Below are 57,671 nucleotides of genomic sequence, written 5' to 3'. Positions count from 1 at the left end.
TCTCCACTGGTTTATTAATTTGGCCGCTGTATTTTGCGTTTTTCTTTTCGTTGTATTTTACTTCAATTTCACCATCCACCGGAAAATAAATTAACTGGCCAATCGGCATTCCCTTATACACTCTTACGGGTTGCTTTACCGAAATTTCTAAAGTCCAGTTGCCGCAAAAACCCACATCACCTTTACCTGCAGTGGCATGTATGTCAATACCCAAACGGCCGGTGCTTGACTTACCTTCTAAAAAAGGAACATGGGCATGTGTTTCGGTATATTCTTCGGTAACACCCAAATAAAATTCGTGTGGTTGCAGCACATAACCTTCATCAGGAATTTCAAAATGTTCGATCCTGTTATGTTTTTTTGCATCTAATTCTTTATCAATATAACGGGCCAGGTCTTTTCCTAAATGCACATCATAACTGTTACTCCCCAAATCTCCCCTGTTATAAGGCACAATTTTAATAGTGCCTTTCTCTATTTCTTCTAAAATCCTGGTATCGCTTAAAATCATAAATGGTTGATTGGTTAATTCGTTTATTGGTTAATTTGTGCCGAAAATTATTTCTTTCGCAAATATTCAATCAAAAATCTGCAATCAAAAATCTAAAATCGTTTTATGCCGTTGGTTTATCAACAAAATATTAACGCAGTAACTAAAATGGGTGTTTGGCATATTGCCGAAACAGAAGATTTTTTTAAAACCGTGCCATTGCAAAAAGAAATTACACATCCGCACAAACGATTACAGCATTTGGCCGGCCGGTTTTTATTAAAAGATTTGTATCCTGATTTTCCTTTATCCTTAATAAAAATTGCCGATACCCGTAAACCATTTTTAGAAGATGAAGCTTATCATTTTTCCATATCGCATTGCAGAGATTATGCAGCAGTTTTAATAAGTAAAGAATTAAGGGCAGGTGTAGATATAGAAATGGTGAATGAAAAAATTGACCGCATCATCCCTAAATTTTTAACTGCAGAAGAATGTTTTTTATTTCCCGAAGGAGAAATAAAAAAAACGGCTACCCTTTTTTGGAGTGTAAAAGAAAGTGTGTACAAGTGGCAGGGCACTGGTGGAACAGATTTTAAAAAACATATCCGTATAGAAAAATTCACCGGTAATTTAGAAGAAGGTGTGGTGCATTGCGTATTTAAAAATCAAACCAAATTGCAGGTGCATTATCTTTTTTTTAGTAATAATTTTTTAACCTGGGTGTTAAGTGATCACTGAGGCAATTTTATTTGCAGGGTCCTGGTTAAGCAAAAATTTTAGTGTTTCGTACAACTGTGGGTAATGCGATTTCATAGCAGCCGGCTTTTCAAAAAATATCTCCACACTCTCTGCCCAAAACTCCTGGAAATTTTTTACGGCATATTCAGAATACAATCCGCCTTCAACAGTTTTTTCTGTGTGATAAGCTTTATTACCATCGCTTATAAAACCATTGTATAAATTCCTGAAATTTTTATCTGCATTTTCTTCCACCACAAATGTTTGATAATATAATGCATGGGCAAGTTCGTGCAGACCAACATTTTGGCCATCATCGGGTATAGCATAACCTTCTAAAAAATGTTTCCACGATAAATTAATGGCGTGGCCAGAAACATTACCCTCTAAAAAACAAATACTGTTTTGCACTCTCATAAACTCCCGTGGATATACATGAATAAATTCAAAATTAGGCAACAGGTATTTTTTTAAACCAAACGTAAGCTGTATTGCAGCAGCACTTATTAATACCGGCATTTCTTTATAGCCTTTATTATCGTGAATTTTAAAAACTTTATGTGCAATAAAATTTTGCACCCGTTCAATAAATCTTGTTTTTTGTATTGCAGAAAGATCATTAAAATAAGCGAAGCGCTTGGTAAGTATTGCGGTTAATTCTTTACCGGTAAAATTTAATTCATCGCCATAATAGGTTAAATGAGCAGCGCCTTTTTTGGAATAACTTTTCGGTAAGTCAGCTGTAGAAAAATCATCAGATTCATTTTCATCTCCATTGCTGATATTTCTTTTGATGCGGATTAAAACAAAAATAAAAATAGCAATAAATGCAATGACCATTGTTACATCCGGTGTATAATGCTCTTCTTTTTCAGGTTGATTATTGATTACCCGGTCTGCGGTTTTTAAAAGTTCTTTTACATCAGGAAAGCTATCTATCCCTGGAGGCAATTCGTTTTTCTTTAAATAAATATCAATATCCTTTCCTCCCGGTACTTTATAAGTAACAATGGTATTTTTTTCATTAGGCGGAATATGGTACGTTGTATCAAAGGGCATAAAAAAAATTAATCTTCCTTATCGTCGTAATCACCATCAAGCAAAGGAATATCGCTGACAGAAGCACCTGCAATTCCTTTTACACTGCCGTACATTCCACTGGTGCTTATTAAAACTTTTTCTAATTGTTTTTCTCTTTCCTTCCAAAGTTTTTCCATCTGTATGCGTTCTTTCATTATGCTTTGTTTCATTGCCATAAACCCTTCTACAATGGCTTCCATTTGCCCCCTGAATTCGTTGCCGGTTAAATAATCGTACAGCATCTTCATTTTATCGCCTTTACCCTCCTGGGCTTTTTGTGTTTCAAACACCTTTATTATTCCAGAGCGTAATAAATATGAAACGCTGCTTACTTCACTAAAATTGCATACCCAAACACCATCTTTTTCGCCAAATTTATCCATATCCTTAGGAAAAACCTGCGACACCAAAATAGCCACATCGCTGCCACTGGTACGTTTATCTGTTTTTAATTTATCTATCCAGCTGTTGCTCCATGCTTTGGTACGTTTACTTTCATAAATAATTCTGCCGCAAACCACGCCGCTGTTATTGCGTACCAATTGTATGCAATCGGCACCTTCTACACCTTTGCCCACTTCTTCAATAATATCAAAAGGGAAATTTTCTTTTAATATTTGTTCCAATAAAGTTTCCTGGCTTTCGCCCTGCAGTTGCATACTCCCCTGTTCTATCTTACGTTTCATTTCTTCTATTAATTTTTGCTGCTGTTCCATTTGCAGCTTATACTCTTTTGTTTTAAGATCAAACAATTCCTGCTCTCTTTTAATGGTGCTTTCTTCAATCTCTTTCCGCTTTTCTAAAAAACGTTTTTCAATTTCCACTTCTAAATTCTTCTGTTTTTCTTCCAGTGCATTTTTATCTCTTAATAAATCCAGTTCTTTCTTTTGCAGATCCTGCAGCTGTTGTGTTTTTATCCGGGCTTCTTCTTCCAGCGATTTTAATTTTGCCGCAATTTCTTCACCTGCCTTTTTAATTGCATCATTTACCAGTACAGTTTTTTGTTTATCAAATTCTTCTTCTTTCTTTTTTTGCCAGTCAATCATTTTACCACGTAGTTCTTTCTCTACCTCGTTCTTAAGGCTTTCATTTAATTCAAACTGGTGGCCGCAATTGGGGCATTTTACTTCGGTTGCCATTAATTATTTTTTTACAAGATAAGAAGTTGTTGCAAAACAGGGCAACACAATTGAGTTTTAGCCGCTGTTTCCCAAAATTTAGAAGACTAATAAAAAATAAAAAGTTTTTTTTAAAAAGTTAAATCCAAGCCAAACCTTTCTGTCGTAATTGTTACGCATGCTAATTCTCCCCCTGTAAAAGCTAATCGCTTTTTTCCCCTTTCAACTTCCAAAGGAAAATTTTACACAATTCAAAATTTTAAAATTTATGAAACGGAAAATTTACGCAGCAGTTATGCTGCTGGCCATGCTTGTAAACACCTTTCCCGTATGGGCATCCAGCCACAGAGAAGCTCCCTTAATTGCCGATGATCCATTGGCAGATAACACAGATGTGTATGCCTTTAAAAGTCCGGATAACCCAAACAAAATTATCCTTATTGCCAATTACATTCCTTTTCAGTTGCCCCAGGGCGGCCCGAACTTCTATCACTTTGGCGAAAATGTGCGCTACGAAATTCATATAGATAATAACATTGCCACAAGCGGCGATGATATTATTTATCGTTTTACATTTAGCCGGAAAAATGAAGATCCCACTACATTTTTTAATATCCGTTTAGGTAAAGAAAATGTTAAAACTACTTATACACTTGAAAGGAGTATGAATGGAGGGGGGAGCTTCAGTAAGATAATAACAAACGGAACTGTGCCTCCGCCCAACATTGGCGAAAGGTCAATCAGTACAAGTGTTGGATTAAATGCTGGGGGTTATGAAACACTGTTGAATAATGCCATTAAAACAGCAAGCACCGGCGAAAAAGTTTATTGTGGTCCCGTTGATGATCCGTTCTTTGTGGATTTAGGTGGCATTTTTGATTTAGGCGATGCCCCACGCCTTGGGCCTACAAAATCGGAAGACGGCTTGAAATGTATTAATGTTTCTTCCATTGTTCTGGAAGTGGATGTAAGTACATTACAAAAGGATCGTAAATCAGTAAGGCAGGCAAAAAATATTCTTGATCCAAATTTTGTTATTGGTGTATGGGCTTCTGCAAGCAGGCAAAAATTTACCACATTAAGGGAAATTTCTCAAAATCCTGATAATACTGGTGAGGGTGATAACCGTTATGTAACATATGACGGACCCTGGATACAGGTTTCAAGATTGGGAATGCCATTAACCAACGAAGCGGTTATCCCTATTGGCGATAAAAATCTTTGGAACAGGTTAACGCCCTACCAGGATCTTTCCCGGTTAAATAAATTCGGCAATTATTTTTATAATCCCGAGCTGGCATTGTATATGGATGAAGCACAATTTGGACCTGCTGTACCTGCCTTTAGTCAATTAAGAGTTCAAAAAAATTCTTTAGGGCAGTTTGGTTTTGGTAACGGACAAAATGGTTTATTTGGATTAAAAGGTAATCCTGCATTAAATGGTACCGCTTTAAGCGAAGCTAATTTTGGCGGCTTATTATTACCAGGTGCCAACAAACCACGTTCGGTTGATTTGTGGCCCATATTTCATACTGGCGTTCCTAATTTAGCGCCTTATCAACTGGCAACAGGTAAAGCGGGAGGCAACCCTCTTGCAGTTGGTAAACCTTTTATCAGTAATTTTCTTCCTAATGGAGGCGATATGCTGCGCCTGAATATGGCGGTACCGGCTACCGAACGTGACTCACCTGATTTTAGTTCGGAAGGTTTAGTTCAGGCGGCAGTGTTAGGATTGCTTGATCCGAGGTATAATACTAATAAAGACATACAGTTTATTCCAAACATGGATGGGTTCCCTAATGGAAGAAGGCTGGAAGATGATGTAACAAGAATAGAACTGCAGGCTGTTAGCGGTGTGGTATTAGCAGCCATTGGTTTGTGGTACGATGATTATCAACCAGGAGGAAGCCCTGTTACCCCGAAGCTTTTAAATGTGTTGGGCTACACAACAAATGTTGAGGCCAATGATACTGTTTTCAGGCGCTCATTTCCATTTGTACAAACACCCTGGGCTGGTACCCGTAATTGTGATTGCAAAACAGCAGCAACAACTACCAGCAGACCTGTACAAAACAGTATTTACAATCAACCTAATTTCAACAAAGGTTTTAGTTCGTTGTTAGCCGCTCCTGATATGGTGGCAAAAACATCGCCTAACCCTTTTGTGGAGAATACTACCATACAATACCAATTAAAAACCACTGCACAGGTAACAGTTGCAGTGTATGATGCACAGGGTAAAGAGGTAAAAGTATTGGTTAATAAAAAACAACCTGCAGGAAGCTATACCGAAACCTTTAATGGTAAGGGGCTTGGCGCAGGAATGTATTTTGTAAAAATTATTAAAGATGGCGAGGTTAAGCAAACGCTTAAAATAATAAAAGAATAACCAGTAAAACATAAAAGGGATTGCATTACAGATTTTATAAATTGTATTTGCAATCCCTTTTTTTATTAATAAAAAAGCGAAGTAAAAAACTTCGCTCTATAAAAGTGACCGAGACTGGATTCGAACCAGCACGCCGTTTCCAGCGCCACCACCTCAAGGTGGTGCGTCTACCAATTTCGCCACCCGGCCAGATTTAGGGATTGCAAATTTAACTGTAAAGTTTATAACTGGCAAAGCTTAATCAAAATCATTTAATTATTCAGACTAAAAAAACTCTTTAGCAAATAAGTGAATTAATTTGTGAAATTAGTATAACCTGTGTCCCAGTTATTTTTTTAGAACAATTCTAAACGTGGTTCCTTTACCAGGCTCACTATTTTTTACAAACAATTCGCCTTTGTGGTATTGCTCAATAATTCTTTTAGATAAACTTAATCCTAAACCCCAGCCACGTTTTTTTGTGGTAAAGCCCGGTTTAAAAACTTTAGCTATATTTTGAGAACTGATGCCTTTGCCACTGTCTTTTACGTCAATTATTATGTTGGCTGCTTCGTTTTTTATATTGATGCCAATACTGCCTTTTCCATCCATGGCATCTAATGCATTTTTTAATAAATTTTCAATTACCCAGTCAAATAACGGGGCGTTTATCATGGCAATAATTTCCGTTTCGTTAAAACTGTTGATGCTGAAATTTACTTTGTCGGTAGCCCTGCGTTTTATATACGCCACCATATCTTCAATTTGAATTACAATATTTTTTTCTTCTAACTGTGGTGTGCTGCCAATTTTGCCAAAGCGGTCGCTTACCAATTTAAGGCGGTCCACATCTTTAGCCATTTCATTGGCAATTTTTTCGCTTTGCGGATTATCTTTCAGCATTTCTACCCAACCCTGCAAAGATGAAAGTGGCGTACCCAATTGATGTGCTGTTTCTTTTGCCATACCGGCCCACACCTGGTTTTGTGTAGATTTATTTCGGGTAGATACAGTTATTAAAGTAATGATGATAAACAATGCAACAATGATAAGTTGTACAATAGGATAGTAACGCACTTCTTTTAATAAAGCAGAATCACCATAATAATATTTGTTGATGTATAAAGGATCTTTACTTATCTCTACAGTTATCGGCTCGTGCTGGTTTTTAAATTCTTCAATTTTATTTTTTAAATAATTGCTATCCGATTTTACTTTGTTGGAATCTAAATTGGAATAATCGTTTGGCCCGAGAGGAATATCTTTTTCGTTGGTGCCAATAATAGGTATTGCTGTATTTTCTGCTGTGATGGTGTTGGTAAGTTCTATTGCTGATGGTTCGGTACTGTTGCCCCTTGTTTTTAAAGCCTGCACCCACACATTTACTTTTTTTCTTTCGTCGGCAGCAATTTTTTTAGACAAATAATTGGAATAGAATACCGTGCCACTAACAATTGCAATGGCAATTATGGCCAATGCAGTACGCCAGTTTATAAATTGTGAAAGCATAAGTAAAAATAAGGAATTAGGAATTAGGAATTTGTCTGCAGGCAAGCAGGGTGCATTTCAAATTGTAGCTAAAGCATCAAGCCTGGCAGCAAATTTTAACGCAGAGAAAATGAGAAAAGGAGTTATCGCAGAGATTCTCAGCGCAAACTCTGGCATCTCATTTTCTCTGCGTTAAAAAAAATATTGCGACAATTTGAAATGCCCCAGACAGGCAGGTTTGGTATTAGGTGTGAAGTATTAGCTATGAAAATGTATTATGTTTGTGCAAAACATAATTAAAGTTCACCAATGGTATGCGGTTGAAAGGATTGCGACGCAACGATGATGCCATGGAAAATCTAAGCTGGTATAAAAAATGCAAACCCCATCTGTAGCAATTGTTATTTTAAACTGGAACGGAAGAAAATTTTTAGAACAATTTCTTCCTTCGGTGATGGCATCGGTGTATGATAATAAAAAAATTATTGTGGCTGATAATGCATCAACAGATGATTCGGTTATTTTTTTACAGCAGCAGTATCCGCAAATAGAAATTTTACAAAACAGCAGCAACGAAGGTTTTGCAAAAGGATATAACACTGCATTAAAAAAAGTGCAAAGCGATTATTATGTTTTATTAAACAGCGATGTAGAAGTTTCTCCCAATTGGATAAACCCTGTTATTGATTTAATGGAAAGCGATGCCGCTATTGCTGCCTGCCAGCCCAAATTATTAGCGTACCACGATAAAAATAAATTTGAATATGCCGGTGCAAGCGGTGGATGGATAGATGAATTTGGTTACCCATTTACGAGGGGCCGTGTGTTTGATGTTTGCGAAACTGATAACGGCCAATATGATGAACCCCAACAATGTTTTTGGGCAAGTGGTGCTGCATTATTTGTTAAATCAAAAATTTATCATGCAATGGGCGGACTGGATGAATATTTTTTTGCACACCAGGAAGAAATTGATTTTTGCTGGCGGCTGCAAAGGGCGGGCTATAAAGTTTATGTGCAGCCGGCATCGGTAGTGTATCATGTGGGTGGTGGTACTTTACCAAAAGGCAACAGTAGAAAAACTTACCTCAACTTTAGAAATAATTTAATTATGCTGGCTAAAAATTTTTCTTTGGCAGCAGCATTATGGAAAATTCCTTTTAGAATGGCATTGGATGCTGTGGCCGCATGGAAAAGTTTATTAGGCGGCGATGGCGGCTATTATATTGCTATTTTAAAAGCACATATTGATTTTTTTAAATGGTTGTTTGTAATAAAAAAACAACGGACTTTACCTGCAAAAAAAGATGTGCAATTGAGTGGATGTTACAATGGATCGGTGGTGTGGCAATATTTTATAAAAAAGAAAAAAACGTTTTTAGAAATTGTTAATAATAAATAAGTTTTTTTAACAGTTACGCCTTATTTTTGCACTGCAAATTTTTAATACATGGCACACGAAATTATTGACAACTCTGATAAGGATTTTACGCATAACTGGGTGTCTTCGTCACGTTTTATCTGGTTTTGCCAGGTTTTTTTAGTGGTGGCTTTGGTTTTGGGAGGTTGTTATAATTTATACACCCACCGTTACAAAGGAAAACCGGAGGTAAAGGTGCCGGAAAATACCCTGTACAATCCTAAATACAAATAAAAATTTTTGTTGTAGCAATACAACCCTTATTTTTGCCGTCCGAAAAAACGGTACTGTACTTTGAAGCTCCAGCTTCAAAACAAAAGTAAAAAAGTTCTTAACATGGAAGCTGGAGCTTTCAGATACAAGCGGAAGTAGCTCATTTGGTAGAGCACGACCTTGCCAAGGTCGGGGTGGCCGGTTCGAGCCCGGTCTTCCGCTCAAAAAATTATCCTGACATTTTTGTTGGGATTTTTTTTCTATACCAGATTCTCTTTTTTTAGAGAATAAATACACTCGGGTGGTGGAACTGGTAGACACGCAGGACTTAAAATCCTGTTTACAGTAATGTAAGTGTGGGTTCAACTCCCATCCCGAGTACTTAACAACCAATAAAAGCCTTGACAGTATTGACTTTCAGGGCTTTTTTGTTTTTTGGTGGGCGGTACAGTGGGCGTTTTAGATTAATTTAAAATGTGTCCTACAGTTCTAATCCTGTTCTGGGCACTTGCCATAACTTAAAAGACTTTATGTTATAGACTTGCAGGGCTGTTTTATTTCATTGGGGGACATTTTAGGTGAGATTTTTTTTAAAAAATCGAAGGTGGGATTTAATACGCTTTCAATCTTTTTCATTAGACTAATTTAAATGTACTATATTCAAATTGTTGTTAATTCATAATGAATATTTGTATATTTACTGATGTGTCTTAAATGCACATTGGTTTAAAAACATAAATATGAATAAGAAAATTACCGAACACGATGCGTTAAGAGGAATAGATGATTTTTTTGGAGGACTATCTACAGAAGAAAGACAGAGGGTTTTTGATTGGATTGTTTTGAAATATAAGATTCAAAGTACAACAAATATACAATCTGCAACTTCCCCAAATTTAGGAAGTGCTAATCCTTTGGGGGCAAACATCACCGGGAGTAATACTTCTGGAATACCGGTTACTACTTCAATAAAAGATTTTTTGGTTCAGAAAAAGCCACACGATAACGCTGAAAAAATTGCATGTATTGTTTATTTTTTAGAAAAGGTTCAAGGTTTAGATGGAGTTAAAAATATGGATATAATACAAGGAAATAAAGATGGAAGGCAACCTTCCTTTTCAAATGCATCTGTCTTTATAAATCATGCTATAAGTAGACAACATTTTTTAACCTCTATTGGTGGCAGTAAAAAAGCACTATCTGCTAAAGGGGAAGCTATTGTTAATGCCCTACCAGAAAGAGAAGCTGTAAGTAAAGCATTAGCAGAGCATGCAAGCAAAAAAAAGACTGCAAAAAAATCAACTAAAAAGAAAAAGGCTAAATAGTGAGTCTAAATATTATTAAAACTGTTTTAATCTCTCGATTCCCATCCCAACTTGTTGATGAATTACTTGATTGCTATCAAGAGCAAAAAAGAAATTATTTCTTAGGCAATCATAGACCTACAGAGGTTGAAGGCGGTAGGTTTTCAGAAGCAGCCTTTCGAATGTGCGAACATCTTGCAGGGTTTAGTATTACCCAAATTGGAAAACAACTTGATACTGATGGCTTGATAAGAAAATTGCAAGGGTTAGCAACCACATTTCCTGACTCTTTACGAATACATATACCTCGTACTTTGAGGGTTGTTTATGATATAAGAAATAAGAGAGATGCGGCACATTTAGCAGATGGTATTGACCCAAATTTGCAAGATTCAAGTTTTGTGTTTGCTTCTCTAGATTGGGTCTTAGCCGAATTTATTCGATTGTCAGGAGGGATTACAGCAGACAAGGCTTATGAACTAATTAAAGCAATTACTATAAACGCAATCCCTGTTGTTGAGGACTTTAATGGTTTTTTAAAGACTTTAAATCCTAAATTAAAAGTTTCAGAAATAATTTTACTATTATTATATCATTGCGGCTCAAATGGTGCTGCAATTGAACAATTATCTTTATGGGTTAAACCGCTGCAAAGAAAAAATCTAAAAGCTACACTTTTGAGAATGGAGCATGAAAAAGATTTAATTGTAAAACAAAAGGATAAGTTTAATATAACAAGATTGGGCATACTTGAAATACAATCAAATAATCTGGTAGAAATATAAACTCAATAACCTTAGTTTATAATGTTGAATTTTTCAATGATAAATCCATCTTCATACTTAATACACTTCTTAGTTGACGAGGATATCCTAAGTCTTTTTTTATTAAAAGTCATTAAACTATAAAATTGCTATGAAGGATAAAAAGTTGCAAGTATTCGTTTCTTCTACTTATACTGATTTAATAAAAGAACGTCAGGCAGCTGTAGAAGCCATTCTGTCGTCAGGGAACATACCTGCAGGTATGGAGTTATTTTCAGCAGGAGATGAATCGCAAATGACAGTTATAGAAAGATGGATTGATGAATCGGATATATATCTATTGATTCTTGGAGGAAGATACGGTAGTATCGATATTAAAACAGGGAAGAGCTATACCCAATTAGAATATGAGTATGCTATGGAAAAAAATAAACCTTTATTTTCCGTGGTAATAAATAACAGTATAATAGAGGAAAGAGTAAAGAAAATGGGATTAGTTGCAATCGAGCAGCATAATCCAAAAGCATTAGAATTATTTAGAAGTAGTGTGTTAAAAAATCTTGTAAAATTTTGGGACGATACAAAAGATATTAAGATAGCAATTCATGAGACATTGTCTGAGTTTGGTTATAGAAAGGAATTGATAGGGTGGATAAGAGGGGATAATTCAGTAGATACAACAATTCTTGCTGAACAAATAGCAAGACTAACAAAAGAAAATTTTGAATTGACAAGTAAATTAAGTAACCCTGAAACGAATTCTAATTCTCTTTATGCAGGATTATCTTTTAGCCAACTTGAAGGCCTGTTAAAAGAAGAAGGTATTGAAATTTCTCAAAAGAAAATTAATTTATTGGATTTCATGATTACAAATGGAGCATCGTTAGCTAGAAATATTTCTTCAGCTATTTTCAATAGAGAAGGGATTAATAAACTAATGAAGTATAGGTTAATTGAGAGTGACGATATGGGGCGGGTTAAATTTACAGAAGCTGGACATAGTTTTTATTTAAAATGTATTGTAGCATCAAAATCTTAGGCTGAAATTGTCATTATAGAGAACAATAAAATTAAATCTCTAGTTGATAATATTTTCATTCTAAGCGATTAAAACTACAAAGTTGTTAATGTAATCTTTATATCTAAAAAAGAGGCTTACGCCTCTCTTCTAATCTCCAAGCAATTTGTAAACCTTGCAAGGTTCACAGTAAATTAAAAAATGTTTATCTTTTTCATACCAGTGAAAGTTAAATTTTTCATTTTCCGGCAATTGTTCAAACTCTATAATCTTTGCGTTCAGCCGGCATGGTTCGCAAACCCTGCATTGTTCGTTTAGTGCTTTTATTGCATTCATAGTAAATCATTGGTTTTGGATTGATTAAAATTGCGTTTCTTCCATTCGATATATTCTAAAGCTTTCGGGGTAAAATTGAAGCCTTCCACACCCCCATCTTTTCTATATAATTCGGTATTTAGAATTAATAGTTTCATGAAGTCGAAAAAGCCAATATGCCTTGATAGCATTACTAACAGGGTACCAAATAAATCTTCTGTCAATCCGCTATGATGAATTTTACTTACTTTTTGTTTATCAGTATAGACAGTAAAAAAAGTAGGCGCATTTTTTAATTCCTGTAAAAGTGTTTCTTTATGTATGTCATCCATTTCAATAATGGACATTCTTACTCTGTTAAATAAACTCATAATGTTTCTTTTATTTTTTCTGATGATTCTGGATTATTCCAAAACTGTTTATTCTTATTATCTACTTTACTGTAAAAATTGATTGTAACCCTGTTTAAGGGTATTACATTTACGTTTGCATAATCTTGTTTGTAAGTTTTAATTGTGCCGCCTAATTGGCCTGCAGCTTCTAATCGTTCAAACTGGTGTATGAATTCCAAGCCCGAATAATGACCAGTGTAGAGCCTGGAGATTTTCTTTGAGCAGTTCCACACCTGGCAGCCAAACTCACTTTCATTTTTTGTAACGTAGCTTGTTAGGTAATTGATAATTCCTTTTACATTGTTGGAACTAACATGCTTTACATTGAAAGCTGATGTAGGTTTAAAACTTGCATCCCTCGGAACTATTCCAAACTTTGCTTGTAATTGAATCCAGTACGGCCACCATTTATCAATCTTCCAAAACTTGTTATTGATAATGTGAAAGTGGATGTTGTCTTTAAATGCTTCATTTTGGGTTTGTTTTTCAGCTACCCATAAGTATTGAAAATCTTTGCTTCGCTTAACACAATTATCAAGGAATTTATGAAGCACTTTTACGGCAAGTGAATCTTCCACCTTATTTACAAATGTTAGTGTTAGAAAGGAAAGATTTTTATGTACTCTTGAAAAAGCAATTATTTTTACCCTTATCTTTGATTTTGTACGCCTTGACATAGAACGAAGTTTTTTTACTTCATCCTTTTTTGTTTCTTCAAAATCTAATGGCTTAGAAATGAGTTGTTCTAATTCATCTTTATACTTCTTTGTGTATTTCTTTCTATCCATTGAAGAACCTGCAAGCTTTCCCATAGAAGAAAGATTTGCCACTTTTGGATGTATCACGGAACTGATTCCGTAAGTGTTTTTTACTAAATACATGACAATCCTCCTTTTGATTTAAGCGTCGTAATCGTTGCGGTATTATTAAAATCATTAGTAAAGGTTGATTGATGCGGATTTTTATTAAAGGTTAAAAAAAAATAAAGGATTATTGCGAAGGGCAATAAGGTTAGAAAGTAAGGGATAATGTTATTGGGATAAAATCTTTTTAGATATTTACCCGTTCTGCGTTCATAAACATTTATGTACAGCCAATTGGGATGCTTTTCGTTTATGAATGAAACAAACTTTGATAGCCCATGTACAAACTGCCATTTTTTTGGCTTAGCATCTTTATAAAACGCTATTACGGTATAATCATTTTTATGCATGATTAAACCCTCCTCTTTGAAACTTTTTAAAGTCTCTTTGTGTAATTGATTCTTCTACTTCTGCCAATTTGTAGAGAATGCGTGACCCTATCCTGTAAGACGTGAGCAAGCCTGACTTAGTCCAATCGTGTAAGGTTGGAAGTGAAATTTTTAGAAGTCGGGAAACTTCTTTTCTTGAAATTAGATTTGATTGATTTTTTTGTGTTGGATGTTGGATATTCCCAATCTTTTCGTCAATTAACTGACCAATCTTTTGTAACAGTTCATTGACTTTAATCCCATTTAGCAGAATTTGCATATTTGTCATGTCGTTTTTTTATCGACAGGGCAAAAGTGCATGTGTTACAGAAACGTAGTTATGAAATATAGTACTACAAACTACTGAAACCCTTTACTTGTCTACCTTTTTTAAATCGGCAGAAACCTTTTTTGAGAGTGCATTTAAACCGACCTCTTCAAATAAATTGGAAATTTTAGCTAGTCTTTGCTTTATTTTCTTCTTCTCAACACCAATTTTTGAATAAGTTAAATCGGTAAAGCGTGGAATTATGCCTCGGATATTGAACTCATCTTTATTGACAATTAAGCCTATTAGCTTTGCCCTTTTACCGACCGAATTGCACCTGCTGGTCTTACCATACAAGCCCAAATAATCCAGTACTAAAATTTGTTCTTCGAGGCTTAAAGTTTCAGTCTTTTTTGTCGGTTTCGATTCAAGATTTTCCAAAGTAGCCTTAACAAATTTGAGATACTGGGATACAACTTCGCCATTGACATAGGCTAATATATTTTCTATGTCATAATAAGGTTGCTTACTTAAATCTAAAGGCTGATTGTTTAGATAATCAGCATTAAATGAATAAGAAAAAAAAGTGTTGGAATTATCAAAATTGTCTGGGTTAGGGCTACTCCTCCTCTCAACAATATCATTTACCCTTTTTATTTCTAACTCAATGAATTCTTTTTTGTTTGAAACTTCTTTAAAATGTTTTTCGAAATCTTCTTTGAAATCATCAAGGTTCAATAATTTGTTATTGTTTGACATGATCTGAATTTGGTTCCTATATCTATCTAAGACAAGATTATTGTAAACGAGATATTCATGTGATTTTGGAACTATCCTAAATTCATACAGAGCATCAAAAAAAGGTTTTGTGGGGTTTCTATGAGATGCATTACTTGTTGCTATAAGAAATGTTATGTATTTGGAATTAAGAGAATTTTCCCAAAACAGGAATTTTTCTTCAATTGTTTGAAGTTTTTTAAATTCTTCCAACAATTTTACTTTCTCTTCTTCTGAAAACGGAGTTTGCATACTATTTGAAAAAAGGGTGATTAATTAATTTATTTGCGTTATCGTGTTGGCTAATTTTGATATATTTTAAAAATGCTTTTTCCGTTTTATGTCCGGTAATTTTCATGATTGAAATGCTTGGTACATCTGCTAAATACGCATTAGTTGCAAAAGAACGCCTTGCAGTGTGAACCGTTATCAATTGGAACTTCTGAAAGCTTTCACTTTTTTTTGTGCCGCCTTTAGTAAATGAATGTAAAACATTTTCATTTAACTCGGCTTTTTCTCCTAACTCTTTAAGATACTCATTCATCTTTTGATTAGTAATTGCGTAGTCAGGCAACCCATTATATTTTACAAGAATTTTTTTAATGTATTTATTTAATGGAATAATAACTAATTCGCCTGTCTTTTCTGTTTTTATTTTCAATTTAGAATTATTATCAATCAAGTTTTCGTCAGTTAGTTTTATCAAATCCGAGTAACGTAATCCAGTATAACAACTAAGTACAAACATATCCCTCACTTTATCTAGTTTTGAATTTTCACTTAAATCAAGTTTGTATAACATTTCAATTTCGCTGTCAGTTAAATATATGTGTTCGGTATCTTCTTCAATAGTCTTAAATTTTCTGTTTTTATATTCCAAGTTGGTTGTAATCTTTCTATCAAAAGCTTCATTCATAAAAACTTTTACGTGTTTAATAAACCCTCCTATCGTATTAACGCCATAATCTTTCTTTAAACAGTACTTCGTAAATTCTTCATAGAAAGTAAGGTCAATGTTAGCAAAGGTCAGTTCTCGCTTAGAAATGGCTTTAAATGCGGTCAATACTCGTAATGTTTGACCATAATGCTTTATTGTATTAGGTCGTTTAGCAGAAGATTTTATAATGGCATCAATAAAGCCTATAAAATCCTTCTTATTCAATATATCGGGTTTTAATAAAGCTTCGCCTAATCCTGCTTTTAATTTTTCATTTGTGGGTACAATCCCATCATTGCCCAGTTTTCTGTAAACATTATGGATGTGTGTGCTTATATTTTTTAGTGTAGAATTGATTTCGGCGGCTTCTGTAAAGTCTTTTGTATCTCTTGCTTGTTGTGCTTTATGATTCCAATGTTTTTTGTTTAGGAAAATTCCAGTAGAATACTTCACCCTTTTACTGTTATAACTAAATACCATAACAAGCAATGTTTCGTCTTTACTCTTTGGTTCTTTTAGTTGAAATTTTACGCTTCCCATACATTTTTAGTTTTGCGCTAAGTTAGTGCAATTGTTTACAGTGGGCGGTACAGTGGGCGAAATAATTTATTCTCACTTTTTTAAAATTATTCTCCCTATGCCTTGAAATGCAATACAGGTAAGGCTTATAAAAGATTAAACAGGGAAAGATAGACTAAATGAAGCAAAGTATAAAGTACTCCCATCCCGAGTACAGCTTAAAAATAGAAGCCTTGACAGCATTAGCTTTCAGGGCTTTTTTAATTTTAAGGGGCAGTATAGGGGCGGTTTGCATAAATAATAAAGCTGCCAAAAAAAAGCAGCTTTATTTTATAAAACTTTATTTCTTATTTCAAATTATGATACACCTTCTGCACATCTTCATCCTGCTCCAGCTTATCTACTAATTTCAATACATCATTAGCGGCTTCTTCATCCAGCTCCATTGTGGTAGTGGGGATACGGGTAAGTTCGGCAGTTACTACTTCTATTTTCTTTTCGTCCAATGCTTTTGCCATGTGGCCAAACTCTGTAAATGCCGTGCGGATGATGATATTGCCTTCGCTGTCTTCGCCAATTTCTTCCAGGCCGTAATCAATTAACTCCAGTTCCAGCTCTTCTAAATTTTGGCCGGTATTTTTTATTTTAAATTCTCCCAAACGGGTAAAACCAAATGCCACACTGCCGCTGGTACCTAAGGAGCCGTTGCATTTTGTAAAATGCATCCTTACATTAGCCACCGTTCTGGTAGAGTTATCGGTTGCAGTTTCTACCAAAATGGCAATGCCATGCGGTGCATGACCTTCGTAAGTAATCTCTTCGTAGTTGCTGGTATCTTTACCCATGGCCCTTTTAATAGCCGCTTCTACACGGTCTTTGGGCATACCACATGCTTTTGCATTAATGTAGCACCTTCTTAAGGCCGGGTTGTTATTAGGGTCGGGGCCGCTGGCTTTTACAGCAATGGCAATTTCTTTTCCAATACGGGTAAAGTTTTTTGCCATCTTATCCCAGCGGGCAAACATGCTGCTTTTTCTAACTTCAAATATTCTTCCCATGAGCTTGGTTGATTGGTTAACTGGTTTATTGGTTGGTTAGTTAATCAGTTATTCGGGATGCAAATTTAAGGAAAATCATTGCTTAAACATTCCGCACAAAAATGTAAGGGAAGATTAGTTATTTAAAGTGCAGGAAGTACCAATTATAAAGACGCTGAGTTCCCCCTTCAGGGGGCGGAGGGGGCAAAAAAGCGACACCCATTTACAGGTGCCGCTTAAACCTAAAGTATAGCCACTTAAAAGGTATAGCCAAGAGAAACTTTTACCACACGGTTATAAGCTTTAAAATTATCGTTCTTATCTAATTTTGAAAGTCCGTAATCGTAACCGGCTTTAATGTTTAAGCCATTACCAAATGCATAACCAACACCACCGGCAAGGCCTAAATCAACACGGTTAAAATTATCGGTAAGGTCTAATTTTTTATTGTACAAAGAAATGCCTAATACACTTGTATTAATATGAAGGTTAGTTTTTGCCAGGTAAGAAATTTGCGGGCCTGCATAAATACTTAACCCTTTTGCCACTTCGGCTTTTAAAACTAATGGTACATCAATGTAATGCGATTCTACTTTTGCACTGGCATTAACACCTAAAAATTTAAGGGCATCAATTTTTAAATCTCCCTGCATGGCATACCCTTTTTGCGAATACATTACACCGGGCTCAAAAGAAATTTTTTCACTTAAAGGAATGCTGGCATAGCCGCCAATGTTAAACCCAGTTCTGCTTTTGGTGCTGATAAACCCATTGGTAAGATCAACTACATTGTTAAGACTGTTAAGTGCATCTCCCTGCCAGTTGGCAATGTTTACACCAGCTTGTACACCGTAACTGATTTGTGCTTTTGCGCTGCTGATAATTATTAAACTGAAAACAGCAAGAGTAAAATTTTTTTTCATGTTGTGGGGGCAGTGTTTTAAGTGGCTGCTTGCAATACTGTAACTGAATAGTGTGCCAGATTTTTTTTGTTTAGATAAGAAAACGTTAAAGCAAATTTCTGTTCACCAGCCGTTAACAAAAGCTGTTTTTTAAAAAACATTTTTTACCGCTGTACATTTATGTAAGTTTGTTGAGTTAAAAAAATTGTTATGGAAAATAAAACAGTTTACTACAGTGAATATTTGCAATTAGATAAAATAATTGAGGCACAAAAACCCGAAAGTTTTAAAGAAGGGAAAATTGCAGCACATGATGAAATGCTTTTCATCATTATTCACCAGGCGTATGAATTATGGTTTAAACAAATTTTGTTTGAAGTAAATTCTGTTATTGGTATTATGAGTAAACCTGCACTGAATGATAATTCTCCCGAAATGCAAACGGTAGTACACCGTTTAAAAAGAGTTACTACTATTTTAAAAGTACTGGTGCAGCAGATTGATATTATGGAAACGATGACGCCAATGGATTTTTTAGATTTCAGGGATATGTTACGGCCTGCATCCGGCTTTCAGAGTTACCAGTTTAAAATTGTTGAAGCAAAGCTGGGTTTAAAATTTGAACAGCGGCACGGACAAAATTATTATACTTCTCAATTAAAAGAAAAAGATATTGCTGTTATTAAAGATGCAGAAAATGGGCAATCGGTTTTAGAATTAATTAATGCCTGGTTAGAAAGGATGCCTTTTATTACAAATGAATTCTGGAATAATTATCAGCAAGTGTATGTGAACAGTTTGGCCGAAGCAGAAAAAAATAATGCTGAATTTTTCACCACCGTTTTTAATGACAGTAATGCTGAAAGAAATTTATCACCCAAAGCCTGCCGTGCCGCATTATTTATTATGATGTATCATGGTTACCCCATGCTGGAATTACCTTTTCAATTATTAGATACCCTTTTAGAAATTGATAACCAGTTAGGCAACTGGCGCAACCGCCACATTAATATGGTAAGACGAATGATTGGTACACGTATTGGAACTGGTGGCAGCAGCGGAGCCGGTTATTTAAAAGCTGCTATGGATAAACATTATATTTTTAAAGAGCTTACACAACTAAATAGTTTTTTAATTGACAGAAGGCAGTTGCCGGTTTTACCAAAAGAGTTAGTGGAACGGTTGGGGTATTTGCAGCAATAGTATTTACTTATAATTTTACAACTTATGCAAGATCAACCTACACAAAAATTACAGCTGATACTTACCGGCGCCACCGGCATGGTGGGTGAAGGTGTACTGCACGAGGCTTTACAAAATGATGCAGTAGAAAAGGTTTTAGTGATTAACAGAAAGCCCTGTGGCGTAACACACCAAAAATTAAAAGAGATTATTCATGCCGATTTTACCAACTTATCGCCTGTAAAAAATGAGTTGATAAATTATAATGCCTGCTTGTTTTGTTTAGGTGTTTCATCTGTTGGTATGAAAGAACCGGAATTTTTTGAAAAAACGTACACCTTAACAATGTATGTGGCAAAAGTATTGAGCAACCTAAATCCGCAAATGACTTTTTGTTATATTTCAGGAGCAGGAACCGACAGTACGGAAAAAGGCAGACAAATGTGGGCAAGGATTAAAGGCAAAACAGAAAATGATCTACTGAAACTGCCTTTTAAAAAAGTATATAATTTCAGGCCGGGTATTTTACAACCAACTAAAGGTTTAAAAAACACGTTGAAATTTTATAACTATTTAGGTTGGTTATTGCCAGTAATAAAATTTACTGCACCAAAATATATTTGCAGTTTAAAAGAGCTGGGGCACGCAATGATTAACGTTACCCTAAAAGGTTATGAAAAGAATATTCTTGAAGTAAAAGACATTCTTGCTGGAGCAAAAAAAGCATAAACTTATTTAAATACCCAACTGATTGTCTAAATAAAAACAATATGCAAAAAAATATTTTTTCTATTTTATTAACTAAGAGTATTCAATTCCATTACCTCAATATTTATTTTGCAATAAATAATCTTTTTAAAAAAGTTTAATAAAAAAAGTGTGAATTATATAAATTAAAGCCGAAATGATGTAACACATAAATTAAAAGTGGGTATTATCTTTACAGCGGTTTCAAAGGGAAAAGGTTTTTTTAGGAAAGTGAATTTAAAGGGGCTGGATTTTTATCCTGGTCCCTTTTTTATTTATACAATAAATTTATTTTTATTACTGCTGATCAAGCTTAATTATAAAACTGCTCCCTTTTCCTTCTTCGCTTTCAATTACCAATACAGCATTTATTTTTTGTAATAATTCTTTTACCAAAAATAATCCAAGGCCGCTGCCTTTTTCACCTTGCGTACCGGCTGTACTTTCGGCATCGTTTTGCAGTAAATCTTCTATCTGCTCTTTACTCATACCAATGCCTTCATCTTTTACGGTAATATAAATTTGCTGTTCGTGAGCAGCTGTGCTCACTAAAATTTCGCTGTTGGCATGGCTGTATTTTACAGCATTGGTAATAATATTTCTAAGCGCTATTTCTACAATATTACTGTCGGCTGCAGCGCTGGTTATTTGAATATCTTTTTTGATTTGAATATTTTTTTGCATTGCCTGCGCCGTTGCTGCACCAATGGCATCATCAATACAATCTTCTACATTCACATTAGTTATGGCCGGCCTGGTATTTTTAATTTGCATATTGGCCCATACCAATAAATTATCGAGCATATCGCTGGTTTGGCTAACAGCCTGCACCGTTTGACTTTTAAATTTATCTTTTTTCTCAGCTGTTAAATTGGGGCTATCCGCCAGCGAAAGATAACTTTTAAGTGTTACCAGCGGGTTACGAAAATCGTGGCTTATTACAGAAAACAACCTGTCTTTTACATGATTCAATGTTTGTAGTTCATCTTTCTGTTTATTAATCTGGGTATTTTTATCCTGCAGTAAAATATTATTTTGTTTTATACGGAGGAAAAAAAAAGCCAGTGCTGCAAGCAATACTGCAGCACCAATGGCAACAATGATAAAAATATTGCGCTGATTTTTTTGCTTTGCCGTTTCTGATTGTTCCTTTACCAAACTGATATTTTTTTTCTCTAACTGGTAATCGGTTTCTAACTGCGTTAACTGATTTTTATTATCGTTGCTAAAAATGCTGTCTTTAAGATGATAATATTTTTCAAGATAAATACTTTGCTGCCGGTAATCTTTCATACCGGCATACATGTCTGCCATGTTGCGGTAATTTTCCATTGTAATACCTGTAAGGCCTTCCTGCAAACAATAAGCAATACTTTTATTAAAAGCTTCAATTGCTTTTGTATAATTACCTGCCTGCGATTGTGTGGCACCAATATTATTATAGATTACAGCAAGGTTATCAATTGGCGGCTCAGCCATTGCCGCATATTTTTTTAATACTGTATCAAAATATTGCAAGGCAAGGGCAGTATTTTTTTTATGTTTGTAAGTAAGCCCCATATTACTAAGGCCGGTGGTAACCATATAATCATCATTAATAAGTTTTGCTATAGCCATACTTTTTTGCAAATACAATAATGCAGAGTCGTACTGTTGTGTTTGATCATACATTGTACCTCTTTGTGCATAAAGCGATGCAAGCTGCCCGCTGTCTTTCGATTGTTCTACAATCTGCTCGGCTTTATCATAATATTCATTTGCCTTATTAAGTGTTTTACTTTGAAAAAAAACATTTCCGATAGACATATACGCATTGGTTAAACGCCGGTTATCTTTTAACTGCTCATAAATTTTTGCGCTTTGCTGATAGCGATCTAACGATTTATCAAAATCATTTTTAAGTAAATAACAAAAGCCTATATCATAATAAGCATTGCCCAACCGTAAAGTATTATTGTTTTTTTTTGCAAGTGCTGCCGAACGTTCAAAATATTCCAGCGCTTTTGAAGGATTGTTATCAATATAATAATTGCCAATACGGTTTAGTGTTCGTAATTTATTGCTGTCCTGTATTTCGGTATCTAATGCTTTGAGCAGGCTGTCCACTTCTTTGTTTACCTGGCTAAATAAAGTTGTACAAAACAATAATGATAAAAAAAGAAAGATATTTTTCATCTTAATAAAAAAAGAAAGGGTTAAATAAAACGTTTAATTGCCTGATTGCCCACAATACTATTTATAATAGTTTCGGCATAAGTTTTACCAATGGGCAATTGCATTTTTCCAATATGGACAAAATCATTTTCTACTGCGGTAACTTTTTGTCTGTTAATTAAATGAGTGCGGCTAATACGTATAAAAATTTGCTGTGGCAATTGCTGTTCTAAATTTTTCATACTTACCAATGCAATTTTCTTTTCGCCATTTTGTAAAAAAATATTTACAAAATCGCCCAGTGATTCTGCATACAGCACATCGGTATATGCAATTCTTAAAAAAGCATTTTTATCTTTTATAAAAAAAGATTCTTCATCTTTTTGCTGAAAAGCTTCGGCAGCAGATGTGTTTGCTTTTATGCCGGCAAGCACTCTTACTTTATCAATAGCCCTAAGCAACCTTTCTGTTTGCACTGGCTTTACCAAATAATCTACTGCATCCAGTTCAAAAGCATCGGCTGCATAATTTGGGTGAGAGGTGATAAATATTGTAAAGGGCAGTTGCTTAATACTTTTAGCAAGCTGTATGCCTGTAAGGTCCGGCATCTCCACATCCAGCACTAATAAATCGGGTTGATGATGTTGCAATTGCTCCCTTGTTATTAAAGCATTTTCGCAAACCGAAAGGCATTGCAGGCCGGGTACGCTGTTTAATTGCTGCAGGGTATATTCCCTGTAAATCTCGTCGTCGTCGGCAAGTATGTAGGTAAGTATAAGAGACATATTCAGGTTTAAAATTAATCCTTTTTAGCTTGATTTTAAACGTTTATCTACTCACAACCTTCATTTATCTACTAAAAGCCATGGTTTATCTACTTTGCCCTCTACAGTTATACAGGCTTACCGATATTTACATCGGTTTTTCATAGGATATTGGATTTTAAACGGGGCAGGATTTCCATCCAGCCCCCATTTTTTTAAATTTGAAATTACTGATCATATTTCTACTCCAGCAATAAACCGTTAGTAACTATTAACCACTAACTCTTATCCTTTTCCCATAGCCCTTGCTGTGGGATTTTTATTTTTTACTCAATGCTTAGTTGTACACATCGTTAAAATACTGCGTAGGTTACCCTTTTTAATTTGAATCAAAAAAATTATATTTGATTTTGCTATTTACTACACTAAAACTATTGTTATGACTAAACTGAAAATTATTTTTTCTTTCTTACTCACTTTTTTTGCTGCAACTGCATTTACACAGGTGGAGCAGGTTACAGAAAATCAGGCGGGTATTTCTCAAAGATTACAATACGAAATAGACATTACAAAAGACCCCAGGCTGGGCTATGTACCCAAAGACAGATTAGTTGATGCCTATCAAATTAGAAAGAGCAGGGTGGACAGAATTAATGCCTTAAATATTATGGCGCCATTTACATGGCAGGAACGTGGCCCTAACAGTGATGCTGTTGGCGCAAGTAATGGTAACACCAGGCCAGGCAATGGTAAAACATCAGGCAGGGTAAGAGCCATTTGGGAAGACCTGGGTGATGCTACCGGTAAAACCGTTTGGGTTGGTGGTATTGATGGCGGCCTTTGGAAGACAAATGACATCACACTTAACCCTGCAACATGGACACCTATTAATGATTTTTTTGGAAACCTTGCTGTTGCAAGTATTTGCCAGGACCCTACCAATGTAAACATTATGTATTTTGGTACAGGCGAAAAAGCCATTAATGCCGATGCAGTAAGAGGCGCAGGCATTTGGATGAGTACCGACCATGGTGTTAACTGGAGTGTAATGCCCGGCACGGCAAATTTTTGGAATGTAAGTAAAGTGATTTGCGATGCCAGCGGTAATTTATATGTTGGTTGTAATTCTATTTCTAACACATCGGGTTTGCAGCGTTACACAAAAGCTACTGCCACCTGGACGAATATTACACCATCGGGCCTTGACCCAAGAGTACCAGATATTGAACTTAGCACCACTGGAAGACTGCATGTCACCTGCGGATATTATAATACAGCAGCAGGCAGTGCAGGTTACCGTTATACTGACAACCCCTCAACTGTTACCAGCGGAACCTGGACATCTGCTGCTGTTTCATTTTCACCAGTACAATATAATGTTGATCTTGCCAGCAATGGAAATACTTTATATGCTTTACCCTCCAACTCAGCATTTGGTGTTACAACTATTTATAAATCTACAAATGGTGGTGCTAACTGGGCAGCAACCGGCGCAACACCTGCATTTACCAGCGGACAGGCATGGTATTGTATGGCAGTTGCAGTTGACCCTAACAATGCCAATAATGTAATTGTGGGCAGCCTTGACTGTTATAAAACAACAAACGGCGGTACTTCATGGACAAAAATAAGTGAATGGGTGGGCACAACAGGCCAGTATGTACATGCCGATCAGCAAATAATTACATGGCGCAGCAACAACCAGGTATTATTTGGTTGCGATGGCGGTGTGCATTATTCAGCAAATGGTGGTACAACTATTACTGACCGCAACCAGGGTTTACGTATCAAACAATTTTATGCAATAGCTAATCACCCTACGTCAACCAATTATTTTTTAGCAGGCGCACAGGATAATGGCGTACATCAATTAAATACAGCTGGCATGGGAGCTTCGGTAGAAGTTACCGGTGGCGATGGTGCTTTTGTACATATTGATCAAAACCAGGGACAATACCAATGGGGTTCTTATGTTTACAATCAATACAGAAGAAGTACTAACAGTGGCTCTACGTGGACGTCGGTAAATTATTCTTCTACAGCAGGCCAGTTTATTAATCCTACTGATTATGATGACGTAAATAATATTATGTACTGCAGTGGTAATGCCAACACGTTTGTTCGCTGGAGCAATCCTCAAACAGGCAGCACATTTACTGCTGTAACAATGAGTGGGTTAAGTTCCGGAAAAGTAACTGCCCTAAAAGTTTCGCCTTATACCAATCATACGGTGTATTTTGGCGGCGGCGGAAGCGGTATTACACCTTCAATAATTAAAGCCACTGCTGCTAATGCTACTCCGGTGTTTACTAATATTATTGGAGCAGGAATGACCACTGCAAGTGCAAGAATTTCGTGTATTGAATTGGGCAGTGATGAACAAAATATTATTGTAGTGTATTCTAACTACGGTGTTAATAATGTTTGGGTAACCAGTAACGGCGGTACCACATGGACAGCAATTGATGGCAATTTACCGGATATGCCTGTACGCTGGGCAATGTTTTACCCCGGCAGTAATACAAAAGCAATTATTGCTACCGAAACAGGTATTTGGCAAACAGATTTAATTAATGGTGCCTCAACTGCATGGAACCCTGAAACGGGTTTTCCTAATGTGCGTACCGATATGTTGCAATACAGGGCGAGTGATGGTTTACTTTCTGCCGCAACACATGGCAGAGGAGTATTTACCACAATTATTGGTGCAGCACCATCTTGCGGTACAGTTACCGGTTTAGCTGCGTCGTCAATTACAACAACCAGTGCAACGGTTAGCTGGACAGCATTAAGCGGTGCTTTAAATTATGATGTTGATTATAAATTAAATTCTTCCGGTACATGGATTAATGCTGCTACGGCAACCACAAACTTATCAGTTGCATTAAGTAGTTTAACTGCAGCTTCGTTATACGATTACAGGGTTAGGGCAAACTGTACAGGCGCAACAGGTGCATATGCACAGGCGCAATTTACCACAGCATCTGCACCCACCTGTACTGCACCAACGGGTTTGGCAACAAGTGCAATAACATCTACCAGTGCTACCGTTAGCTGGACTGCTGTTAGTGGTGCCGCTGATTATGATGTGGATTATAAATTAAATTCATCAGGCACTTGGACAAATGCTGCTACTGCAACAACAAACTTATCAGTTGCTTTAAGTGGTTTAACTGCATCAACTTTATACGACTGGAGGGTTAGGGCAAATTGTACAGCTATAGGATTAAACAGTACTTACTCACAAGTTCAGTTTACAACTTCGGCTCCACCTTCCTGTAATGCACCAGCTGGTTTAACTTCCAGTGCAATAACATCAAGCAGTGCTACTGTTAGCTGGACTGCTGTTAGCGGCGCCGCAAATTATGATGTAGATTATAAATTAAACTCATCAGGCACATGGACAAATGCGGCCACTGCAACCGCTTCAACTTCTGTCGCATTAAGCGGTTTAACTGCATCTTCCTTATACGACTTGAGGGTTAGGGCAAATTGTACTGCTGTCGGATTAACCAGTGCTTATACTCAGGCACAGTTTACAACAGGCGCAGTAAACACCTGCCCCGGACCGCTAGATGTTAGTACAAATGGCACTGCTGCCGGAGCGGCAACTATTCCTTTTAATACAGATACTAAAGGATTAATTAGCCCAACAGGCGATAATGATTATTACAAATTTGTAATTACAACAGGCGGCACTGCTACTATTACTTTAACCACACTGCCTTTTGATTATGATGTTAAACTGTACAGCAGTAATGGTACAACACAGTTAGCTATTTCGCAAGCCGGTGGCACTACAAGCGAAACTATTAGCAGAACTTATACTGCAGGCACTTACTATGTGCATGTGTATGGTTACAATGGTGCTAAGAGTGCAACAACCTGTTATACTTTAAAAGTACAGTTAGGTACTGCCAGCATACAGGAATTACCTGCTGCTCAGCCTGACATTAAAGTAAAACTTTTCCCTAACCCTGTTACGGAAAAGTTAAGTATTTATATGGTTGGAGATAACAGCCAGAAAAATTTAATGATGTATGATGCTAGTGGTAAAACTGTTTACAGCCAGCAGATTACTGACATGTTTACAACTTTAGATTTACAAAGGCTAACAGCTGGTGTGTATTTTGTAAAAATCACCTCTACTGATGGTAAAGTATTGTACACAGACAAGATCATTAAAAATTAAAAGTATTTTTTAAAAATTAAAACCGCCTCAAAAATTGAGGCGGTTTTTTATTGGATAAATATTTTTCTTTTTTTACGACTGGTTAGACCAGTTAGACATTGAATCTAAACGATTAAAAATGTCAGGTTGAGCTTGTCGAAACTGGTGCAATGGTCAACCCGCCGCCTTCGACAAGCTCAGGCTGACAGTATGATTTTAATGTGCAATTGTTATTACTCATGCATACAAAGTACAGGCACATGTGTATGATACAGTAATTCTTTTGTATGGCTCCTGCTAAACATTTTCTCCATTAAATTATGTTTTTTAGGAATTACAACTACCCAGTCTATTTTTTCTTTTTCGGCAAACCAATTAATACCATGTACAGTATCCGCAGATAAAATGGTTTCGTAAGATGGTTTTAAATCTTTAAGCAGCTCACCCACATACCTGCTTTCTGCAATTTTCTCTTCTGTGGCACCGGAGTGGTTATACTCTACGTTCAAGACATGTAACTCTGCATTAAAATCCTTAGCTATTTTTTTTAACAACTCAAGCGGTGTGGTTTCAGCCACTTTAGTATAATCGCATGCAAAGCCAATTTTTCTTACCGGCATAAATGTGGCTTTTGATGGCACTACCAGTACGGGATAAGTGAGATGATGAATAACCCGGATAGTATTACTGCCTACCACCAATCTTGCTAATGCATTTTTTCCTGATAAGCCCATTACTACAACATCAGGTTTTATTTCATCACACAATGCGGCAAGGCCATCTGTTAATGTTGCATTTTCGGCCCTTGTGGTAATATTTACTTTACACCGCAAAGCAGCCTGCACCCTTTTTTTAAATTCTTCCAGTTCATGCTCTGCAGCCTGCTGCATTTCGGTAACACTCACATAAGAATAACCATACTCCATTGCAGGAATTACCATTTCGTAACTGTAATACAGCCATAAATCTGCGCCATAAAAATCTGCCAGGCTGCCGGCAAATATTGCTGCATTAGCTGCTGCATCAGAAAAATCAACCGGGGCAATTATTTTTTTCATCGTTAGTAGTTTTTGTAATACAAAACTATAAAACGGCTTTTTGCTTACCCATGATAAATATCAGTTACCCCTATGATTTGAAAAATTTTTGGAGCTAATATCTTATTTCTCCTGATGAACCATTATTTGCAGGTATCAGTTCAAACATATGCTGAGGGTTAAGGCCTTGTTCCTCCCTGTGAGATACATATAATATTGCCGTTGTACTTTCTGCAGCAATTTTATTTATTAGTGCAATAAATACCGCTGTATTTTTATCATCAACACCAACTGTTGGTTCATCTAATATTAACAATGGCGGATGTTTTACCATTGCCCTTGCGACCAGTACCATTCGTTGCTGGCCCAATGGCAAAAAACAAAAAGGTTTGTTTCTATCGTTATACAAACCAATAAGTTTTAACCAGCTTTGTGCGGTTTTTATTTGTGTTTCATTGGGTATGCTGTATAACCCTACTGAATCAAAAAAACCAGAGAGTATCATTTTTTCAATGGAATCTAATCTTGGAAAAAATTGCGCCATAGTTGGTGTTAGATAGCCGATGTTTTGTTTAATATCCCAAACCGATTCGCCGCTACCTTTTATTTTTCCAAAAAGAAAAATATTTTGTCCGTACCCTTTTGGATTATCACCTGTTATCAAACTCAGTATGGTGCTTTTGCCGCTGCCATTGGGCCCGGCCAATTGCCAAAATTCTCCGGCATTAATTGTCCAGTTGATGTTATTTAATATTTGCCTGCCGTCATAACTCACCGATACATCATTCATTTGTACCAGCGGGCCATCAAATAATTTATAATTATGTAAAGCAGGTGGAACTGGTTCTACAAAATAATTTTCAGTAGCTGTACTATTTTCTCTTAAATAATCTGCTATAGTTTCTTTTTTAAAAACAATATTCTCTCTTATAGAAAATACCGTTTCAATAAAAGGCAGTATATCTTTTTTTCTGTTGATAATTTGTATGATTAAAGTATGTGCCGCTATTTGAAGTAAAGCAGTTGTAATATTTTCCTTTGCCCCAGCATCAAGATTATCAAAAATATTATCGGCAACAATAAAGCCCGGTTTTTTAGTAAGGATGTATTGCAACAAAGCTTTTTTCTGTTCGCCACTGCTCATACTTTTAAGGCTGCTGTTAGCAGCAGTTGTAATTTCAAAATTATCATGCAGCATTTCATCTTCAATAATTTTATTTATGCTAATGTGGGAATATAATGCGCCTTCCCCATTTGGGAACACAATATAATTTTGCAATAAACTTCCATTCAGCAAATTTTCAATTACTAAAAAATAATTACAGTCGGGTGCAATATCAATGGCACAATGTTGTATCATACTATTTTCAAATCATTTTAATAAAGCAAATTAATGTTTTCCTTTTTAGTTTGAAAGTGTTATCAAAAGCGAGTGCATTTCAAATTGTCTCTAAAGCATCAGGGCGGCAGCAAATTTCAACGCTGAGAAAATGAGAAAAGGAGTTATCGCAGAGGTTTTCAGCGTAAATTCTGCCATCTCATTTTCTCAGCGTTGAAAAAAATATTTTGACAATTTGAAATGCACCCTCAAAAACCCACTAAATAATAATCCCCTATCTTCGCCGTTCTCCACACAAAAATTACGGCAGGTTGTAAGCCGGTGGTACAAACAAATTTCCTTCGCTGATTTCAGAAAATACAACGTCCTTTCAGCCATACATCATAAACCATTATTAATGGATTTTAACAATTTAGGGTTAATTGAACCCATCCTTAAAGCTTTATCCCAACAGGGTTACAGCAACCCAACCCCTATTCAGCAGCAGGCCATACCCATTGTGTTAAAGCAACAGGATTTACTAGGTTGTGCACAAACAGGTACTGGTAAAACAGCAGCATTTGCCATTCCTATTTTACAATTATTGTATCAGCAAAAGCAACATGTGCCCGGCATTAAAGTTTTAATACTTACCCCTACACGTGAACTTGCAATACAAATAAATGAAAGCTTTGCGGCATACGGCGAATATACCGGTATTACACACACGGTAATATTTGGCGGCGTATCTCAATTACATCAAACCGTTGCATTAAAAAAAGGGGTAGATGTTTTAATTGCTACACCAGGCAGATTATTAGATTTAATGAGCCAGGGTTTTATTAACCTGCGCCATTTACAAATTTTTGTTTTGGATGAAGCCGATCGCATGCTTGACATGGGTTTTATACATGATGTAAAAAAAGTTATTGTACGCCTGCCCGAAAAAAAGCAAACACTTTTTTTCTCGGCCACTATGCCGCCGGAAATTCAAAAATTAGCGAATGTACTTTTAACCAAGCCGGCAAAAGTAGAAGTAACACCTGTATCATCTACAGTGGATGCTATTGAACAAAGTTTATATTATGTAGATAAGCAGGATAAAAATAAACTGTTGCTGCACTTATTAAAGAATGACGAAATTGTAACTGCCTTAGTATTTACACGTACCAAGCATGGCGCTGATAAAGTGGTAAAAGTTTTACATCACGAAAATATTACTGCTGCTGCCATACACGGCAACAAATCGCAAAACGCCAGGCAAAATGCATTAAGCAATTTTAAAAATGGAAAATTACGTGTGCTTGTAGCTACGGATATTGCCGCAAGAGGAATTGATATCGATGACCTGAGCCATGTAATAAATTTTGAATTGCCCGAAGTGCCTGAAACTTATGTACACCGCATTGGCCGTACTGGAAGAGCAGGCAATACAGGTATTGCATTGTCTTTTTGCGATGCAGATGAAAAACTAGAGCTGAGGGATATTCAAAAACTTATTGGTAAAACAATACCACAGATTGCCGGCCATCCGTACCTGTTATCTCCTAATGCACAGCCGCAGGCAAGTGCGCCAAAGCCACACCAGCGGAGTAATTTTAAAAGCCGTGGTAATAACTCCAATTCGCAGGATAGAAATGGAAGAAGGAGTTATGGGGCTCACCGCAATTAAATAAAATATCTTTTATAAAAAAGCCACCTGTTTTTTAACAGATGGCTTTTTGCTTTCCTATACTACAATTTACACAATTGTAATTATTTATTACATCATTCACACATTAAAGCTGGTACTTTCTCAATACTAATTTTATCATCTTATCTTGTAAAAAAACAAGCTATGGAAAAACGTTTATTAGGAATAATATTATCCGTTTTAGGTATTGTAGGCCTAATTTATGCAGGCGTAAGTTTTATGAATGGTGGCTCGGGCATTAAAAATGTAAAGACCATTATTTTTACCGGAGTGCTTGGTGCTATTTTCTTTTTTGCAGGCATTACTTTAATAAGCAATACAAAAGATAAGGCTACATAATACACTGTGAAAACATATTCTGCGTTCTAATTCTTCAATTAATCTACTGCCCTATAATAATTTTATTAAACTAATTGTTTCTGCTTTATTTTGTATAAAAAATGAACCAGCACATAGCCCACATAGCTTTAGTAGTTGCCGACTACGATGAAGCCATAAAATTTTATACGGAAAAATTAAATTTTGTTCTTGTAGAAGATACCAAACTCAGCGAAACAAAACGCTGGGTAAAAGTTGCGCCTCCGGGCAATGGACAATGTTGTCTGTTATTAGCACAGGCTGCAACCGAAGAACAAAAAAGCCGGGTGGGTAACCAAACCGGCGGAAGAGTTTTTTTATTTTTATATACGGATGATTTTTGGAGAGATTATAATACCATGATTGAAAAGAAAATAAATTTTGTACGCCAGCCTGTTAAAGAACTTTACGGAACCGTAGCTGTTTTTGAAGACCTCTATGGAAATCTCTGGGACTTTATAGAACCTACCGACGCTTTAAAATAAATTAGCTTTTAGGTTTTAATAAAAGATATTTGAATGAGCCATTGTAAGCAGCATCAATAAAAGCAAGCATCGATGGCCATTTATCTTTGGTGTTATTGGCTTTTTTATACACTTTTTTAATTTTTAAAACTACTGTACCATTCTGCTCTTCAGCGGTAGCAGTATAAGTTCCGGTTTCATTATCCACGTTGGTGTTTAATTCTTTAACGCCTTCTACTGTATAGCCATCGGGTATTTTAAAATTAATTACCCAGTTTAGCGTACGGGCATAGCCCACATTAATATCATATTTACGGGTGCGTTCTTCTTTTTTTATTTGCAGTTGAGAGCCAACTAAACCTGCTACATTAACTAAATATTTTTTTCCCGCTTTACGCATCATGCCCGACAATTCAAAGTCTTCGGTAAACACCAGTGTTTTTTGTTTAGCCGAACGTCCATCGCTGGTGATAGCAAAATTTTTGTACTTTACTTTTTGCTGGTAATCGTTTTGCAACTCCGTTTTTACCAATTCTGTTTTAGCTTCTTTATATTCTTCCTTCAAAGCTTTTACCGATTTATTATATTCATCTTCCTGGGCACTTTTCATTTTTTGTGTGGGATCGGCGCCGCCATAATATTTGTAATCATCCAGCATATACGGGGTAAACTTTAATGCCGTAATAATATTTCTAGTTTTGCTTATGCCAACAAAAGAATTTATTCTTGATACTATCAGCGTATTCATATCTGTACTTAAAGAAGCATTAATGGTATAGTCAGAAACATTATCGGTATAAGCTGCATCAGGCAAAGTAATTGGTTTAATATCCTGCCCGCTGTTTTTTACAGGTTCTGCAATAATATAAGCTTCACTGGCTACTAATGCTTCTACTAAATCGCCGGGGTTGCTGTGATCGGTGCAGTTAAAATAAAAATCTTTTCCTACTTTACACACATACCTTATTTCCTGGTCAAACAAAACATCTTTTAATTTACCGGTTGAGTTAGAAATACTAATTACCAGTTCTGATTTAATATCACGCTGGTACAATAAAGAACCAAAAATAAAAGCTGCAGTTTTATCACTTAAATAAGTGTCTCTGTTTACTACAATGTTCCTTAATTTATAAAATACATTATTGATGTATTCTTTTTCTGTCCAGTCTTTTGCACCTTGTTTTTTTAACTGTGCCCATGTGGCGTCAACTAAATTTTGCACCGTCATGTAATTACCAAAATAAGAGCGGCCAGTTTGTTCATAATCTTCCCACGCTTTTTTTGCCAGCTCTTCTTTAGTAAACCCACTTTTTATTTCTCCTTTTTCTCCTATTAAAGCGCCTTTCACTTTTTCGTAGTTGGCATATATTACCTGAAATTTTGTTAGCGGGTAAACCTGGTAGGAATTAATAAAGTTTACATCTTTTTCCACTCCCCTGTCGGCATCTGTAAAAACATAGCGGTAAAAATCAGCATCGCTTGCCGCTTCTTTTTTAAAATCAGGTGCCCCGTTTATGGATAAAGATTTAAAAAAAGATTTATCATCCGTTTCCATAATTATCTGATTATACAAAACCGGGTACGCTTTATTGCATACTTCGTATTGCGGCGAAAACTCTATGTAGCCTGTACCCATTACATCTAACTTACTTTTTGTTATGGTTACATATTCTAAAATATCCCCCGGCTCTAAATCGGGTACCGCTACTTTATAATACCTGCGTTGACTGCCACTTTGCTGATCGAAAAAACTTTTAAAAAACTCCGGCACATTGGAAACCGACTCCACACCTACCGCATCATTTAAAGAAACCGCCTTTACACTGCCATCGGTCTTTGTAATTTTTGCACTAAAGCCGTCTGTTTTATCGCTGTAACGAAAATAAACTTCTGTAAAAGATTTTACCGAGTTTCTGTCGTTGAGTTTTATTTTAAAGCGAACATTCTCAAAAAAAAGTAAACTTCTTTCACCTTTCGATAAAAAACCACTTCTTGATTTTTTATCAATGGTTACGCTGCGTTTAAAACCAAACACTACAGCCGATTCATCTTTATATTTATCCGGCACAGTATTGTTTGCAAATGCCGGTATGTTTTCGCTCCACAATATTTTTGCATTGCCTTCAATATTATCTAAAAAATCTTCGTCAATAACATTTTGAGCAAAAGAAACAGCACTGCTTATAAAAAGCATTACTGATAAAACAAGTATATTTTTAAATTGAATTTTCATTGCTGTTGCAGGGTTTATTTTTTGGTAATGCTTAAAAAATATTTATTGAATTCTTTTATTGACTCAATAAATTTTATCCAGTTAGGAAAATCTGTTTTTTTAATGATACTGTTTTTTATAGAAAGCTCTTTCTTTAAAACCATTTTATTACCGGTAATGGTGTATTCTCCTTTAAACTCATAGCCATCAAATTTCAATTCTAAATTATCCGGCTTATCAATAAATTTTTTATCGGCAGGTATGGTTAATCCAATTTCATCTTCAAATTTTACCAGCACATCTAAATCGTAACCTCCAACTCTTTTTTCGTCAGGTATAAATTTATCTAATGTTTTAGGGAAGAAATCTACCCCTACATATTTATCGCCGCTAATTGTATTTACCGTATTGGATAAATCAACATCGCCTTCTATAACTACAGGCAAATCCCTGTTTTTAAGATCGCTGGTTTTTACATTTGTGGCAACCATGTTATCGTTACCAAATTCTAAATAATCATTTAAATAATCTTTTTGCGATGAGGTCGGCAAATCCTGGTACGACTGATGAAAATCGGTGCGTTCGTTTCCGGTTATAGTAACTTTCACTTTGCCATTTAAACTTTCATTGGCTAAAACAAAATCTGCCTTGGTGTAAATTTTATTATCATTTGCTGTGGTAGGCGGCACAGTTTTAATTTCAAACTTATCGCCGTTGGCAATCATTACTTCTTTGCCCTGAATACGAAATGCATTTTCTCCGAAGGGTACATAACTTTCTGTTCCATCTAAGTAATAAGATTTACCACCATAATTTAAAGTGCAAATAGCATGATTATTTACACATAATGCAGGCGTACTTTGCGGATATGGGATATGCCTTGTACCAATCCATGTAAAGTGTGCATCGTAGCCAGAAAGTTTCATCATCTCCGTTAGTAAATTTGCCATGCCTTTACAATCGCCATATTTTTTTGCAAGCACATCCTGTGCAGATGAAGGAATATACCCTGAGTAACCATCTTCGTAAGCGATGTATCTAACATTATCCTGCACCCAGTAATAAATGGCTTTAATTTTTTCTACATCGGTTGTTTTACCTGCTGTAATTTTCGAAAGCTGTGCAGTTAGTTTTTCCTTTTCGTTGCCCGCCATTAAATACAAACGGTTGTTCCAGTTATATACGTCATCAACTTTATCAAAGCCTTTTAACACTTCACCCTTACTTTCAAAAGATTTTATCTGCACAATTATATGAGGGTCGGTAAAGGCCTTGCCTATACGCCGGTATTCCGATTTGTATGCCGGCACATCTTTCATTATAAAAACATAATTGGTATAACCCCCTTTTGTAGTTTCTTTAACTTCAATTTTGCTGCCGTCAAAATTCATTCTTTTAAAATCTACGGTTAACCATTCGGGCACTTTAAATTCTATAACCTGTTCTTTAATTGGGTAAGGTGAATTAAAAAATAAACGGGTTAAATATTTGCCATCGGTAAAAGTTTTTTTCACTGTAATCCTGGCCATATCGCCCTTTTGATTAAAACGTAAAGGATAAAACTGCACACGGCTGTCATCAAAAAAAATACCGTCGTCGGTTACCGAACGATCTATACCGCCCCTGTCGGATGTAATATATTTGTTGCCGTATTTAAAAGCCCTTTTAAAAGTTTTTAACTGAATAAATTTATTGTAAAATTCAGGGTAGGTCATGCTGGAAAATTTCTTTAGAGAAAGAAATTCGTATTCCGCATCTTCCTGGATCTCCACTACTTTATCGTTTAAGGCATTTTTGCCTTTATCAAAAGTAAAAAAGTGGTAGGATGAGGTACATAAAATATCATCCTCTTTATATTTTTTGGCATAGGTTTCGGCGGTGCTTATATCATTATCATTTTGTGCGGTTGCCTGTAATGAAAAAGAAAGGGAGAAACCTAAAATGCCTAATGCAATAACATTTTTGATTGTTTTGTGTTGCATATTTTTAAAGCAGTTGTTAAAAGCGCAGGTAAAGTTCATGCATTGCAGTTTAAGGTAATGTTAATAGCTGAAAACGTATAATTGGCATTTTAATTGTTTGAAATTATAATTATTTAGCAACCGCACCAATTTTAAATCATCTATAAATTTATTGTTAATAAAAAAATATTTGATGTTTAAACATTAAATTATACTACCTTGCATTAAAATTACAAATATGGCAACAAAAAAATGGGTTGTGGACCCTACCCACAGCGAAATACAATTTAAGGTAAAACACCTTATGATTACCAATGTAACCGGCAGTTTTAATACTTTTACTGTAGATGCCCAAACAGAGGATGAAGATTTTACAAAAGCGAAAATTTCTTTTACTGCAGAAACAGCCTCGGTAAATACAGGAAATGAACAAAGAGACGGCCACCTTAAAAGCGCCGATTTTTTTGATGCGGAAAAATTTCCCCAATTAAAATTTACAGCCACTAAATATGAGTCGGTAGATAACGATGGCTCGTACGAATTGTATGGCAACCTTACCATAAAAGATATTACCAAGCCCATTAAACTTGCAGTGGAGTTTGGTGGCGTAGTTAAAGACCCGTACGGCAATACCAAGGCAGGCTTTACTATTAACGGTAAAATAAACCGTAAAGACTATGGCTTAACCTGGAGTGCTGTAACAGAAGCCGGCGGTGTAGTAGTTAGCGATGAAGTAAAAATTAATTGCGAAATACAATTGATAGAGCAACAATAAGAGACGTGAATGGTGAATCGTCAGTTGTGAATATGAAAGATTGAATAATCGCAGCGTATCTTTCACGATTCAATATTCGCTACTGACGACTTTCACTATCTGCTTTTAAATGGCAATCTTTATATTTTAATCCACTGCCGCAATAACACAGATCATTGCGGCCAATTTTGTTTTTTAATTTTTGCAATTGTACTTCGGGGTCTTGCTGAAATATTTGTTGTAATAATTTATATAATTCAGGATGTTTTTGCTGCAGCAAATCGGGCCGCTCAAAAAAATATTCCGCTGCTACAGCAAAAAATTCTGCTTTGCTGGTGGTGCCATAGGGATTGATATCAGAATCATTGTCTATTAGCTCCTGCATTTTTTTATAGGTCATATCCAGCCATGGAATTGTGTATTGCTTAGATAACAATTGTTTTGGAATACCGTCGGTATCCCCATCTGCTTTATCTATAAGATGAACAAATTCATGTATAGCAGTATTGTTTTTATCCGAATCGTTTTTAAACCCCTGTTGCAAAGCATGTTTCGACAATAACATTTTACCTTCCATATAGCCACTGCCTACCATTCCCATAATGCTCCTGTCTTCTCCTTCTGTTTGAAAATTATTATTGAAAGTATCCGAATATAATAACACCTCTTTTAAATTATAATACTTCCATTCGGGAAAAGCAAACACCGGTATTACTGCACTTGCGGCAACCAGTATCCTGTCAAGATTCTCCACAGTGGTATCTACTCCGGTAATTTTTACGTTGCTTAAAAATTCAGTTACTTCTGCTTCAAACTGTTGCTTTTCTTTTTTATCCAATGCCCGGAAAAATGCAATATTATCGTAGAGTATGATATCGTTTACAAAAACATCATCGCCGGCAGGTGTTGCATTATTTTTAAATTTTGGTTTTGCAAGATAAATACCAAAAAAGATAAGCGCCGCCACTATTACAAAAAGCATAATTATTATTTTATACAATGAAAGTAAAACTAATTAACTGTAACTACATTTGCATATCAATAAAAAAATATGATACAATATAACCCTAAAGACTGGCTGAGTTTTATTTTCCGTTTTCATAAATCGGATACATTTATAAAACTATGGCCAATGATTTTGCTGATCTGCGCCTACTCTGGTGCTATTGCATATTTTGAAGTAGAGCACTGGAAATGGAGTGAAAAAAATAAAGTAAAAAACATTGTGCTGATGCACAGCCTGCTTGGTTTTGTAATTTCATTATTACTGGTGTTTAGAACCAACACCGCTTACGACCGCTGGTGGGAAGGCCGAAAACTTTGGGGTGCATTAGTAAATAACAGCCGCAATATGGCACTAAAACTAAATGCATTTCTCCCCAAAAACGATGCACAAAGCCGGGCTTTTTTTAAAGAGGCCATTCCACAATATGCAGTGGCATTAAAAAATTATTTACGGCAGGAATCTACAAGGCTGGCACTTGATGAAGCCGAACATCCGGAACTGTTGGATATAGATCACGATAAACATGTACCTAATCAATTAGCAGGTTTACTTTTTAAAAAAGTAAACAGTTTATTTGAAGCTGGAAAAATAAAAGGCGAGCAACTGATTATTATCAATGGCGAATTACAATCTTTTACAGAAATATGTGGCGCCTGCGAACGGATTAAAAATACCCCTATCCCATTTTCTTACAGTGCCTTTCTTAAAAAATTTATTTTCTTTTATGTAATGACACTGCCATGGGGTTATGTTTTTAATTTGGATTATTTGGTAATTCCCGTGGTTGGATTTATTTTTTATGTGCTGGCAAGTTTAGAACTGGTGGCAGAAGAAATTGAAGACCCTTTTGGTACCGACAGCAACGATTTACCTATGGATAAAATGTGTGACAATATTCAAAAACATGTAAACGAACTGTTGTAATTCTATTTTATCTTTGAAGCTCTTAAATAAAAAATATGGCAAAAGTAAAAACAGCGTTGGTGCAAATGAGTTGTGTTGCAGATAAACAGCAAAATATTAATAAAGCAATACAAAAAATAAAAGAAGCTGCAGCAGCAGGTGCACAAATTGTTTGCCTGCAGGAATTATTTACCTCTTTATATTTCTGCGATGTGGAAGATTATGAAAATTTTAAACTGGCAGAAAGCATACCCGGCCCGGCAACGAATACCTTAAGCGCTTTAGCCAAAGAGTTAGGCGTAGTAATCATTGCATCTTTATTTGAAAAAAGAGCAGAAGGTTTATACCATAACACAACAGCAGTTTTAGATGCTGATGGAACTTACATTGGCAAGTACAGAAAAATGCATATCCCTGATGATCCTGCATACTACGAAAAATTTTATTTTACCCCTGGTGATTTAGGGTATAAAGTTTTTAAAACAAAATTCGCCACCATTGGCATTCTAATTTGCTGGGATCAATGGTACCCCGAGGCTGCAAGAATAACTGCCTTGATGGGTGCTGAAATTTTATTTTATCCTACTGCTATTGGCTGGGCCACATCGCAGGATGAAGCCACCAATACCGAACAATACAATGCCTGGCAAACCATGCAACGCAGTCATGCTATTGCAAACGGTGTGCATGTAGTAAGTGTAAACCGTGTGGGGTTGGAGCAGGATGGCGCTATGAAATTTTGGGGTGGATCATTTGTCTCAAATCCTTTCGGCACCATTTTATACAAAGCATCGCATGAAGAAGAAGAAATAAAAATAATGGAACTGGATCTGAAACAAACCGACCGCTACAGAACACACTGGCCTTTTTTAAGAGACAGAAGAATTGATTCTTATCAGCCTATTACGAAAAGATATATAGATGACATGTAGAGAAAATATTGTAAGTTTTATTTTTATTCTAATTAAAAAAAATCATGGGTTACGAATTACACATTGTTAGACAAGCAGATTATGAAAATGAAGAAGAGGAAAGTAACATCTCATTAGAAGAGTGGAAAGATTATGTTGCAACTGATAAAGAATTAAATCTTACAAATGGTTACAGATTAAACTTTCCCGGATCAGCAGGAACATGGCAGGAAAGTCCGGGATTTTGCGAATGGATAACACGTCCGCCGTTTGAAGATGGAAGTTTACCATGGCTTGATTATGGATGCGGTAGTATAAGTGCAAAATTTCCTGATGATGAGCTGATAAGAAAAATGATAGATATTTCGATTGTACTCAATGCAAAAGTTCGTGGCGATCAATTTGAATATTACGACATGACATATTTCTCCAATGGCGGCCGCCCAATAATGTAGCAATACTAAATAATGAATTATGACTCCAAAAGAATTAGGCTACTACTTCCCTGCAGAATTTGCTCCGCATTCCGCAACATGGTTAAGCTGGCCGCATAAAGAAGCATCGTGGCCGGGTAAAATACATACCATCTTTCCTTATTACAGTCAGTTTATAAAAGAACTTACTAAAGGAGAAAAAGTTTGCATCAATGTAAATGATGAAGCGATGAAAAATTTTGCTGTTAGCCATTTACAAAATGTTGGTGTTGATCTTTCTAAAGTGGAATTTTTTATTCATCCAACTAACGATGCCTGGTGCCGTGACCATGGCCCTGCATTTTTAATAAATCCTGATGCAACAGAAAATAAAAAAATAATTGTTGATTGGGATTATAATGCCTGGGGAAATAAATATCCGCCATACGATTTGGATGATGTTATCCCCACGCTGATTGGCAAACATTATAACATACCGGTTTATTATCCTAAAATTGTAATGGAAGGTGGCTCGGTAGAATTTAATGGTAAGGGTACGATATTAACTTCCACTGCATGTTTATTAAACCCTAACCGTAATCCGCATTTAAACCAGCAGCAGATAGAAAAATATTTATGCGATTATTATGGTGCCGAACAAATACTTTGGGTAAACGATGGCATTGTGGGTGATGATACCGATGGGCACATTGACGATACGGTTCGCTTTACAAACGAAGACACTGTATTAACTGTGGTAGAAGAAAATAAAAATGATGAAAACTATAAATTGTTACAGGATAATTTACAGCAGTTAAAAAAAATGCGTTTACTAAATGGTAAGCAATTAAATATTGTGGAGTTACCCATGCCCGATGCCGTTATTTATGATGAGCAAAGATTACCGGCATCGTACGCCAATTTTTATATTGCTAATCATGCAGTAATTGTACCCATATTTAATTGTGCTAAAGATGACAGGGCTTTGCAAATAATACAATCCTGTTTTCCCGAAAGAAAAGTAGTGGGCATAGATTCTACAGAAATTATTTGGGGGCTGGGCAGTTTTCACTGCATGAGCCAGCAGGAGCCTTTGGTATAAATAGCAATCAAATTTCGCCTTCTTACCTGCTGAAAATTATTATTTAATTTTTATCAGGCAACCAGTTTTATAAAAGCTTCGTTTGAGCTATAAATAAGAGAAATGCTCAGAAAGACTTGGTATTAATTTTTCTTATTAACCGGCATTTTAACCATAACCAAAAACTACCTGCATTTATGAACTCATTTAAAAAAATCACTTCTATTCTTGCATTTTTTTTGCTAACCTCATTATTAATTATAAATGGCTGTGGCGATAAAGGCGGCGGCACCCCACCTCCTGCCCCAAATCCTTGTGCCAGTAAAACCATTACGGTAACAGGTACTGTTGTAAATACTACAACCGGCGTCTCCAATGGCTCCATAACTGTAACCGGCGCAGGCAGCACTGGTTTTACTTATCAGCTTAACACCGGAGCATTTCAGGCTGGTGCAAGTTTTACAGGTTTGGCCGCAGGCACGTACACCGTTACAGCAAAAGATGCTGATGGTTGTACAGGTTCAAATACATTTACTGTTACTGACCCATGCGCTGCAAAAAATATAACTGTTACCGCAACTATTGTAAATGCAGGTGTGGGTTTATCTAACGGATCAATAACCGCAACTGCGACAAACAGTACAGGTTTTACTTACCAGTTAAATACCGGCGCATTTCAGGCTTCGGGTGCATTTACAGGTTTAGCTGTGGGCACTTATAATATTACTGCAAAAGATGTAGATGGTTGTTTAAAAACACAAAGCTTTACAGTAAATGACATTTGTGCGGCAAAAACAATTACTATAACAGCAACCATTGTAAATGCAGGCACCGGTTTATCTAACGGATCAATTGCAGCAACAGCAAGTGGCAGCACTGGCTTTACCTACCAATTAAACAGTGGCGCATTTCAGGCTTCGGGTACATTTACCGGGTTAGCGGTAGGTAGTTATAATGTTACTGCAAAAGATTTAGATGGTTGTTTAAAAACACAAAGCTTTACAGTGAATGATATTTGTACAGCTAAAACAATAACTGTTACGGCAACTATTACAAGTGCAGGCCCGGCTGCAGGTGCAACTAATGGATCAATTGCTGCAACTGCAAGTGGCAGCACAGGTTTTACTTATCAATTAAACACTGGTGCATTCCAGGCCTCCGGTACATTTAATTCGTTAGCAGCAGCAACTTATAATGTTACTGCAAAAGATGTAGATGGTTGTTTAAAAACACAAAGTTTTATTGTAACAGCAGACCCCTGCCTTGGTAAAACTTTAACCATAAGTGCAGTTACCACAGGCTCCGATAAATGTGCACCAACAGGTACAGGCACCATTACAATTACTGCTGGCGGCGGTTCAGGTTTTACTTATCAACTCAACACAGGAACTTTTCAGGCTTCAAATATTTTTACGGGCCTTGCAGTAAACACTTATAATATTGCTGCAAAAGATGCAGACGGTTGTATTAAAACCGGCACCGCATCTGTAGCTGCTGCTGCTGCAGGCACAAATTTTACTGCGGTAAAAGCAGTATTGCAAACCAACTGTGCACTTAGCGGTTGCCATAGCGGCTCCAGCCCAACAGGCGGATTAGATTTTACGGTTGATTGTACCATCGTTAACAGTTGGGATCGCATAAAAGCTAGAGCAGTTGATGCGCCAACTTCAATGCCACCGGCTCCAAACCCGCAATTATCTGCAACTGATAAACAAAAAATATTAAACTGGATAGCAGCAGGCCACGGCTTTACAAATTAACATGAAAAACACATGAGAATAAAAGTGCAGCAAAATTTTGCTGCACTTTTTATTTTGCATCAAACCAAATTTTATTCTCATCATTCCAGTCGCCATTATAATTTATAGTAAGCTCTTCGCCTTTTTCAATAATCCTTACAGTTTGCACTATAATTACATCATCTTCATAATCCATTATATATTCGCAATTGCTTTTGTAACTGTGGTTATACATCGGTATTAATCCTAATGCCATACAACATTTATCTTTCTCCTTTCCCCACTCAAAAATATAGTCGTGTAATTTGGTTTTATCTAAATGCTGCCGGTCTTCATTACTCATTACAATAACCGGCGAAATTTCAATTATTATTTCAGCCGAAATTTTTTCTTTTGTAAAAACGCCCCTTCCGGCATGGCTGGTGGTATCAATATATAAATATGGTTTCCGCATAATTTTTGATTAGCATTAAAAAGGTAAATTGCGAACAATTAATATTGCGAATTTATAACAAAGTACCGATGGCAATGGAATTGGAAGAAATATCACTGCAACAAAAATTTGATGAAGTAATTGCATCCGAAAATAAATTGCAGATTCAGGATTTTTTAAATCATCAGAACATCAGCGATGTGGCTGAGTTGATTTATGCTAATGAAGATTTTGAAAATCAAATTATCTCCCACCTTTCTATACACCGGGCTGTAAGTGTTTTTAAAATTCTAGAACTGCCCACGCAAAAAAGGATAATACACGATTTACCAGCTTTTAAAACTGCCGAACTTTTAAATGAATTGCCTCCTGATGACCGCACTTCTTTTTTAAGTGAGTTACCGGGAAGCGCTGTAAGAGAATTAATTAAAACACTAAACCCCGATGAAAGAAAAATAACATTGTCGCTTTTGGGTTATCCCGAAAATAGTGTGGGCCGTTTAATGACACCCGATTATGTGTATGTATATGAGCACGACAGTGTGGAAGATGTTTTTAACACCATACGCCGCTATGCAAAAAGCAGCGAAACCATTGATGTGTTGTATGTATTAAATGATAAAGGCGAATTATTAGATGATATAAGAATTAAGGATTTTATTATGGCTGCGCCGGAAAAAAAAGTGAGCGACTTAATGGATGGCCGCTTTATTTCTTTACATGCAGAAGACGACCAGGAAGTGGCCAGCGAAGTTTTTAAAATGAATAACCGTGTAGCCCTGCCGGTGGTTAGTAAGAGTAATAAATTGTTGGGGATTATTACTATTGATGATGTACTTTGGGTGGCAGAAGAAGAATACAGTGAGGATATACAAAAGATTGGTGGTACACAGGCATTGGATGAACCGTATTTAGATGTACCACTTTTAAAATTATACAAAAAAAGAATTATCTGGCTGCTGATACTTTTTGTGGGTGAAACTTTGACCATCGCTGCCATGTCGGGGTTTCAAAAAACGCTGGAGCAATTGCTGGTACTTTCTACATTTATTCCTTTGATAATTTCAAGTGGGGGCAACAGCGGTTCGCAGGCTGCCACATTAATTATACAGGCATTGGCATTGGGCGAAATAACAATCGCCGACTGGTGGCATATTGCAAAAAGAGAAATTATTTCGGGTATATTAATGGGGGTTACGCTGGGTATAATGGGGTTTTTTATAGTTTTTGGCGGCTATCATTTGTTTGATTTATTTGGTATCCATTATATACGAATTGGTTTTGCCATTGGTATTGCAATAATTGGTGTGGTATTGTGGGGCACCATGATGGGTTCGATGTTACCACTGTTATTAAAAAAATTAGGCGCCGATCCTGCAACTTCTTCTACCCCATTTATTGCTACATTGGTAGATGTAACCGGGTTGCTGATTTATTTTTCGGTAGCGTATTTGTTTTTGCAGGGGATAATGTTGTAAACTTTCGTTCCAGTGAGAAAATAGTTATATCCGGCTCTTTTGTATGTGAAGCAATATTTATAAATACAATCTGGTGACCTGCACATTGTAAAATTTAAACCCGAATGTTAAAATACTGTTTTCATTTGCTATTCTTTATCTATGTAGTGTCATGTGTTTACTGTTTCTTTCCTATTGTAATGAAAGATTTGATAGCATAATAAAAATACAGGAGTATTGTTTTGTAATCAATCAGCTTTTGTATAACCAGTTATTTATTTAGCAATTATCATATCTTTTAATGACCAAAGTATAGCCAGCACGTCTTTTTTAGATTCATCATCAGTTTTATGTTTATCCAGCACCTTCAATATGTCATCAACAACATGCATGTATTCAGTTGGGTTTATATTCATCCCTTTATGGGTGGCAGGCATATCTCTGCCGGAGTAGGTTACAGGACCACCACTGCCAGCACTAAAAAAATTAATAGTGTGTTGCTTTATTACAGCTAGTTTTTCAGGCTGTTCTTGAAGAGGCAAAAACCTTGAACTGATTGCCACATTGCTCATGTGTGCCTCAACAACATCGTCAACAATTTTAGTAATTCCTGCAGTGCCGCCAAGTCGTTCAAAAAGAATTTTAGTCATAATGATTTTTTTTAAAATGGATTATAATAAAAATATTTTGCCCTGAATGATTATTTGTGCTAAAGATACACACCGATAAATTTGAAGACTAGAACATTTAGTTCAAATACTTGTAGTTTTAATTCAAATCCATTAAAAATACAAACCCGGCAAATATCATCCTGTTTTAGCAGTTAAAAAATGAGAAGGTGCATGTCCATATTTTTTTTGAAAACATTTGGAAAAATAAGACGGGCTGCTAAAGCCTGTTTCAAATGCAATTTCTGAAATGTTGTTCCTGTTTTTTTTCAATAAGGTTAAAGCCTCATTTAGACGATAGTCGTTAATAAAAGTGTTGGGGGATTTGCCGGTGAGTAAAATCATTTTACGGCACAATTGAGATTTTCCACAACCTAAAGTTTTACAAAAATCATCTACTTTTAAATTAATATTGCTCCAGACAGATTCTGTGTAATCCATTAAAAGTGTAAGAAATTTCTCATCAGATTGGGAAAGATACAATACACTTTCACTTTCGTTTAAAGTACCTGAATTTTCACTACTGTATAATTCTTTAACTTCAGATGATACTATAATTTGGCCTTTAATAACCTTACACATCCGTTCAGCTAGTTTTATAGTATCCTCAAAAATTAATTCCTTTTCAGTTACTGGAACCCCGGCAGTTAACCCTATTTTTAAAAGAATTTTATCGTTATTGATGTCATGCTGAAATTGCCTCAACAGCAATTGTATTTCAAAAGCAGCCAGCACGGCATTAGTAACGGATTTAAAAGACACTAAAAAATGGGTTTCATTTTTTTTAACCGGCAGCCCCTCATAAACATTCAACAGGTTAAGTATAGCATTATTGTAATTTAGTAATGAAGGTTTTAATTGAGCAGCATCATTTTGTACAAACAATAATTCTTTTACCACTATTGCCATAATTGTTCTGAAAGCAGGGTCGTTAATAATGTTTAGTGCTGTGTTTTGTGCTTTTTCCGGATCTTCAATTCTTCCTAAAAAAGATTCAACTATACTGGCATCAACTTCTATTACCCTGTGCGGAACCTGGCCGTGAGCATGATTATGCATTTTTTTAATTGCAGCCGCATCTGGTGCTTCAATTAAGCAGAAAGCAGTTTTTCTTTTTTCATCAAACCAATACGTTAACCCCCTGCAACCAAATTGCTCTTGTATTTTTAAATCTTCCTGGTGCAGTTGAGCTACATTTTCGGCTGTAACAGTTTCGGAAACATCGTGACGGTCCATATAAATAGGCATACGACTATGTTTGAATGTTGTAGTTAAATTTTTTACTAAAAATATCTATTTTGAATATTCCAGTATTTGAGTCTAGTTACATTTTTTAAAATTATCTCTCTCTAAATATCCAAAAGGATTTACCAAGAAGGCAATAGATTTACTAAGCAACTTTATTGATAATTTCCATCAAGCTATTTTAGCTATTGCATTGCATTATTCGCCGCCGATGCTACCCCATACTTTCTCTGCTTTACATGAGCCCTCCATGCACCAACCACAAACCGCCGGGTGTAACAAACTTTAAACAAATTATCAAACTCCGTATCTAAAATATTTGCCTGCGGATAATTGGTTACGCCAGCTTTTTTAATATAATCCGGTACAGTGTTACTATGCCCTACAATTAATATGGTTTTATTAAAATCGCCATGCGCTGCAATTTTATTAAAAAGATCTATACCATTTTCATCAGCGTTGTAATGTACGGTATCAATACCCAATTGCAAACGCATACTGTCAGCCGTCATTTGGGTGCGTTTAAACTGAGTAACATAAATACGTTTTATGTTTTTATTTTTTAAGGTTCGCATTAAATCGCCTGCTCTTTTATTACCGTTGGTGGTTAGCACCGGGTCGGTACCGGCTTCTTTTTCAGCATGGCGTACAAAGTATAAATTGGTTTTTGCAGATACACCCGCAGGTATTTGTGCAGCAGCGGTATGTATAAAAAATACCAGCAACAAAAAAGGGAGAAAAATTTTCATAATAAACAATTGAATATCTAATTTAAGCCAATTAATTGTAATACACACAATAGCCCTTTACCATGTGCCGTTAATGCTGCAAATTTGCTAATTTGCACCCAAAATTAATAAAGCCCATACGCTGCGGTAAAAGCTGAATAAAGTTATACTGTACAAGAGTGCGACGCCAATGAAGATTGGCTTTGTTCTTTGGCCGGGTTCAAAAAAAATAAAAAATATGTGTGGAATTGTAGGTTACACCGGCCCACGTGAGGCATATCCGATAGTAATTACTGGTTTAAAACGTTTAGAATACCGTGGCTACGACAGTACCGGCGTGGCACTTTTAAACGGTGGCTTAAAAGTTTATAAAAAGAAAGGCCGTGTGGCCGACCTGGAAGAAAGCATTATTGGCAAAGATTTACATTCTAACATTGGCATTGGCCATACCCGTTGGGCTACGCATGGCGAACCCAGCGACAGAAATGCCCATCCGCACACTTCAAAAAGCGGCAAGCTGGCCATGATACACAACGGCATTATTGAAAACTATGCCCAAATAAAAAAAGAATTAGTAAACAAAGGGTATGCTTTTACCAGCGATACCGATACAGAAGTTTTATTAAATTTTATTGAAGACATTAAAAAAAATAACGACTGTAATTTAGAAGAAGCGGTAAGAGTGGCGCTGAAAAGAATTACCGGGGCGTATTGTATTTTATTAATTGATGAAGATGATCCGCAAACTATTATTGCGGCACGTAAAGGCAGCCCGTTGGTAATTGGCGTGGGCAAAGGCGAACATTTTTTAGGAAGCGATGCAAGTCCCATGTTAGAATATACCAAAGAAGTAGTGTATGTAAATGATTACGAGCTGGCCATTGTGAGGCCCGATGAATTGATATTGAAAAATTTGGGTAACGAAAAAATTACTCCGTTTATTACCAAGCTGGATATGGAACTGGCAGCAATTGAAAAAGGCGGCTACGACCATTTTATGCTGAAAGAAATTTTTGAACAGCCCAGTACCATTCATGATTGTTTGCGTGGCAGGTTAGATGCAACAGCCGGCACCATTACCATGAGCGGTGTTATGAATAATATTGAACATTTTAAAAATGCACAACGTATAATAATTGTTGCCTGCGGTACCAGCTGGCACGCCGGACTGTTAGCTGAATATGTTATTGAAGAGCTCTGCCGTATTTCTGTAGAAGTGGAATATGCCAGTGAGTTCCGCTACCGTAACCCGATAGTAAATAAAGGCGATATTATTATTGCCATTAGCCAGAGTGGCGAAACTGCCGATACCTTAGTGGCTATTGAAAGAGCAAAAGAAAATGGCGCCATCATTTTTGGAATTGTAAATGTAGTGGGTTCTTCCATTGCACGGATAAGTGATGGCGGTGCATATACACATGCCGGCCCCGAAATTGGTGTTGCTTCTACTAAAGCTTTTACCGGGCAGCTTGCCGTAATTATGATGATGGCATTAAAAATTGCAAAAGAAAAAGGTACTATCAGCGATGAACGCTATAATAATTTATTGATGGAATTAGATGCTGTGCCGGAAAAAGTGGATGCCATTTTAAAAAGCGCTGATCTTTTAAAAGCGATTGCCGAAAAATATAAAGGCGCAGGGGATGCCTTATTTTTAGGAAGAGGATATAATTTCCCTATTGCACTTGAAGGTGCTTTAAAACTTAAAGAAATCAGTTACATTCACGCCGAGGGTTACCCTGCTGCCGAAATGAAACATGGCCCCATTGCTTTGGTAGATGAAAATCTGCCCGTAATTTTTGTGGCTACCAAAGACAGCTATCACGAAAAAATTGTGAGCAACATGCAGGAAATAAAAGCCCGTAAAGGAAAAATAATTGCCATCATTACCGAAGGTGATGATGTAATACCCGGCCTTGCCGATGATATTTTTTATGTACCTGCCGCCGACGAAATTATTGCGCCAATGCTCAGTACTATTCCATTGCAGTTATTAAGTTATTATGTAGGTATTGCAAAAGGAGTAGACGTAGATAAGCCGAGGAATTTGGCAAAGAGTGTAACCGTTGAATAATTGATAATGCTGTAATTTATAATGAATAATGTTTCAAATTAGTTAGCTCTTTTTGTTTTGCCGGGATATGCTTAACTTGAAACATCAAATTTTATTTTAACCAGTAATTTCTAATTGAGTAGCAAATTGAACAAATTATTAATTATCCATTATTAATTATTCATTCCCTTCATGAACATCATTCAAAAACATCCGGTTAATAACCTCGGCTACAATTTTGTAGCCCCGCAATATCTTCCCAAAGGAAAAAATGAATACCATCTTCGTAATAAACAAAACCGTAATGGTATCAGTTACCGAAAATTATCGGCACTGGAAATTGAAGTGCTGGTGCGTAACCGCAACACCTCCGATGATTGGAATAATATTTTAGTCTCCTCATTTTTTAATGCCGAATTAGTAAAGAACTGTAAGTTTTTTGGTTTAGTACGTATTGGAAAATTAGAACCGTATTACCTCGAGTTTCATAATTTAAGAATGGCTGTAGGTTTATACAACAGCACCATCATCAGTTGCGATTTTGGCGATAATGTTTGCATAGATAATGTTAACTATTTAGGGCATTATATTATTGGCAACGAAGTAATGATAGCCAATGTAAACGAACTGGCCTGTACCGATAATGCTAAATTTGGTAACGGTATTATTAAAGAAGGCGAAGATGAAAAAGTAAGGGTGTGGTTGGAATTGTGTAACGAGAACGGTGGCAGAAGTGTGTTGCCTTTTAACGGCATGTTACCCGGCGATGCTTACTTATGGAGCAAATACAGGGATGATGATGCACTGCTGAATAAATTTAAAGAATTTACTGAAAACCGCTTTGATAAACTAAGAGGCTACTATGGAAAAATTGGTGACCGCACAGTTATAAAAAATTGTAAAATTATAAAAGATGTGTGGGTGGGTACCGATGCTTATTTTAAAGGTGCCAACAAATTAAAAAACCTTACGGTTAACAGTGATGAAGAACGCACTTCTCAAATTGGTGAAGGCTGCGAATTGGTAAATGGTATTGTGGGTTATGGCTGCAGGATATTTTACGGTGCAAAAGCAGTACGTTTTATTATGGCATCGCATTGCCAGTTGAAATATGGCGCCAGGCTAATCAATTCTTATCTCGGTAACAACTCCACTATTTCCTGTTGCGAAGTGTTAAACTCCTTAATTTTTCCGGCACACGAGCAACATCATAATAATTCTTTTTTATGTGCAGCAGTTGTGATGGGGCAAAGTAATATTGCAGCAGGTGCCACCATTGGCAGCAATCATAACAGCCGAGCTGCAGATGGTGAAATAGTTGCAGGCCGTGGTTTTTGGCCGGGGCTTTGTGTAAGTTTAAAACACAATTCAAAATTTGCTGCGTTTACAATAATTGCTAAAGGCGATTTTCCGGCAGAGTTAAATATTCGGGTACCTTTTAGTTTAGTGAGCAATGATGTAAGTAACGATATGTTAGTGGTAATGCCTGCTTACTGGTTTATGTACAACATGTATGCACTGGCACGTAATGCACACAAGTATTTTGACCGTGACCGAAGAACAGAAAAAATTCAGCACCTGGAATATGATTTTTTAGCACCTGATACGGTGAATGAAATTTTTGATGGCTTACAAATTTTACAAAAATTAAAGCCCGATGCAGAAGGCACTGCAACAATTACAGGCTGGGAAAATACTGACCGCACTACAAAAATTTTAAAAGTGCCGCAGTCGATGGCGATATTCAAAGAAGTGATTCAGTATTACGGCACCATGGAAATATTAAATCATTTACAAAAAAATAAATTTGCCGATTTTGAAACTTTAAAAAAATCCCTCTCTGCTAAAATACAAAGAAGCCAGTGGTTAAATATTGGCGGACAATTGATACAAAAAACTGCTGTTGAAAACTTAAGACGAAATATAAAATCGGGTAAAGTAAAAAGTTGGGATGATATGCATAATTTTTACCGCCAGCAGGGAGAAGCTTATACTGCCGATAAATTAAATCATGGTTATACTTCGTTATTAGAAATATTAAACAGTACCCCAAAACAATTTACACCTGCACTTTTTAAACAATTACTGCAACAGGCATTAGATACCAAAGAATGGATGTGCAAAGGGATTTTTAACAGCCGTGCTAAAGATTACAGCAACCCCTTTAAAAAAATGGTGTACGATACCAATGAAGAAATGAACAAAGTTGTAGGAAGATTAGAAGACAATAGTTTTATACAACAGCAATTGGGTGAGCTGGAAGAAATGAAGAAATTGGTGAAGGCGGTTGCCAGAAAATTAAAGTTGTAATGTTTGTGTAATTGCTGCATCCATTTCATCCCTTATAAAAATTATAACATGAAAAAAATATCATTGGTCATTATTGCAGTTACAGTAATCGGTTTGCTTAATGCACAAAATACCCAGCTCGGTTGTTTCCCTTTTCCAAAAACAATTTCAGTTACAGGCAGTGCCGAAATGGAAGTTATTCCCGATGAAATTTATGTGCAGGTAGATTTAAGAGAATACAAGAAAAAAGGAGAAGAAAAAAAGGAGCTCGACAAAATCAAAATTGACTTTTTAGCCAACTGCAAAGCAGTTGGTATTGCCGACAGCAATATTGCTGTGGCATCCTACGATGGTTATAACCTGTCATCAATTTGGAGACGCAGAAAAAAAGATCCGGATCTATTGGCTTCTATCACTTATCAATTAAAATTCAGCAACACAAAATTAATTGACGAACTGGTTAACCGCCTTGATGATGAAGCCACCAGCAATTTTAGTATTACCAGAACTTCTCACAGTAAAATAATAGAATTTAGAAAGCAGTTAAAAATTATGGCTGTAAAAGCTGCTAAAGAAAAAGCAGTGTATTTATCCGAATCTGTAAATGAAAAAGTAGGTGAAGCCATTACAATTGTTGAGCCGGAAGAATCGTCAAGTTCTGATGTACTTTCTGGAAGATATAAATCTAATTTGACTGCTAACTCACTAATGGAAAAATCAAGAATTGATTCTTATGGTGGTATAGCCGAAGGTGGAATTGATTACAGAAAAATTAAATTGCGTTTTGAAGTAAAAGTATTGTACGCTTTAAAGTAAATAAATTTAGTTAATATTTTATTGAAGACAGTCTTACAAAGGCTGTCTTCTTAATTAAAACTTATATTTGCTGCTCAAATTTAAAAATGAAAAAACTTCTTTTTAGCTTACTGTTCACAAGTATTGTATTTGCCGCAAAAAGCCAAACCCTTGCACAAATAAAAAAGGTATTGGATACTACCAGTAATCCCATTGGTTTTGTAAAATATGTATTGAAGAAAAAATATTTTATTGATACGGTGGCCGTGGTTACCACCAGTAATTTTATGGGCAAAGCAGACAGTCTTGCTTACAAAGGAAAAGTAGGCAAAGTGTATGGCCCGTTTAAAGGCGAAAATATTTTGGTGAAGATTTTATACAAAGCGCCCAATACATTTTATCATGTCAGTCATATTGTGTTAGATACTTCCACTTACAGTTTTAGGTTTGCCTCTTCATTGGCAGATACTATTATAGAAAAAATACAATCAGGCAGGGAAAGTTTTGCATCAATGGCAAGCACTTACAGTGCCGATTATTCTTCAGCTGTTAAAGGCGGCGATTTAGGCTGGTTTGTTCGTGGCGTTATGCTGCAGCAATTAGATGAAGCCGTATCTAAACATAAAAAAGGAGAAATATTTACCGTGTGGACAGCAGCCGGCCTGCACATTGTAAAAATTACCGACAACCCTAAAAAAGATGTGGGCTATGCGTTGATGTTACGGGTAATTTTATAGATCAAAAAAATTTTATAATTAACTTCCTTCGCAAACTCCCGAGGGTTTATAACCCTCCAGGAGTTATATTCATCAGCTAAAATCACTTAACGGATTGTAAAGTAATATCAAACTCAACACTCATCGCTACGATAAATGAATTGGTAGATTCATTGTAGATAGTAAGTGTTTTTCCATTGGTTTTATTCTTAAGCAATAAAGTTTTTATAGTTTTTGCTTTCCCGTTTTCAGTAAAAGTAAAAGGGTGATTATTATCTATCATTGTAAAAGTTTCTTCCTCCGCCGAAGCGCCATCTACTTTTATCTTTACCTCATCGCCATTTTCTGCCATCACTAATTCTATATTCAGCATAAAGCCAATAAACACCGAGGTTTCTTTATCCAGTTTTTTTTCTCCCTCTGCAAACCAGTTGTAAAAAGCTTTCGAATTGGTAGCAGCATAGTGGCCAATGGTAATTGTGCCTTTCTTATTCACAGGGCCAGTCATTTGCCAGTCGAATACAATTGCATTTTCATTTAAAGCACTTAACTCCTTAATAGTAACAATAAAATCGTATTCCTTGCCTTTGCTTTTAACATGGTAAGTCAGTTCGTTACCAACTTTTACTTCCAGCTTTTCAGTTGTGCCTGCAGGTTGTGCAGCACCGAAAAAAAATACCATTAAACAAAACCAGCCGGCGAGAAATATTTTTTTCATACAATTATTTTATACCCTAAATGTAAGTGTAAAGAAAATTGCAGCTATACCCTGCTGTGGGTATTTTAAAATTATGGTGAAATTGATTTATCAGAATGACAAATCAAACCTTGTTGAAGAAAATTTATTTGCTGGTCATTAACCATTCTACCGCCAGCTCATACCCTTTTAATCCTAAACCACTGATAACCCCTTTTGCTTTTGCAGACACATGAGATATTTTCCTGAATTCTTCTCTTCCAAGAATATTGGAAATATGCACTTCAATAACAGGCGTTATTATTGCAGCTATGGCATCGCCAATGGCTACAGAAGTGTGGGTATAACCACCGGGATTAAAAACAATACCTTCATCGGTATAACCAACCCGTTGCAATTCATTTATCAATTCCCCCTCTACATTACTTTGAAAAAAACTAAACTCCGCTGTCGGAAATTTTGTTTTTAGCTCTTCAAAAAAAGTATCGAAATTTTCTCCGCCATAAACATCTACTTCTCTTGTACCAAGCAGGTTTAAGTTTGGCCCGTTTATAATTGCTATTTTCATCGCTCAATCCCTAAACGGGTATTTAATGTTTACAAAAATTGCTTTATGCAAATTAAGTAAGAGTTTTGATTAATAGATTTCAACATTCCTACTTAGCGGGCAGAGGGAGCATTTATCAGTTCAATAAAATCATCAAATAAATACCTGCTGTCATGTGGCCCGGGAGTAGCTTCTGGATGATACTGAACAGAAAATGCAGGCTTATCTTTCAGGCGGATGCCTTCAATGCTTTCATCATTCAAATTAACATGCGTTATCTCCACATTGGCATTTGCTTTTACAGCCTTAGGGTCCACACCAAAACCATGGTTTTGTGTAGTAATCTCACTTTTGCCGCTAATAATATTTTTTACCGGATGGTTTAATCCACGGTGCCCGTGATGCATTTTAAAAGTAGGAATGTCATTGGCAAGTGCCAATAATTGATGGCCGAGACAAATACCAAATAACGGTTTTTTAGCAGCTAAAATTTGTTTTACTGTGGCAATAGCATAATCCATTGGGGCAGGGTCGCCGGGGCCGTTGCTGATAAAATAGCCATTAGGCTTAAACGCTTCTAATTTTTCAAAACTTGTTTTTGCAGGATGCACTTTTACATAAGCACCTCTTTCCACCAAACAGTTTAAAATATTTTTCTTAATGCCAAAATCCAATACTGCAACCCTCAAATTACTTTTTTCATCTCCCAAAAAATATTCTTCATTGGTGCTCACAGCAGATGCCAGCTCTAATCCATCCATCGAAGGCACTTTTTTTAATTCGGCCTTTAATTGTTCTGTATCTAATATCTCAGAAGATATGATACAATTCATAGCGCCCTGTGTGCGTATATGCGCCACTAAAGCCCTCGTATCGATACCATCAATAGCTACTACATTTTGAGCCTCAAAATATTCCTGCAGCGATGCATCGGCCATAAAGCGGCTGTATTTATCTTCCAGGTTGCGGCCTATCACTGCTTTTACTTTTACACTGTCGCTTTCCACATCTGCAGCCTTTACACCATAGTTGCCAATATGCACACTGTTCATTATTAAAACCTGCCCGTAATAACTGGGGTCGGTAAATACTTCCTGGTAACCCGTCATCCCGGTATTAAAACATACTTCGCCTGTGGCAGTACCAATTTTGCCAAAAGCTTTTCCGTAAAAAATATTCCCGTCTTCTAAAATTAAAATTGCAGGTTTGGTGTGGGTGGTCGACATGTTTTAAAAGTTTTGCAAAGAAAGCAATTCAATTGCGTAATGAACAAATAAAATTTTTCACATTATGTTGATTTATGCGTCAGACGGTTTTAAACCGTCTGACGCATAAATATATCAAAAAAAAACTCCGATAATAATATCAGAGTTTTTATAGACAGTTAGTTTCAAATTATGCTTTTTCTTCTGTAGCTGTATCAGTAGTTGTTTCAGCAGCCTCTTCAGTTGCTTTCTTTTTTGCACCACCGGCCCTACGTGTTTTTTTAGCAGGTTCAGCAGCTGCACTAATTCCTTTACCGTAAACTTCGTTAAAGTCAACTAATTCAATCATTGCAATTTCTGCATTATCACCAACCCTTGCACCCAGTTTAATAATACGGGTATAACCACCTGGGCGGCTTGCAACTTTTGGTGCAACAACAGTAAATAATTCTTTTACAGCATCTTTATCATTTAAGTAGCTGAACACAATACGGTGATTGTGCATAATAGCTTCTTTGCTTGATGTGTTTTTTGTTTTAGTAATTAACGGCTCAATATAAGTACGTAAAACTTTTGCTTTTGCTAAAGTAGTAGTAATTCTTTTATTGATAATTAACTGGCAACCTAAGTTCATCAGCAACGCTTTTCTGTGAGAAGCCGTTCTGCTAAGGTTATTGTTTTTGTTTCCGTGACGCATGACATTTTGTTTTAGAATTTCCTCTGCACCGTGTCAGGATTTGCAGAGTACTTCAGTTATAAAAGCTCCAGTTCCCCTTTAGGGGCGGAGGGGTTTACTCATCATCCAATTTCAACTTGCTCAAATCCATTCCAAAGCTCAATCCTCTTTCATGCAGTACCTGCTCAATTTCACTTAAAGATTTCTGGCCAAAGTTTCTGAATTTCATCAGGTCTTCCTGCTCATACTGTACCAACTCACTTAATGAATTGATCTTGGCAGCTTTTAAGCAGTTAAAGGCACGTACAGAAAGATCCAGGTCTTCCAATGGTGTCTTTAATACTTTACGTAACTGCAAAGTTTGTTCATCAACCAGGTCTTCTTTCTTATCTTCTTTGGTGTCAAAAGTGATATTCTCATCAGTGATGATCATCAGGTGCTGTATTAAAATACGGCTTGCCTGCTTTACAGCATCTTCCGGGTGAATGGTACCATCGGTAACCACATCCATGATCAGTTTTTCAAAATCGGTGCGTTGCTCAACACGGGTATTTTCAATAGCGTATTTTACGTTCTTGATCGGCGTGTAAATAGCATCAACCGGAATATATCCAAAATGAGAATTCTTTTCTTTGTTCTCTTCTGCCGGAACATAACCACGGCCTTTACCAATGGTGATCTCGATATCAAGTTTTGCACTGCTATCCATAGTACAGATCAACAGCTCAGGATTCATTACTTCAAAAGTAGGAGAAGCCTCACCGATCATACCGGCAGTGAATTCAGTTTTGTTCTTGATAGAAAGTGTAATCTTCTCTACATTTACCTCATGCTCAACTTTCTTTTTAATACGAACCTGTTTCAGGTTTAAGATTATTTCTGTAACGTCTTCAGTAATACCTTTTAAGGTAGC

General features: G+C 36.2%; 51 protein-coding genes and 3 tRNA genes (1 of these 54 running past the window's edge). 26 read left to right on the top strand and 28 right to left on the bottom strand.

Going from position 1 to position 57,671, the window contains the following annotated elements; all coding sequences use genetic code 11:
* Positions 1-511, bottom strand: partial view of a dCTP deaminase gene (dcd, locus tag ACY651_RS11275; protein WP_462252738.1) — the 5' portion only. The gene continues 26 nt to the left of window position 1, outside the view; 511 of the gene's 537 nt are visible here — the first part of the coding sequence; its start codon is at positions 509-511; its stop codon lies off the left edge, out of view.
* Between the two features lie 105 nt (positions 512-616).
* Between dcd and ACY651_RS11270 the strand changes: the two genes are divergently transcribed.
* Positions 617-1,231 carry a 4'-phosphopantetheinyl transferase family protein gene (locus tag ACY651_RS11270; protein ID WP_462252736.1) on the top strand — a complete coding sequence of 205 codons (615 nt, stop codon included), beginning with the start codon at positions 617-619 and terminating at the stop codon, positions 1,229-1,231.
* Here ACY651_RS11270 and ACY651_RS11265 read toward each other — a convergent pair.
* Both ACY651_RS11265 and ACY651_RS11260 read right to left on the bottom strand, forming a co-directional pair.
* Positions 1,217-2,290 carry a zinc-dependent peptidase gene (locus ACY651_RS11265; protein WP_462252734.1) on the bottom strand — a complete coding sequence of 358 codons (1,074 nt, stop codon included), beginning with the start codon at positions 2,288-2,290 and terminating at the stop codon, positions 1,217-1,219. The two genes, ACY651_RS11270 and ACY651_RS11265, sit on opposite strands and share 15 nt — an antisense overlap.
* 8 nt (positions 2,291-2,298) lie before the next feature.
* Positions 2,299-3,450, bottom strand: coding sequence for a DUF2130 domain-containing protein (locus ACY651_RS11260; RefSeq protein WP_462252732.1), 1,152 nt, complete (start codon positions 3,448-3,450; stop codon positions 2,299-2,301).
* Positions 3,451-3,697: 247 nt separating this feature from the next.
* On the opposite strand from ACY651_RS11260, the gene ACY651_RS11255 reads away from it, so the two are divergent.
* Positions 3,698-5,818, top strand: a complete 2,121-nt coding sequence (locus ACY651_RS11255; protein WP_462252730.1) for a DUF4331 family protein — start codon at positions 3,698-3,700, stop codon at positions 5,816-5,818.
* A 105-nt stretch (positions 5,819-5,923) separates the two neighbouring features.
* Here the strand turns inward: ACY651_RS11255 and ACY651_RS11250 are convergent.
* Together ACY651_RS11250 and ACY651_RS11245 are read right to left on the bottom strand one after the other, a co-directional pair.
* Positions 5,924-6,007: transfer RNA gene (locus ACY651_RS11250), tRNA-Leu, on the bottom strand.
* Positions 6,008-6,145: 138 nt separating this feature from the next.
* Positions 6,146-7,306 carry a sensor histidine kinase gene (locus ACY651_RS11245; protein ID WP_462252728.1) on the bottom strand — a complete coding sequence of 387 codons (1,161 nt, stop codon included), beginning with the start codon at positions 7,304-7,306 and terminating at the stop codon, positions 6,146-6,148.
* Between the two features lie 355 nt (positions 7,307-7,661).
* Here ACY651_RS11245 and ACY651_RS11240 point away from each other — a divergent pair, with 355 nt between their 5' ends.
* The 7 genes from ACY651_RS11240 (at position 7,662) to ACY651_RS11210 (ending at position 12,025) form a co-directional block, all read left to right on the top strand.
* Complete coding sequence (locus ACY651_RS11240; RefSeq protein ID WP_462252726.1) at positions 7,662-8,687, top strand: glycosyltransferase family 2 protein; 1,026 nt, start codon at positions 7,662-7,664, stop codon at positions 8,685-8,687.
* A 48-nt stretch (positions 8,688-8,735) separates the two neighbouring features.
* A complete protein-coding gene (locus ACY651_RS11235) occupies positions 8,736-8,939 on the top strand; it encodes a hypothetical protein (protein WP_462220668.1) in 204 nt (67 codons plus the stop codon).
* Between the two features lie 128 nt (positions 8,940-9,067).
* Positions 9,068-9,140 (top strand) — tRNA-Gly (locus tag ACY651_RS11230).
* Positions 9,141-9,213: 73 nt separating this feature from the next.
* Positions 9,214-9,299, top strand: a tRNA-Leu gene (locus tag ACY651_RS11225).
* A gap of 359 nt (positions 9,300-9,658) precedes the next feature.
* Positions 9,659-10,243 (top strand): hypothetical protein, encoded by a 585-nt coding sequence (locus ACY651_RS11220; protein WP_462252724.1) that lies wholly within the window; start codon positions 9,659-9,661, stop codon positions 10,241-10,243.
* A complete protein-coding gene (locus ACY651_RS11215; RefSeq protein WP_462252722.1) occupies positions 10,243-11,007 on the top strand; it encodes a hypothetical protein in 765 nt (254 codons plus the stop codon). The genes ACY651_RS11220 and ACY651_RS11215 overlap by 1 nt, the downstream gene beginning before the upstream one ends.
* Positions 11,008-11,137: 130 nt before the next feature.
* A complete protein-coding gene (locus ACY651_RS11210; RefSeq protein ID WP_462252720.1) occupies positions 11,138-12,025 on the top strand; it encodes a DUF4062 domain-containing protein in 888 nt (295 codons plus the stop codon).
* A 311-nt stretch (positions 12,026-12,336) separates the two neighbouring features.
* Here ACY651_RS11210 and ACY651_RS11205 read toward each other — a convergent pair whose 3' ends face one another.
* From ACY651_RS11205 to ACY651_RS11175, 7 genes are all read right to left on the bottom strand, one after another.
* Positions 12,337-12,690, bottom strand: a complete 354-nt coding sequence (locus ACY651_RS11205; protein ID WP_462252718.1) for a hypothetical protein — start codon at positions 12,688-12,690, stop codon at positions 12,337-12,339.
* Positions 12,687-13,592: a rolling circle replication-associated protein gene (locus ACY651_RS11200; protein WP_462252716.1), complete on the bottom strand. Its 906-nt coding sequence runs from the start codon at positions 13,590-13,592 to the stop codon at positions 12,687-12,689. The genes ACY651_RS11205 and ACY651_RS11200 overlap by 4 nt, the downstream gene beginning before the upstream one ends.
* A gap of 324 nt (positions 13,593-13,916) precedes the next feature.
* The gene (locus ACY651_RS11195; protein WP_462252714.1) at positions 13,917-14,231 is read right to left on the bottom strand and encodes a helix-turn-helix domain-containing protein; all 315 of its coding nucleotides are present in this window, start codon (positions 14,229-14,231) and stop codon (positions 13,917-13,919) included.
* An 84-nt stretch (positions 14,232-14,315) separates the two neighbouring features.
* A complete protein-coding gene (locus tag ACY651_RS11190; RefSeq protein WP_462252712.1) occupies positions 14,316-15,239 on the bottom strand; it encodes a hypothetical protein in 924 nt (307 codons plus the stop codon).
* Between the two features lies 1 nt (position 15,240).
* On the bottom strand, positions 15,241-16,464 hold the full coding sequence (locus ACY651_RS11185; RefSeq protein WP_462252710.1) for a site-specific integrase: 1,224 nt from the start codon (positions 16,462-16,464) through the stop codon (positions 15,241-15,243).
* 326 nt (positions 16,465-16,790) lie between these two features.
* Positions 16,791-17,501, bottom strand: a complete 711-nt coding sequence (locus ACY651_RS11180) for a YebC/PmpR family DNA-binding transcriptional regulator (RefSeq protein ID WP_462252708.1) — start codon at positions 17,499-17,501, stop codon at positions 16,791-16,793.
* Between the two features lie 236 nt (positions 17,502-17,737).
* Positions 17,738-18,403 (bottom strand): porin family protein, encoded by a 666-nt coding sequence (locus ACY651_RS11175; protein WP_462252706.1) that lies wholly within the window; start codon positions 18,401-18,403, stop codon positions 17,738-17,740.
* A gap of 189 nt (positions 18,404-18,592) precedes the next feature.
* Between ACY651_RS11175 and ACY651_RS11170 the strand changes: the two genes are divergently transcribed.
* Both ACY651_RS11170 and ACY651_RS11165 read left to right on the top strand, forming a co-directional pair.
* Positions 18,593-19,585 carry a tryptophan 2,3-dioxygenase gene (locus ACY651_RS11170; protein ID WP_462252704.1) on the top strand — a complete coding sequence of 331 codons (993 nt, stop codon included), beginning with the start codon at positions 18,593-18,595 and terminating at the stop codon, positions 19,583-19,585.
* A 24-nt stretch (positions 19,586-19,609) separates the two neighbouring features.
* On the top strand, positions 19,610-20,293 hold the full coding sequence (locus tag ACY651_RS11165) for an NAD-dependent epimerase/dehydratase family protein (RefSeq protein WP_462252702.1): 684 nt from the start codon (positions 19,610-19,612) through the stop codon (positions 20,291-20,293).
* A gap of 315 nt (positions 20,294-20,608) precedes the next feature.
* Here the strand turns inward: ACY651_RS11165 and ACY651_RS11160 are convergent, their stop codons facing one another.
* On the bottom strand, positions 20,609-22,486 hold the full coding sequence (locus ACY651_RS11160; protein ID WP_462252700.1) for a tetratricopeptide repeat-containing sensor histidine kinase: 1,878 nt from the start codon (positions 22,484-22,486) through the stop codon (positions 20,609-20,611).
* A 20-nt stretch (positions 22,487-22,506) separates the two neighbouring features.
* Positions 22,507-23,250 (bottom strand): LytR/AlgR family response regulator transcription factor, encoded by a 744-nt coding sequence (locus ACY651_RS11155; RefSeq protein ID WP_462252698.1) that lies wholly within the window; start codon positions 23,248-23,250, stop codon positions 22,507-22,509.
* 418 nt (positions 23,251-23,668) lie between these two features.
* Between ACY651_RS11155 and ACY651_RS11150 the strand changes: the two genes are divergently transcribed.
* Positions 23,669-27,421 carry a fibronectin type III domain-containing protein gene (locus ACY651_RS11150; RefSeq protein WP_462252696.1) on the top strand — a complete coding sequence of 1,251 codons (3,753 nt, stop codon included), beginning with the start codon at positions 23,669-23,671 and terminating at the stop codon, positions 27,419-27,421.
* Between the two features lie 212 nt (positions 27,422-27,633).
* Here ACY651_RS11150 and ACY651_RS11145 read toward each other — a convergent pair whose 3' ends face one another.
* Both ACY651_RS11145 and ACY651_RS11140 read right to left on the bottom strand, forming a co-directional pair.
* Positions 27,634-28,458 carry a universal stress protein gene (locus tag ACY651_RS11145; protein ID WP_462252694.1) on the bottom strand — a complete coding sequence of 275 codons (825 nt, stop codon included), beginning with the start codon at positions 28,456-28,458 and terminating at the stop codon, positions 27,634-27,636.
* Between the two features lie 94 nt (positions 28,459-28,552).
* Positions 28,553-29,797, bottom strand: a complete 1,245-nt coding sequence (locus ACY651_RS11140) for an ATP-binding cassette domain-containing protein (RefSeq protein ID WP_462252692.1) — start codon at positions 29,795-29,797, stop codon at positions 28,553-28,555.
* Between the two features lie 376 nt (positions 29,798-30,173).
* Here ACY651_RS11140 and ACY651_RS11135 point away from each other — a divergent pair, with 376 nt between their 5' ends.
* The 3 genes from ACY651_RS11135 to ACY651_RS11125 all read left to right on the top strand — a co-directional run bounded on the left by ACY651_RS11135 (position 30,174) and on the right by ACY651_RS11125 (position 32,290).
* Positions 30,174-31,427 (top strand): DEAD/DEAH box helicase, encoded by a 1,254-nt coding sequence (locus ACY651_RS11135; protein ID WP_462252690.1) that lies wholly within the window; start codon positions 30,174-30,176, stop codon positions 31,425-31,427.
* 165 nt (positions 31,428-31,592) lie between these two features.
* Positions 31,593-31,787 (top strand): hypothetical protein, encoded by a 195-nt coding sequence (locus tag ACY651_RS11130; protein ID WP_462222587.1) that lies wholly within the window; start codon positions 31,593-31,595, stop codon positions 31,785-31,787.
* A 101-nt stretch (positions 31,788-31,888) separates the two neighbouring features.
* On the top strand, positions 31,889-32,290 hold the full coding sequence (locus ACY651_RS11125) for a VOC family protein (RefSeq protein ID WP_462252688.1): 402 nt from the start codon (positions 31,889-31,891) through the stop codon (positions 32,288-32,290).
* Position 32,291: 1 nt separating this feature from the next.
* On the opposite strand, the gene ACY651_RS11120 is transcribed toward ACY651_RS11125, so the two are convergent.
* Positions 32,292-34,502 carry a hypothetical protein gene (locus ACY651_RS11120; RefSeq protein WP_462252686.1) on the bottom strand — a complete coding sequence of 737 codons (2,211 nt, stop codon included), beginning with the start codon at positions 34,500-34,502 and terminating at the stop codon, positions 32,292-32,294.
* Between the two features lie 14 nt (positions 34,503-34,516).
* Positions 34,517-36,463, bottom strand: coding sequence for a transglutaminase-like domain-containing protein (locus ACY651_RS11115; RefSeq protein WP_462252684.1), 1,947 nt, complete (start codon positions 36,461-36,463; stop codon positions 34,517-34,519).
* Positions 36,464-36,680: 217 nt separating this feature from the next.
* Here ACY651_RS11115 and ACY651_RS11110 point away from each other — a divergent pair, with 217 nt between their 5' ends.
* Positions 36,681-37,217, top strand: coding sequence for a YceI family protein (locus ACY651_RS11110; RefSeq protein WP_462252682.1), 537 nt, complete (start codon positions 36,681-36,683; stop codon positions 37,215-37,217).
* Positions 37,218-37,296: 79 nt separating this feature from the next.
* Here ACY651_RS11110 and ACY651_RS11105 read toward each other — a convergent pair whose 3' ends face one another.
* Positions 37,297-38,178, bottom strand: a complete 882-nt coding sequence (locus ACY651_RS11105; protein ID WP_462252680.1) for a zinc-dependent peptidase — start codon at positions 38,176-38,178, stop codon at positions 37,297-37,299.
* 69 nt (positions 38,179-38,247) lie between these two features.
* Between ACY651_RS11105 and ACY651_RS11100 the strand changes: the two genes are divergently transcribed.
* From ACY651_RS11100 to ACY651_RS11080, 5 genes are all read left to right on the top strand, one after another.
* Positions 38,248-39,126: a bestrophin family protein gene (locus ACY651_RS11100; protein WP_462252678.1), complete on the top strand. Its 879-nt coding sequence runs from the start codon at positions 38,248-38,250 to the stop codon at positions 39,124-39,126.
* A 35-nt stretch (positions 39,127-39,161) separates the two neighbouring features.
* Positions 39,162-40,037, top strand: coding sequence for a carbon-nitrogen hydrolase (locus ACY651_RS11095; protein WP_462252676.1), 876 nt, complete (start codon positions 39,162-39,164; stop codon positions 40,035-40,037).
* A gap of 44 nt (positions 40,038-40,081) precedes the next feature.
* Positions 40,082-40,471 (top strand): hypothetical protein, encoded by a 390-nt coding sequence (locus ACY651_RS11090; RefSeq protein ID WP_462252674.1) that lies wholly within the window; start codon positions 40,082-40,084, stop codon positions 40,469-40,471.
* 19 nt (positions 40,472-40,490) lie between these two features.
* Positions 40,491-41,531 (top strand): agmatine deiminase family protein, encoded by a 1,041-nt coding sequence (locus ACY651_RS11085; protein ID WP_462252672.1) that lies wholly within the window; start codon positions 40,491-40,493, stop codon positions 41,529-41,531.
* A 176-nt stretch (positions 41,532-41,707) separates the two neighbouring features.
* A complete protein-coding gene (locus ACY651_RS11080) occupies positions 41,708-43,270 on the top strand; it encodes a hypothetical protein (protein WP_462252670.1) in 1,563 nt (520 codons plus the stop codon).
* Positions 43,271-43,319: 49 nt separating this feature from the next.
* Here ACY651_RS11080 and ACY651_RS11075 read toward each other — a convergent pair whose 3' ends face one another.
* Positions 43,320-43,703, bottom strand: coding sequence for an SET domain-containing protein-lysine N-methyltransferase (locus ACY651_RS11075; RefSeq protein WP_462252668.1), 384 nt, complete (start codon positions 43,701-43,703; stop codon positions 43,320-43,322).
* Between the two features lie 68 nt (positions 43,704-43,771).
* Between ACY651_RS11075 and mgtE the strand changes: the two genes are divergently transcribed.
* Positions 43,772-45,160: a magnesium transporter gene (gene mgtE, locus ACY651_RS11070; protein WP_462252666.1), complete on the top strand. Its 1,389-nt coding sequence runs from the start codon at positions 43,772-43,774 to the stop codon at positions 45,158-45,160.
* 254 nt (positions 45,161-45,414) lie between these two features.
* Here the strand turns inward: mgtE and ACY651_RS11065 are convergent, their stop codons facing one another.
* The 3 genes from ACY651_RS11065 to ACY651_RS11055 all read right to left on the bottom strand — a co-directional run bounded on the left by ACY651_RS11065 (position 45,415) and on the right by ACY651_RS11055 (position 47,801).
* Complete coding sequence (locus tag ACY651_RS11065) at positions 45,415-45,789, bottom strand: group I truncated hemoglobin (protein WP_462252664.1); 375 nt, start codon at positions 45,787-45,789, stop codon at positions 45,415-45,417.
* A gap of 156 nt (positions 45,790-45,945) precedes the next feature.
* Positions 45,946-47,055, bottom strand: coding sequence for a nickel-binding protein (locus ACY651_RS11060; protein WP_462252662.1), 1,110 nt, complete (start codon positions 47,053-47,055; stop codon positions 45,946-45,948).
* A 182-nt stretch (positions 47,056-47,237) separates the two neighbouring features.
* A complete protein-coding gene (locus ACY651_RS11055; protein WP_462252660.1) occupies positions 47,238-47,801 on the bottom strand; it encodes a phosphoglycerate mutase family protein in 564 nt (187 codons plus the stop codon).
* A 217-nt stretch (positions 47,802-48,018) separates the two neighbouring features.
* Here ACY651_RS11055 and glmS point away from each other — a divergent pair, with 217 nt between their 5' ends.
* The 4 genes from glmS (at position 48,019) to ACY651_RS11035 (ending at position 53,654) form a co-directional block, all read left to right on the top strand.
* Positions 48,019-49,854 (top strand): glutamine--fructose-6-phosphate transaminase (isomerizing), encoded by a 1,836-nt coding sequence (glmS, locus tag ACY651_RS11050; RefSeq protein ID WP_462252658.1) that lies wholly within the window; start codon positions 48,019-48,021, stop codon positions 49,852-49,854.
* Between the two features lie 171 nt (positions 49,855-50,025).
* Positions 50,026-52,143: a DUF4954 family protein gene (locus ACY651_RS11045; RefSeq protein ID WP_462252656.1), complete on the top strand. Its 2,118-nt coding sequence runs from the start codon at positions 50,026-50,028 to the stop codon at positions 52,141-52,143.
* A gap of 48 nt (positions 52,144-52,191) precedes the next feature.
* A complete protein-coding gene (locus ACY651_RS11040) occupies positions 52,192-52,938 on the top strand; it encodes an SIMPL domain-containing protein (RefSeq protein ID WP_462252654.1) in 747 nt (248 codons plus the stop codon).
* A gap of 86 nt (positions 52,939-53,024) precedes the next feature.
* Complete coding sequence (locus ACY651_RS11035) at positions 53,025-53,654, top strand: peptidylprolyl isomerase (RefSeq protein ID WP_462252652.1); 630 nt, start codon at positions 53,025-53,027, stop codon at positions 53,652-53,654.
* Between the two features lie 82 nt (positions 53,655-53,736).
* Here ACY651_RS11035 and ACY651_RS11030 read toward each other — a convergent pair whose 3' ends face one another.
* The 5 genes from ACY651_RS11030 to rpoA form a co-directional block, all read right to left on the bottom strand.
* Positions 53,737-54,351: a hypothetical protein gene (locus tag ACY651_RS11030; protein WP_462252650.1), complete on the bottom strand. Its 615-nt coding sequence runs from the start codon at positions 54,349-54,351 to the stop codon at positions 53,737-53,739.
* Between the two features lie 124 nt (positions 54,352-54,475).
* Entirely contained in the window at positions 54,476-54,898 is a 423-nt protein-coding gene (locus ACY651_RS11025; RefSeq protein ID WP_462252648.1) for a type II 3-dehydroquinate dehydratase, read from the bottom strand.
* A gap of 92 nt (positions 54,899-54,990) precedes the next feature.
* Positions 54,991-56,103: a glutamine-hydrolyzing carbamoyl-phosphate synthase small subunit gene (gene carA, locus ACY651_RS11020; protein ID WP_462252646.1), complete on the bottom strand. Its 1,113-nt coding sequence runs from the start codon at positions 56,101-56,103 to the stop codon at positions 54,991-54,993.
* Between the two features lie 169 nt (positions 56,104-56,272).
* A complete protein-coding gene (rplQ, locus tag ACY651_RS11015) occupies positions 56,273-56,779 on the bottom strand; it encodes a 50S ribosomal protein L17 (protein ID WP_462252644.1) in 507 nt (168 codons plus the stop codon).
* A 94-nt stretch (positions 56,780-56,873) separates the two neighbouring features.
* Positions 56,874-57,671, bottom strand: a 798-nt coding sequence (rpoA, locus tag ACY651_RS11010) for a DNA-directed RNA polymerase subunit alpha (RefSeq protein ID WP_462252642.1), incomplete at its 5' end; no start/stop codon positions are given.

The sequence above is a fragment of the Ferruginibacter sp. genome (genome assembly GCF_031391665.1).
GTDB lineage: Bacteria > Bacteroidota > Bacteroidia > Chitinophagales > Chitinophagaceae > Ferruginibacter.
The sequence above is the reverse complement of the archived record's forward strand: the minus strand, read 5'-3'. Positions and strand labels throughout refer to the sequence as shown.

Bases quoted from the DNA above. Each gene is read 5' to 3' on its own strand.
- ACY651_RS11270 (WP_462252736.1), top strand. From the start codon at position 617: ATGCCGTTGGTTTATCAACAAAATATTAACGCAGTAACTAAAATGGGT.
- ACY651_RS11265 (WP_462252734.1), bottom strand. From the start codon at position 2,290: ATGCCCTTTGATACAACGTACCATATTCCGCCTAATGAAAAAAATACC.
- ACY651_RS11260 (WP_462252732.1), bottom strand. From the start codon at position 3,450: ATGGCAACCGAAGTAAAATGCCCCAATTGCGGCCACCAGTTTGAATTA.
- ACY651_RS11255 (WP_462252730.1), top strand. From the start codon at position 3,698: ATGAAACGGAAAATTTACGCAGCAGTTATGCTGCTGGCCATGCTTGTA.
- ACY651_RS11245 (WP_462252728.1), bottom strand. From the start codon at position 7,306: ATGCTTTCACAATTTATAAACTGGCGTACTGCATTGGCCATAATTGCC.
- ACY651_RS11240 (WP_462252726.1), top strand. From the start codon at position 7,662: ATGCAAACCCCATCTGTAGCAATTGTTATTTTAAACTGGAACGGAAGA.
- ACY651_RS11235 (WP_462220668.1), top strand. From the start codon at position 8,736: ATGGCACACGAAATTATTGACAACTCTGATAAGGATTTTACGCATAAC.
- ACY651_RS11220 (WP_462252724.1), top strand. From the start codon at position 9,659: ATGAATAAGAAAATTACCGAACACGATGCGTTAAGAGGAATAGATGAT.
- ACY651_RS11210 (WP_462252720.1), top strand. From the start codon at position 11,138: ATGAAGGATAAAAAGTTGCAAGTATTCGTTTCTTCTACTTATACTGAT.
- ACY651_RS11205 (WP_462252718.1), bottom strand. From the start codon at position 12,690: ATGAGTTTATTTAACAGAGTAAGAATGTCCATTATTGAAATGGATGAC.
- ACY651_RS11200 (WP_462252716.1), bottom strand. From the start codon at position 13,592: ATGTATTTAGTAAAAAACACTTACGGAATCAGTTCCGTGATACATCCA.
- ACY651_RS11195 (WP_462252714.1), bottom strand. From the start codon at position 14,231: ATGACAAATATGCAAATTCTGCTAAATGGGATTAAAGTCAATGAACTG.
- ACY651_RS11190 (WP_462252712.1), bottom strand. From the start codon at position 15,239: ATGCAAACTCCGTTTTCAGAAGAAGAGAAAGTAAAATTGTTGGAAGAA.
- ACY651_RS11185 (WP_462252710.1), bottom strand. From the start codon at position 16,464: ATGGGAAGCGTAAAATTTCAACTAAAAGAACCAAAGAGTAAAGACGAA.
- ACY651_RS11180 (WP_462252708.1), bottom strand. From the start codon at position 17,501: ATGGGAAGAATATTTGAAGTTAGAAAAAGCAGCATGTTTGCCCGCTGG.
- ACY651_RS11175 (WP_462252706.1), bottom strand. From the start codon at position 18,403: ATGAAAAAAAATTTTACTCTTGCTGTTTTCAGTTTAATAATTATCAGC.
- ACY651_RS11170 (WP_462252704.1), top strand. From the start codon at position 18,593: ATGGAAAATAAAACAGTTTACTACAGTGAATATTTGCAATTAGATAAA.
- ACY651_RS11165 (WP_462252702.1), top strand. From the start codon at position 19,610: ATGCAAGATCAACCTACACAAAAATTACAGCTGATACTTACCGGCGCC.
- ACY651_RS11160 (WP_462252700.1), bottom strand. From the start codon at position 22,486: ATGAAAAATATCTTTCTTTTTTTATCATTATTGTTTTGTACAACTTTA.
- ACY651_RS11155 (WP_462252698.1), bottom strand. From the start codon at position 23,250: ATGTCTCTTATACTTACCTACATACTTGCCGACGACGACGAGATTTAC.
- ACY651_RS11150 (WP_462252696.1), top strand. From the start codon at position 23,669: ATGACTAAACTGAAAATTATTTTTTCTTTCTTACTCACTTTTTTTGCT.
- ACY651_RS11145 (WP_462252694.1), bottom strand. From the start codon at position 28,458: ATGAAAAAAATAATTGCCCCGGTTGATTTTTCTGATGCAGCAGCTAAT.
- ACY651_RS11140 (WP_462252692.1), bottom strand. From the start codon at position 29,797: ATGATACAACATTGTGCCATTGATATTGCACCCGACTGTAATTATTTT.
- ACY651_RS11135 (WP_462252690.1), top strand. From the start codon at position 30,174: ATGGATTTTAACAATTTAGGGTTAATTGAACCCATCCTTAAAGCTTTA.
- ACY651_RS11130 (WP_462222587.1), top strand. From the start codon at position 31,593: ATGGAAAAACGTTTATTAGGAATAATATTATCCGTTTTAGGTATTGTA.
- ACY651_RS11125 (WP_462252688.1), top strand. From the start codon at position 31,889: ATGAACCAGCACATAGCCCACATAGCTTTAGTAGTTGCCGACTACGAT.
- ACY651_RS11120 (WP_462252686.1), bottom strand. From the start codon at position 34,502: ATGAAAATTCAATTTAAAAATATACTTGTTTTATCAGTAATGCTTTTT.
- ACY651_RS11115 (WP_462252684.1), bottom strand. From the start codon at position 36,463: ATGCAACACAAAACAATCAAAAATGTTATTGCATTAGGCATTTTAGGT.
- ACY651_RS11110 (WP_462252682.1), top strand. From the start codon at position 36,681: ATGGCAACAAAAAAATGGGTTGTGGACCCTACCCACAGCGAAATACAA.
- ACY651_RS11105 (WP_462252680.1), bottom strand. From the start codon at position 38,178: ATGCTTTTTGTAATAGTGGCGGCGCTTATCTTTTTTGGTATTTATCTT.
- ACY651_RS11100 (WP_462252678.1), top strand. From the start codon at position 38,248: ATGATACAATATAACCCTAAAGACTGGCTGAGTTTTATTTTCCGTTTT.
- ACY651_RS11095 (WP_462252676.1), top strand. From the start codon at position 39,162: ATGGCAAAAGTAAAAACAGCGTTGGTGCAAATGAGTTGTGTTGCAGAT.
- ACY651_RS11090 (WP_462252674.1), top strand. From the start codon at position 40,082: ATGGGTTACGAATTACACATTGTTAGACAAGCAGATTATGAAAATGAA.
- ACY651_RS11085 (WP_462252672.1), top strand. From the start codon at position 40,491: ATGACTCCAAAAGAATTAGGCTACTACTTCCCTGCAGAATTTGCTCCG.
- ACY651_RS11080 (WP_462252670.1), top strand. From the start codon at position 41,708: ATGAACTCATTTAAAAAAATCACTTCTATTCTTGCATTTTTTTTGCTA.
- ACY651_RS11075 (WP_462252668.1), bottom strand. From the start codon at position 43,703: ATGCGGAAACCATATTTATATATTGATACCACCAGCCATGCCGGAAGG.
- mgtE (WP_462252666.1), top strand. From the start codon at position 43,772: ATGGCAATGGAATTGGAAGAAATATCACTGCAACAAAAATTTGATGAA.
- ACY651_RS11065 (WP_462252664.1), bottom strand. From the start codon at position 45,789: ATGACTAAAATTCTTTTTGAACGACTTGGCGGCACTGCAGGAATTACT.
- ACY651_RS11060 (WP_462252662.1), bottom strand. From the start codon at position 47,055: ATGCCTATTTATATGGACCGTCACGATGTTTCCGAAACTGTTACAGCC.
- ACY651_RS11055 (WP_462252660.1), bottom strand. From the start codon at position 47,801: ATGAAAATTTTTCTCCCTTTTTTGTTGCTGGTATTTTTTATACATACC.
- glmS (WP_462252658.1), top strand. From the start codon at position 48,019: ATGTGTGGAATTGTAGGTTACACCGGCCCACGTGAGGCATATCCGATA.
- ACY651_RS11045 (WP_462252656.1), top strand. From the start codon at position 50,026: ATGAACATCATTCAAAAACATCCGGTTAATAACCTCGGCTACAATTTT.
- ACY651_RS11040 (WP_462252654.1), top strand. From the start codon at position 52,192: ATGAAAAAAATATCATTGGTCATTATTGCAGTTACAGTAATCGGTTTG.
- ACY651_RS11035 (WP_462252652.1), top strand. From the start codon at position 53,025: ATGAAAAAACTTCTTTTTAGCTTACTGTTCACAAGTATTGTATTTGCC.
- ACY651_RS11030 (WP_462252650.1), bottom strand. From the start codon at position 54,351: ATGAAAAAAATATTTCTCGCCGGCTGGTTTTGTTTAATGGTATTTTTT.
- ACY651_RS11025 (WP_462252648.1), bottom strand. From the start codon at position 54,898: ATGAAAATAGCAATTATAAACGGGCCAAACTTAAACCTGCTTGGTACA.
- carA (WP_462252646.1), bottom strand. From the start codon at position 56,103: ATGTCGACCACCCACACCAAACCTGCAATTTTAATTTTAGAAGACGGG.
- rplQ (WP_462252644.1), bottom strand. From the start codon at position 56,779: ATGCGTCACGGAAACAAAAACAATAACCTTAGCAGAACGGCTTCTCAC.